The organism is Streptococcus sp. AS14, from assembly GCF_000286495.1.
GTDB classification, from domain to species: Bacteria; Bacillota; Bacilli; order Lactobacillales; family Streptococcaceae; genus Streptococcus; species Streptococcus sanguinis_P.
Genome location: NZ_ALKI01000009.1, coordinates 57,672 through 112,658, shown reverse-complemented (window position 1 = coordinate 112,658; position 54,987 = coordinate 57,672). Strand labels below are relative to the sequence as shown.

The window sequence follows — 54,987 nt, the reverse complement described above, 5'->3', positions numbered from 1 at the left end:
CTTCAACCAAGACATCGAAAGTCCTGCTCCAGCTGCTGTCGCTAAGGTTCGTGAAGAAATTTTGGCCGCTGATGCTATCTGGATTTTCTCACCTGTCTACAACTGGGCTATTCCAGGAGTAGTGAAAAACCTCTTGGACTGGGCTTCACGCGCTTTGGATCTGTCAGATCCAACTGGCCCATCTGCTCTAAATGCTAAGGTTGTTACTGTTTCATCTGTAGCTAACGGCACATCACCAGACGAAGTATTCAAGCACTACCGCAGCCTGCTGCCATTCATTCGTATGAATGTGGTAGAACCATTCACAGGTGTTGGTATCAACCCAGAAGCATGGGGAACTGGTCAACTGACTGTCGCAGAAGATAAATTTGCTGAACTCTCAGCACAGGCTGATGCTCTTTTAGCAGCCCTTAACTAAAAAGAGAAGATTATAAAAAGAAAAGAAAACTTATAAGACACTAACCCCTCGCAAAAATTGCGAGGGGTTTTAGAATACTTTACTGACAGGAACAGGTATTATAAATCAGCTAAAGAATATTTAGGATAAGGAATTTGAGATAATTTATCTTCTATTTTTGCTAGCATTTTCTCTTCTGATTCATCTATATACCCCTCAAACCAAATTTTTTCAATATCTTCTTGGTTAAAAAAGCAAGCTTGATTATCCGTCATACCAAAAGGATATACACAGCCGGAATAGTCTAAATAACCAATTTCACCCTTATTATCATAAAGAGGATAACGGTTAATAATCATAATTTTTACTTGTCCATTTTTAAGTTGGACAACACTCCCTATCGGTAGTAGCTCAGTCATTAGAAACCTCCTTTAAAAATCTTCTCGAATTCTAAGTATTTTTCTTTTTTAATCTTTTTAGAACTTTTATCTGTTTGAATAAATGGGACCTTATGAGACAAAAATAAACAATCAAGAAGCCAATATCACTTAACAAATAAGAGACATAGACACCTCTGCTTAGATACTCAGTTGCATGATAAATTGCAAAAAAGGTAAAAAACAAACCGAATACAAGCTTCGCATATACATTTCGACTAAAAATATATAAAAATTCATCCTTAATGGGGAGCGTTTCAAAGCGAAACTCTTTAAATGACAGGTCCTTCTTTGTTCTCACAAGTAATTCTACTAAATACCCAAGAATAATATAACCCAATACTAGAGAAATCAACTTCCACAGGAAGGAAAACTGGCTATTCGAAATAGAAGTAAATCCATGTAGCAGCAGAATGCTAGCTGCAGGAACATAATTCGTGAGATCCAGATGGAATGTTGGTTTATCTACATTGACATAGATTTTATTAGTTTTTGGGTCAAAATAATAGTTTCTACCCTGAAAAGCTAAGAGTTCGGTTAAATATTCTTTTTTCTTCATTTCAATTGCTTTTCCAACCTTTTAAGGATAATCAATTTTTCTAATGGCCTATTTCCAAATAATAAGAGCCCAGATACTGGGAGAAAACCAATGATAGCTATAAAAGAAATAAAGCTTCCTGAAAAATAATAATCAATTATAAATTTAATTGACGTAAAAAATAGTATAGTCCCAAAAAACAATATTCCTTTACATTGTGTTTGTTGGTTATAAAGAAAATTAGGCCAGTCAAAATATAGTTTCTGATTAAAACTTTTTATAGTTCCTTTTCTAATATTTCTTAGAACAAATATTATCAAAACTAAAACGCAGAGAACAGTCGAACACAAAATAAATATTCTGATAGGCACACTGGCAACCTGAGGTGCTGTTGCTTCTGAATAAATGTTTCGTAAAAGAAAGGAAGCAGGCAGAATAGCCCAAGTGAGATTAGGAGCTTGCTCTTCTTTCTTATCTATAGAGTATAGTTCTCCAGTTTTTCTATCATAAAAAATATTTTTATCTCTGAAATTACCTAACCAAAATACATTCTTATTCATTGATTTCTTCCAAGTAACAACGGTTCATAATCATAGCACTTCCATTCAGTAAGTAATTGGTCATACATTACCTTGATCCATAGATTATAAGCTAAAGCTCTTTATTTATTTTTTATCAATTGCTTTATTGCCGTCATTCTTTTCATAAAATTACTTTTGGCTATTGCCATATAAAATATAAAATAAAAGATAATAACTTCTATTAAATTTGTCATGGTAGGAGCGTTCAAATATTCTCTCATTTGAAAAACAGTCAAGAAAGAACTCACTGCAAATGTAATAAGCAGAATATATAATCTGTTTCTCTCTTCTTCTAAAAAATTCTTCCAACCTACATGTTCATATAATTTGGGATTAAATGCTTCAACGTTTTGCCCTAAATACTCATCTTTAAATCCAAAGTGACAGACCAAAGATATAAGAATAAGAGTCGCGCACAAAACAATTACTTTGAAAATAGGGGATTCAAATTTTATATTGTTTACTTGAACGAGAAAGGCATTCCCTAGAATTCCAAAGGATATTACTAACCACCTGAGATTAGGAAAAACTCTCTCATTGACTTTATTAGAATATACTTTTTTTCTTTTCACATCATAAAAGATGTTTCGACCTTGAAAGCCGCCTATGATAATCATAGATTTCGTTTTCTTCATTTTTCAATACCATCATATTAATAAAAAAATTAGGGCTGAGAGGACTCAAATCCTTCCTAAACTTTACCTATCCACCACTTGAGCTTCAAATATAGCCGGTTTATTGTCTACATTGGTGATGGTGATGGAGTAAGATTTGTTGTTAGTTACATCAAAAACTTTTTCTCCTTTATAACTAACAACAATCCCATCTTCTACTAAATGTATATCTTTTTGATTATTAGGAAGCTCATTCTTGTCTCCCTCGGTACTGCCTATCTTAATAATTTTCTTTTCACTTACCCCAAATAATACATCCCCAAATTTTTCAGACCAAACATTTGTACCTGATAATTTTATTTTAGCATCATTTAATTTTTTAACATTAATTCTGAACTATACTATAACTGATCCGTATTTGGAGACACTCTTAATTCAACGCTTTGACCTGATTGCAGAGTATATTTGCCGTAATTTAAAATTGCCTGAACGTACCAGACAACAAACAGACTATACAGCAGGCCAATAATAATCCTTGAACGCCTACTTTTAAAACAGCGCAAAAGGAATAATAGAGAAGTAATAAAAATTACTGAAGTTATCATTCTTTATTTCCTTTATAGACCCCATATCATATTAGGACTCTATCCATTCTGCAATATTTCATCTTCTTTCCTTTTTCTCTGCTGACCCGACAACCTGATACATAGCAACAGTACTATCATACGAAGAATCAAATAGACCAAACGAAGGATTTTCATCTTACCAAGAGCAGACAAGAAGTCCTCCCTTGCATACCCTATCTCATGGGTTAATTCCTCAATAGTCTTACCTGTCTTTTGCTCCACAATAGCTGCATTCTTTGATATTAGATAGTATCTAGTGTCTAATGTCGAAAAATTTGATTTGGACAACGATCCGTCTAAAGGAAATGAAATCGCGTAATTTTCCTTATTTGGAGTCTGATTGTATTCAGCAAAGACTTGATCATCATATTTACTAGGGTAACAAGTCATTTTTATATTTTCATAGTCCAGATGCATAATGCCATCCAAGACGTCACTAGTCCATTCTTCCGCAAAGTGATATAGTTTTGTCTTTTTATCTACCATTGGCCAAACCATAACATACCGACTATGCATGAATTCCTTGGTCAGAGCCGAGTTGCTAGCTAGACTGGTCGCACCAATCTCATACACTGACCAAACAAGCACAATGAGCATTAAGAAAGATTGAACGGGTTTTGTTTTGAAATAATTCTGAAGTAAGCTAATCTTAGCAACAGTTTCCCTATTCTGTTTTCCAAACATCTCTAAATTTTACTTCTCCCCAATTATGTAAATTAAACGAAACGAATAATCGGTTCTTCTTCATTCAATCACTTCAAGAGATCTAGTTGTTCATAAAATGTTTTTTGTTCATAAGCATGCTTAAAAGTGTCATATTGATAACGCTCATAAGCAAAATAAGAAGGAATGAGAATTAGAAGTAAGGACAAAACAATAGTCAGGTATTTATAGCGTTTGAATTTAATGAACATTTGTATCAGCCACTCTTTCTAAATAGTCGAAAAAGTATTCCTGATTTTTCCTCTTCAACAGTTTTACCATGATCTACAAGAAAGACTTCACTATTCCCTGTTCGCAATATCTCACATTTTATTTAGAAGCTAGTTGCTGTTTCATTTTTTCAAAGAACTGATTCAATTCTGTTTGAACCTGATGTAGTAGCTCTTTTTCTTGAGTCTCATCTATTTCAATTTTTTCCCCAGTACCATCTTTCTCTATAGAATCATAACTCGAATCAATTAAATTCAATTTTTTATCTAAGAAAAACGCTACATCTGTTTCTTTACCATTAATTGTAACGGAAAAAAGAACTAGAAGCTCACTGTCTTCCAAACTAGTTGGCGGGCGCACATCCAAGTTTAATTTCCCAGGTATTTTAAGTTTATTTATCCCCCATCGGCGAATCACCGGGTCATCCGGAATTCCATAGCCTGCATCTCGGATAATGTCCTCGTTGTTACCTGCGAGAATACTTCCCAGTAATTCAATTTTATTGGCAGAAGAAAAATCTGGTTCAGGTTTATCATCAGGCCAAAAGAGTAGCCAAATGACAAAAGCAGTTATTATTAAAAGTAGGATGCTTATTATTTTTTTACGTACCGACATTTTTATCTTCTCCTCGATTTAAATAATCATAAAAATCTTCTTTTGATTTTTTATGCTCGTCCGTATCTGGTTTCCATAAGAAATCCCATTTTTTCCCGTGCTTAATAAATTGTCCACCTGCTGTATTATTTTCAATAAGGTAATTAAGAAAGTTCCTACCATTTTCTTTATCGCCATTTCCCAAGGTCTGATAAAACTCGGTAACTCGATTTGTTTCATTTCTAGCAATTTCATTGTTATAATTTGCTTGAATTTTAAAAACATCGTCATACTGACCATTTTTGGATATTCTATCATAAACATTTATAGCATCTAGATCTGAAGTGAAGTCATTATCATCATATCTCGTTGAATCCACATCTCCTTTGAAGGAACTTTCATAATGTTCTGTACTAATAGGAATGTTGTCTATTCTCATAGTATTTCCGATGGTACTTAGTACATGAGCCAACAGTTCTCTCCTACCATCATTCGTAGATAAGTCTCTATCAGTCCAGGCTTGTTCTGTAAATGTCGATAATTGAATGGCTTCATGAGCAAGATCTTTCTTACTGGGAGAAGAGCCTTGTTGTTTTTCAATTTTTCTAATAAATAAGTTTACTTCTGCATCTGAGAAACCATATTCTTCTTTTAATACTTTTCGTAACTTATCGTTTTTTAATACACCTCCTAAACCAGACCAAGCTGCACGTCCTGTATCCCCAGCATAGACTGGCGAGGCAACCAATCTGTTAAATTCATAAACCACTCTCTCTTTAGACCATCCTTTTGTTTCAGCTTTTTCAAGAATTGATTGCTGCAACTGGTATAAGAGATTTGCTGTTTCAATATCAAATCCATATATGTTTACAAAATCATCCACAATCACTTTCTTTTCCTTCTCAGCTTTAGTCACTGGGATATTCTTATCCAACTTATGTGTCTCAATCTTCTGCTCTTTCATCTTCTTGGCCCAGCTCATATCTACACCATCAACTGAGTAATTTCCATCACTATCTACTAGGACTTGGCTTAGCTGGCTGGCTCCTTGGATAGCTAGACGGAGGACTTCTAGACTATCGCTGAAATATTGAGAAACCTGAGCGACAAAGAACTCCAGCTTTTCAATCTTCTCTTCCAATTCTTTGATTTGTGATTCAATTTGCGATTCTGCACTAGAAAGAATCACCAGAGACTGCATGTGAGAAACGATATTAAATGTAGCAATAGACTTCATACGCTCTAAGAAAGATTCTTTGGCTTCAATAGCCTTTTTGACAGAGGCTAGCTGCTGCTCTCTCAATTCTTTTGTCTTCTTCAGCTGATCCAGATCGAGGTTTCCGTACTCAGCTACCTGAGCATCTGCAGCTCTGTATGAATTTAACTCCGTTTGAATGTCGTCCACTGCAGCCTGTAGCTTCTTAATGGCAGGAATGATAATCTCTGAAAAGAGGCCTTTCCCTGCTGTATAGGCAGCTCCCATGAGTTCTCCTGAGTCTAGGGTGGCTATCAGGTGGTCACATCCCTGAGACAATCGGTCTGTCACCTCATTGGCCACCTGAATATTATTAGCCATGGCCTCCATCAGCTGTGAAGACTCTGACGCACTGTACTTTACTCCCATGGTAAAGAGTTCCTTTCTTTCGTCAATTTTTCTCGATTTTCATCTAATTTTTGCTGAACTTTCCTTGTCTGTTTGGAAACATTGTCCAACTCTTGTTCTACGTAGCTGTCAATTGTTTGCTGCAAGGCTTGGTTTTCTTCCCATATTTTACGATGGGTAGAACTAGTATCTGATACGGGGTCTATCAAATTTTCTATTTGGGCATTCATCGTCCAAATATCTGTACGAAAATCCATTACCTTCTCTTCATAACGCCTTTTGAGAACTAAAAGATCTTCTTCTTGATTCTCAAGCTGAATGATTTGCTTATGTAATTGCTCACGTTTTTCTTGATTTTTATCTTTTATCATCAGTTGCTCCAACGTTGCGCCTGCTCTACATCACGCTTTTCAATTTTATAAGCTATATCAGGAAATTTATTAGCCTGAATCAGGACAGCTGCGCTAAAGTCACTGACAGCCTGCAGCATTTGATTGCATGCTTGGCGGCCTGCTTCCATCCCAGCAATCTCTGTAGTATAGCTGAACTCTACCTGTTGATTTTGCTTGTCACTTGTATCTACCCCAACCAACTCACTGATAGCATTCTGAGCGGAAATAGTATCCGACTTGATTTTTCCCATAGTTCTGAAACTCCTTAGAAACTTCATTTGTTTTATAACAATTTTATCACGAAAATTTTACAAAAATATTACAAGAACCAATTTTTCCTTTTCACACTTCCTTAACATAAACCAATTTTTGTTCACTGGACAGATCAGGTCGGTAGGTGAAGTAAGCAAAGCTTAATTTCTTCATCTGTTCGATTTCTGTCACTTGGTTAGTTATTAGAGCTGTTAAAAACTCACCGCGCGCTTTTTTAGAAATGGTCGAGTGGACTTTTAGCTTGCCGCCTCGGTTTTCTAGAAACTTGAAGCCTATCATGCGCTGGCGAATTTCCTTGGAAAAGACTGTTTCAAACTCGCTGGACAGGAGGGAGAAAATCACCTCATCTTCTTCCAGAGCCTGGTCATAAGCTTCTTTCCAAAATGCCTTGAGACTCTTCCCATCTAGCTTGAGTGGCATCATAAAGTCCAAGCGATGGGGCGCTATGGGCTCCAGGGCTGGGATGACTCCGTAAAGCGCTGATGTGATGGCAAGATGCTTCTCGATATACTGACTTTCTTCCTTGGTATAGTCCTGCCTCTTGATATGGCGGTACATAAGGCCATCAAATAGATAGAGGGCTGGAGCATGCTGCGCAGTTCCTTCTCGCAGAGCCTGAATAGCTTGCCACTCTACCTCTGCTCTTTCTGGGGAAATTTTATAAAAAGATGCCAAGTCAGCTACTGACATGGTTGCCAACTCATCCAACACAACCTGAGTTTGTGCTGAAGGTGGATTCGGGATTGCAGATGGAGCAGTTAGATTCAACTCTTTCGCAGTTGGGATAAGAATTTTCATAGTTTCCTTCTTTCATTTAGTGAATATGGCGGACAACCCATTTGCCCAAGGCTGTCTCTAGTAGATAGCTGCCGATGATGAAGCCTAGCAGATTGGTCAAGATATCACCCAAGTCAAAAATGCCAAGGTGAAAGAGATACTGGCTTCCCTCAACCAGACTGATGGCCAAGGTAAAATAAGCCACATGTTTCCATGACAACTTGCAGAGAAAGCCCAGCGGAATGAACATAATGATATTCATGGTTGGTACCAGCTTATCTCCATAAATCCAATTATAGGTAAAAGACTGCAGATCTAGACTGAAGCCCTGCCAGCCGATATTTTTCAAAAAGAGGGCATAGAATAGAATGAGAAAATAGAGGACATAACTGGCTAGCACCAGCCAACGGGGAATACGCCGACTGTAGAGGCCACGAATAAAAAGTGAGCTGATAGCTGTCAAAGTCAGGATGATAGAAGCTGGTATCAGCAGGTTCCACTCTGGCTGATTCTTGTAAAAGACGACGGCTACGTAGGCATAAAAAAAGCGCATATAGAGCCAAGACCAAAAAATCAGACTGCCTAGGAAGGCTGCCATATCAAAGATTGTTTGTTTTTTCATCTAAAACCTCCCTTTCTTCTTTTTAAAATTATATCAAATTTCAAAGGGACATTCTATTTTTTGCTTGACTTTGATTTACAGAGATGTTATCATCTAGTTATAAAGACTAGATAAGAAAGTGATAAAGATTTGAACGCTCAACAAGTTTTTCCCAAGTGGGACGAATTACCAGAACTGGAGCTATATTTGGACCAGGTTCTGCTCTATGTAAACAATGTCTGTGGCTCTTCCTTTTCAGCTGCTGACAAGGGATTGACCGCTTCTATGATTAACAACTATGTCAAGCATGGCTATATTGCTAAGCCGGTCAAGAAAAAATACCAACGCCGCCAAGTAGCTCGCTTGATTGCCATTACGACCTTAAAAACGGTCTTTTCTATCCAGGAAATCTCTGCTACTTTAAATATGCTACATAAATCAGCAGATTCGCGAGAGCTCTATGATGACTTCGTTGACTACATGAATGACAATAAACTAGAGGTGGCACCCATCATTTCCACTGCCTGCCAGACGGTCAAACTCTATCAAAAGACCTTATCCCTAATCCAAGTACCAAATGAGGAGGAAGAAAACCTTGAACTACGCGCTTAAACTCAGTAAAAAACTATCCTTTGGAGAGGAAATTGCCAACGCTGTTACACATGCGGTAGGGGCTGTTCTGATGCTGATTCTGCTGCCTATTTCGGCCATTTATAGCTATGAAGGGCACGGATTGGTGGCTGCTGTCGGAACTTCTATCTTTGTCATCAGCCTCTTTCTCATGTTCCTCTCCTCAACTGTCTACCATTCTATGTCCTATGGCTCGACCCACAAATATATCTTGCGCATTATTGACCACTCTATGATTTACATCGCCATCGCTGGCAGCTACACGCCTGTCGTGCTGTCGCTGATGAATAACTGGTTTGGCTATCTCATCATTGCTATCCAGTGGGGCACGACCATCTTTGGCATTCTTTATAAGATTTTCGCTAAGAAGGTCAATGAAAAATTCAGCTTGGCTCTCTATCTGATTATGGGCTGGCTGGTCGTCTTTATCATTCCGCAGATTATCGGTCAAACCGGACCTGTCTTCTGGGGACTCATGCTGGCTGGTGGCCTCTGCTATACTGTAGGAGCTGGCTTCTATGCTCAAAAGAAGCCCTACTTCCATATGATTTGGCACCTTTTCATCCTAGCGGCCTCTGCCCTTCAATACCTTGCTATCGTTTACTTTATGTAAGAGAGAAACACAAAAACCGTCTGAGAATTCTCAGACGGTTTCTTTGTTTATGCTGATTATTGATTCATCCTTACTTTTCAGTGGTCTTCTTTGCTTATGCGCTTTTCTGACTTGCTTAAAGATTGGATATAAGATTGGAACAGCGATGACTGTGGCTAGACTGGAGCCAAATGTACCAGTAATCTCAGCTACTGCCAGTAAAAAGGCTGCTGGTAAACTACTCCCGCCAAACAGTGTTCCTGTCAGAGTGTACTTGAAGATATTGAGTACAATCTTCACCAAAGCTGCTGCTACTGCTGTCACAAGAATATTTCTTAGTTTATCCTTTCTCTGAAAAAGTTCTTCATACAGAAAATGAATCACCGCGGCCACCGCAAGTGCTTCTAACAAGATAACTGGGATTTCCGCTGCATAACCATTTAGCAAGTCAAATATTCCCAATCCGATAGCAGCCGCTAAAAAACCAAGTTTACTGCCAAAAATCAGACAGCCCACTACCACCAGTGCATTTCCAAAGTGAATAAACTGAGCTCCGACAGGAATTTTAAAAAACTGAATGCTCAAAAATATCAAAGCAGCAAATAAACTAATCATGGTTAAGGTTTGCAAATCAAGTGTTTGTTTCTTCATATTTTTCCTCCATTAAGGCTTGAAAATCAGCGAAAAGCTCTCCTAGATAGGGCTGGTAAAAAACGCCCTTCTTTGGATCTATTTGCTCTTTAAAGCTAAGTGCCAAACTCTTTTCAATAAATTTCAAAATCACAGGCAGGGCTTGCTTGATGTCAATCTCCTGAACAAAAGCCGCAGCTACAAGAGTCGTCAATATATCACCCGTTCCAAAAAATTGCTGGGGCAGAGCTGGACTGGAAAAGAGGTTAAACTCCTCTGTTGCCGCATCAAAATAGGCCACACCAATCTGATTCTCTTTCATCGGCAAGCCAGTCAACAAGACCTTGCTCGGTCCTAACTCAGCCAAACGCTTGCAGTAGTCCTCCCATCTATCTTCTGATAAACTCTCTTCGTAGGATTCTTCTAACAACAAACAGGCTTCCGTCAAATTGGGCAGAACCAAATCAGCATGTTGGCAGAGGCGACGCATATGGTCTAGATGGGCATCTGAAAATCCCTGATAAAAAGTCCCCTTGTCCCCCATGATAGGATCCACAATAAGGGGCAAACCTTTTTCCTCTTTAAAGCGCAGCAAATTTTCCACCTGTATGTCAGACTTCAAATACCCTGTTACAAGAGCTGAAAAGTCGAACTCTAGTCTCTGCCATTGTTTCAAAAATGCAAGCATCCCGTGCGTGTAATCATCTATATAGACGTCTTGAAAACCGCCTGTATGGGACGACAAAATCATGGTTGGCAAGAGGGCAACCTCTAGCTGGCAAATTGCAAAGAGTGGCAGGGCAGTTGTTGCGGCAACCTTCCCTAAGCCAGAAATATCTGTAGCCAGAATGACTGTTTTTGTTTTCATGACTCCTCCTACTTGCTCTCTATTGTAAAATATCTGAAAATGAGTTACAATATGAAAAAATCAAATCTGTATGGGGACAGTTTTATGACAAAGGCAAAATACCAACGCATCGTTGATAAGATTACTAAGGATATTAAAGAGGGAAAACTGGCAACTGGTCAGAAAATTCCTTCTGTCCGCCAGCTGGCAGAGCGTTATCACTGTAGCAAGGATACCGCGCAAAAGGCTCTGATAGAGCTCAAGTATCAGAAGTATATCTATGCCGTTCCCAAAAGCGGCTACTATGTGCTGGAGAATGCTCAGGAAGAAAAGCAGGATTTGGAGCTACCTGTGAGAGATGACCGCCACCAAGCCTACGAGGATTTCCGCCTCTGTGTAAATGAAACTCTGATCGGACGGGAAAATTATCTCTTCAACTATTACCCTCAGCAGGAAGGACTGGAGGATTTGCGGCAATCCGTGCAAAAGCTAATGCTTGACTCTGCTGTTTATGCTTCTAGGGATCAGCTGGTACTGACTTCCGGCACCCAGCAGGCTCTCTATATCCTTTCACAGATTGAATTTCCCAATCAAAAAGAGCGTATCTTGGTGGAGCAGCCGACCTACCATCGGATTAATGATCTTCTGCTAGCACAAAAACTTCCTTATGAAACCATTGAAAGGACACCGCAGGGGATTAATCTGCAAGAACTTGAGAGGATTTTTCAAAGCGGAAAAATTAAGTTTTTCTACACTATCCCGCGTTTTCACTATCCCTTGGGCCACTCTTACAGTCGGCAGGAAAAGGAAGAAATTCTTCGGCTAGCCCAGCTCTATGATGTCTATATTGTAGAGGATGACTATCTATCAGACTTTGATGGCAGGCGAGAACTGACCTTTCATTATCTAGATAATAGCCAACGAGTCATCTACATCAAGTCCTTTTCTACCAGCCTTTTCCCGGCCCTAAGGATTACTGCCCTGCTCCTTCCACCCCAGATTCAAAAAACCTTCATCGCTTACAAAAGCGCCGTGGACTACGACAGCAACCTCATCATGCAGAAGGCCCTATCGCTCTACATCGACAGTCTCATGTTTGAAAAAAATAGGCTGGCGCTGCTGCAGCTTCAAGAAGAGGAAGCAAGAAAAGCCCAGATACTACTGGAGCAAGCTCAGCTGCCGCTAGCCAGCTTTTTGACCAAGGACGGCATTCTGTTAGACTTGAGGTCACTTTTTTCAGTCAGTGCTCTCAAACACAGCAGTCTGCCGCTTGACTTCTTTGAACAGAGCTACCTTGCTAGCTGCCCTTACCAGTATGCCAAGCTGCCTTATGATAACTTAGAAGAAAATGTAGAGAAACTAAAAGACTATTTAAAATAGGTGTAGAATTCATTCGGAATTCTACACCTTTCATTTATAATCAGGTTTTTCAAGACTCCATCATCCCAGCCTGCAGTTGGTACATTTTCTTATACGTGCCATCTTGAGCTAGCAATTCTTCGTGGCTGCCGGATTCGATAATGCGGCCCTTGTCTAAGACATAAATGCAGTCGGCATCCTGAATGGTAGACAGACGGTGGGCAATGGCAATGGTTGTCCGCCCCTGCCGCATTTTTCTCAGTGAGCCTTGAATAAGTTCCTCTGTCTCTGAATCAATATTAGCTGTCGCCTCATCCAAAATCAAGATTTTAGGCTTGGTGGCGATGGTTCTGGCAAAGGCTAGAAGCTGCCGTTGACCGCTGGAAAAAGTCGCTCCCCGCTCAGTCACAGGGGAATCATAGCCTTGAGGCAGCTGACTGATAAAGCCATGAGCGTCTACAAACTTAGCCGCTTCTATGATTTCTTCTCGAGTCAGCTGCTCTTGGTATAGCTGGATATTGGAAGCAATGATACCGTGATAAAGGAAGGGATCCTGCAAAACAAGGCCAATCTTTCGCCTCAGCTCCGCCTGACTATAGTCTTTAATATCACGGTCATCAATCAAAATCTGCCCCCGCTCAAACTCATAAAAACGCAGGAAAAGATTAATAATAGAGGACTTGCCAGAGCCAGTCGAGCCCACAAAGGCAATCGTCTGGCCTTTTTTGACAGAAAAGGAGATATCCCGCAAAACATCTCGCTTTCCATCATAAGAAAAGGAAACGTGCTTGAATTCAATGCTGCCATCCTGAATTTGCAAGTTATGGTTAGCCTGCTCAGGCTCGTAATCAGTGCGATCAATGATTTCAAAAACCCGCTCCGCAGCAACCATAGATGTCTGTAAAACAGAGTAATTCTGCATAACATCAATCAAAGGATTAAAAAGCTGATTGACATACTGGATAAAGGCATACATAATACCAGCCGTAATTCCCGCCACTTGCCAAGTCAAGCCAAAGTAAGTCAGAATCACTCCATAAGCCAAGATTTTCAGCAGGGACATGGCCGGTCTCAGAAAGAGACTGTTGATATTGAGATAGCGATTGGTGAAGCCTAAATGCTGACCGTTGATTTCTTCAAATTCCCTCAGCAAGCGCTTCTCTTGCCCAAACGCCTGAATAATCCGCATCCCCTCAATACTCTCAGATAGCTTGACATTCAAATCGCTGAGTTTATTCCGGACCTGCTTCAGCTGACGATTGGATAAATGCTGATAGAGCAAGATAGAGGCTGCCATCAGAGGCAAAAAGAGAGCAATCATCAGGGTCAATTGCCAGTTGAGGGCAAACATGGCGCTCAAAGTAACAACTAAAATCAGCAAGGAGCTCAAAAAATTAGAAAAAATCTCACTGAACATATCTGCGACTGCCTGAGTATCATTGGTCAGGCGGGAAACGATAGCACCAGCTGGCGTCCTATCAAAATAAGCCATTTGCAGACGCTGGATATTGGCAAAGCTTTCCTGTCGCAAGTCCCGAACCACGCTTTGAGCCACACGCGCAAAGAAATACTTTCCCAAGAAGGTAAAAAGTACCCGCAAGAGGAAAAGGCCATAGTAAAGAGCCAGCAAAGGCAGGCCAGCCCAGGCTTGGTTACGGCCGATAAATTGATCAATAAAATAGCGGGCCAAGAGCGGCAATGCTGTTGTTACCAGAGTCGTCAGCAGGATAAATGTCAAAGCCATGCTGCTCACTATCCTGTAGCGCCACATATAGCCAAGGAGGCGATGAAAAGTTGCTTTCTTTTTCATATTAATCTTCCTCCTTCAAGCCTTCTGCCAGCTGCTGATTGTGATAAGTCTGGGCATACCAGCCCTCTTGCTCCAACAGCTCTTGATGAGTGCCCCGCTCCTTGATTCGTCCCTCTTCCATGACCAAAATCAGGTCTGCATGTACTAAGGCCGACAGCCGATGAGCTGTGATGATGGTTGTCTTGCCAGCACGCTCTGACTTCAGATTTTCTAAAATCAGATGCTCTGTCTTAGCATCGACAGCCGACAAGGAATCATCTAAAATCAGAATTTCAGGATTGGTAATAATAGCCCGACTCATCGCTAAGCGCTGCTTCTGCCCGCCAGATAAGGACAAGCCCCGCTCACCGACAACCGTATCTAACCCCTCTGGCATAGCTTGAATATCCTCATAAACACCGCATAGTTGAGCAGCAGCTAGAACCTGGCTATCTGTCAGCTGGGGATTAGCAAAGCGGATATTGTCCCGAATGGACAGAGCAAAGAGCATCTGTTCCTGTGGTACATAGCCGATAAGACGGCGCAAGTCTTTGAGGCGGTACTCCCGGATATCATGTCCATTCAGATAGATAGCCCCCTCCTGAATATCCTGCTCCCGCAGCAGCAAGCGCAGAAGAGTGGTCTTCCCTGAGCCCGTCTGACCGACAATTCCCAGTGTCTGTCCCTGCTCAATGGAAAAATGAATATCCGATAGGCTAACCTCTTCTGAATAAGAAAACTTCTGAATGTCATAATCCAATCGACCATTTTCCGCATGAGAGAGGGGTTGTTCAACTTCCTTGACATCTGACTCCTGAGCCAGCAGTTTCTCAATCCGCTCATAAGAAACAGCCCCTCGCTGGCCGATGTTAAAAAGATAGCCAGTAGCCTGCAGCGGCCAAACCAGCATATCCAGATAGGTGATAAAGGTAACCAACTCTCCTATAGTGAATTGCCCTTGGGAGATGAAAATTCCACCGAAAATCAAGGTCAAAACATAAGAAAGACCGATAAAAAGCAAAACCAAGGGGTCAAAAAGAGAATCGTACTTGGCAGCCAAAACATTTTTTTCGTAGACTTCCTGATTGGTCTTGGCAAAAGACTGAGTCTCCGCCTCCTGATAGCCAAAGGACTTGGTCACTCGAATCCCTGAAACACTCTCCTGAACCTTATTGTTCAAATCCGAAAATGCCTCTTGAGCAGCCTTAAAACTTTCATGATTTTTTCGGCCAATCAAGCCCGTACCCCACGACAAGAAGGGCATGGGCACAATGGCAATCAAGGTCAGTCGCCAGTCCAAAATGAAAAACATAGTCAGCAGGGTCACTAAGGCTGTAATAGAAGCATCCACAGCTGACATGACTCCACCACCAGCCAGACTAACAACTGCATTGATATCGTTTGTTGCATGAGCCATCAAGTCCCCTGTACGGTATTTCTGATAAAAAGAGGGAGACATGTGAGTAAAGTGCTCGAACAATCGAGAGCGCAGAATCCGTCCCAGATTATTGGACGTCCCTAAGATATAAAGGCGCCAGACATAGCGCAGACCGTACATGATAAAAGCTGAAGCAATCAGCAACAGCAAATTAAAGAGCAGCTCTTGAGAAGTCAGATGCTTGCTAGCAATTCGGTCAATAACCTGACCGATGACTCTGGGTGGTATCAGATTGAAGACACTGACCAAGGACAAGGCCAAGATACCGATGATATAGCGCCGCTTTTCCAACTTAAAAAACCAGGCTAATTTTCTAATGAGGTTCATAATTTCTCCTATTCTTACTAGTCTTTTTATTATACTGTTTTTTAAGGAAAAATGAAACACAGCGGATTGGAGCGCTGTGCTTCGATTCTATTTTTTACTGGTCAGCTGGTAACTAACAGCCAGTAAATCAAAGATTTCCTGATCGCTCAGGGTATCATTCAAGGGCAGACTGAGCCAATATTTCTTATTCATGTGAAAGGCCGGATAAATCCCCTTTTTCTGAATCAGCTCTGCCACATGGTCATTCTTAACATTCAGCACTTCAATAGCGCCGCTTCGCTCTGCTTCAAACTTAGACCAGTCTGTGGTCAGAAAAGCCCCATACCATTTTTTACTGTCCTGGTGGCGGAAAACTCCAGCCTTGGTCGAGCTCTTTCTGGACGACTTCTCCCAGAGGTACTCTATTTGCCCCTGATAAACCTCAGCCGCATGATCCCGCAGTCGCTTACTCTGCTCATAGAGAAAGCCAACCTCGTCAAAACAGTGCTGACGAATGGCCAACAGAACTTGTTGACAAGCTTCGCGAACCTGACCGACAAACTCCCCCGTCACCTGCTCCATTTTGACCTGCAGATAAACATCATCAGTATCGCAGTCAAAGACCTGATAGTCCAGCTCTCCATCTCTGATAGTCACTTCCAAACGAAAGTCACCCTTCATAATCTTCTGCGAGAAATGGTAAGCTCCATCAGACTCTTTAAAGCCGTAAGTCTGAAGCTTGTCTGGATTAGCCTTGTATTTTTCAAATAGTTCCAACATCTCCTTAGCCGCTGACAGCGCAGCTTTCCCCTCCTTAAAATACAATTTTAGTTCCATGCAGCTGTTCTACTGCCAGACTGTCTATAATTTTCTGACGATTTCCCAGATGAATGCCACCACCCGGCATGATATCAATCCGATCAGCGGCATGCTCGATTAATTCGTCCAGCCAAGCAAAATGCTCCTCAATCGGCTCATTAGCAGGTCCTCCGTGGGTCAAAATTCGCTGGACACCGTTCTCAATCAGCCAGTCCATTTCGCTAAACTGGCATTCAGCTGGGATTGAGTCAAAAGCCATGTGGAAGACTACTTCCAGTCCCTTGCAAGCCTCTAGCAGGCGCTGCATCTTCGAAACATCTATTTCGTTCTTCTTCGTCAAGGCACCAAAAACGACTCCCTGACTGCCAGCTTCCTTGGCTTTTTGGATATCAGCCAGCATAATCTCAATTTCAAGTTCCGAGTAAACAAAATCTCCGCCCCGAGGCCGAATCATTGTCATCACAGTCGCACCGTAAGGCTTGGCTAAGTCAACTGCTGCTTGAATCACGCCGTAACTGGGTGTCGTGCCACCGACAGCCAAATTATCACAGAGCTCAATCCGTTGAGCTCCCGCCTTCATAGCCTTTTCTAACAAGGTTACATTTTCCGCACAAAATTCATAAAGCATCATCTCACCTCTAATTTAATATATTGATTCTCTCTATCTATTATAACACAAGAGCTTCGCGATATCAGCTCTTATCAAATTTTCCAGCTTCTCTCTTACACCAATCAAGCCAATGGATCTGATAGTCTTCCTTGGACAAAATGCGGTTCTGTAAATCAGCTACCGAGAAGATACCTCTTTCTTGACAAGCCTGGACACAGTATTGATAAAAATCCCAGTTAAGCTCATCCCTATCATAATAGATGGGGATATGAGAGAGGCCAGCCTGATATGCCTTAAAGGCTCTGCTATGTCCATCAGTAAAGAAAATTTTGCCATCCATGCGCTTGACAGGTAAAGCTTCAAGTTCTTGTTGGTCAAAATCAATGCTAATCCTGTCCAGCTTTTCCCGTGAAAGGTAGAACTGACTGGGCTGGATCTGCGCTATGGGCAAGGTCAAATCAAGTGTATAGGACCTACCTCTCTCCCTAGCATGAGTTGGATAGAAACCAAGCGACTCAAATAGACTGCGAGAGGGCTGATTGAAATCATAAATCTCTTGAACTGCTAGTTTCTGATAGCCTAGATTGCGTGCGCGCTGTATCAAAGCAGAAAGAACTTTCTTGCCAATACCTTTCCCACGGTAGTCCGCTTTTCCTATAACAATTGGCAAATCATCTTGCCAAATGGTCACATCCCCAATGGGTAGCCAACACTCCTGCTCCCAGACCTCAATAAAATACACTTCACCTCGCGAAGCCAAATACTCATACATCCTTTGAACTCGCTCTGGCGAATAGGGCTCTCTTCTGCCATCAATCATATAAATCGTATCTGGATCTTGGTACCAGTCTAAGGCCAACTCAAACTGACCATCATAGGCCCGCAAACGCAGCTTGTCATCAATAACAATCAGCTCCTCTTGCTGGATATTAGGAATAGGCATCTTCTCTCCCTCACAATGACATTATTCAAATAATAGTATAAAAACTCCATTTGATTCGGAAGGGCTCCTCCTCAAATGAAGTTTTCTTTTTTAGATTCCATAACCCATGCTGAACTGGATTTTAGCAGCACCGTTCTGGAAGCTGATTTTATTAATACTGAATTGACTCTGCGGCAGAGCTAGAAGGAAACTATCTCCCTCCGTTGTGATAGATGAATTAGAGGCCTGCATTTGTTGCTTCAGCATGCCTGTCACCCAAGATTTAGGGATAGGAAGAGAGCCTAGCTTGGCACTATCAATTATGATGTGCAAGACATTATCCCTCACCGTCACATCCACCTCTAGGTCCAGCTTACTGCCAATGAAGAGCAATTTGACTGGATACTGGATGCGCAGCTTATTGCCTTCAATACTGTAAACACTGTTCAGCAGCTCCTGATTCTCAGAGTCAGTCAGAGAAGACTTGAGCACCTGATTAAGCTGGACGCTATTGAGAGAAACTTCTGTGCTGACTCCCTGAGCCGTCACATTGGCATTGCTCAAAGCTGGCTCAATAATACTCATCCAGGAAGCACTGCCTTGAACATTCTTTAATTGTTCACTTTGATTAACAGATGCAGGAACCAGAAACAGCACTGCTGCAAGCAACAGCACCAAAGCAATTCCCACTACTCTTTTTACCATTTTCATGTTTGTATTCCTTTAATTTGAGAAAATCCCTTTAGCCAAAAACACAGCAAGGATTTATCTTATTTTACACTATTTTTGCATAATTTTCTGTAACAAACATATTAAAAAGCTAACAATCCTGTGAGAAAAGGCCGGGACAGATAATCCCAGTCTCTCAATCACATAGCGCTAGTTTTACAAGGCTCATCATAGATAGCCTATTCTTACTTAATTACTTCCTGAGTCTTAGCATAGTTGGCTTCGACTGCTTCTTTTTCTGATTTCCACCAGTCTTGGTTGTCCGTGTACCACTTGATCGTCTCTTTGAGACCCGCTTCAAAGTTGGTGAACTCTGGCTTCCATCCTAGCTCATCGCGGAGCTTGCTGGCATCAATGGCATAGCGGAGGTCGTGGCCGGCACGATCTGTCACATGGTCATAAGCATCTGTTGGCTGTCCCATTTCCTTGAGAATCAGCTCCAGCACTTCCTTGTTGTTCTTCTCACCATCAGCACCAATCAAGTAAGTTTCACCGATTTGACCCTTGGTCAAAATTGTCCAAACACCTGATGAATGGTCATTAGTATGAATCCAGTCACGAACGTTTTTACCTTCGCCATAAAGTTTTGGCTTGATACCGCTCAAGATATTGGTGATCTGGCGCGGAATGAACTTCTCAATGTGCTGGTAAGGACCATAGTTGTTTGAACAGTTAGAAATCGTCGCTTTCACGCCAAATGAACGCACCCAAGCTTTAACGATCAAGTCTGAAGCTGCCTTGGTTGATGAGTAAGGTGAGCTTGGATTGTACTTGGTTTCAGCAGTAAATTTCTCACCTGGTCCTTCGCCATGACCTGGCAAATCTTCACGCAGAGGCAGGTCCCCATAGACTTCGTCAGTCGATACATGGTGGAAACGAATGTCGTATTTACGAGCTGCTTCCAAGAGTGTGTAAGTTCCGATAAAGTTGGTGTGGATAAACGGACTCGGGTCATTGAGTGAGTTGTCATTGTGGCTTTCTGCCGCATAGTGAACGATAGCATCAGCTTCGGAAGCCAGCTTATCTACCAAAGCTGCATCAGCAATATCTCCAACAACCAACTCAACGCGGTCGCCTAAAATTTCTTCAATATTAGCCCGATTACCCGCGTAAGTCAGCTTGTCCAGCACAGTCACATGAACATCTGGAAAGTTATTGTAAACATAGTGAACAAAGTTGGAACCGATAAAACCAGCTCCACCTGTCACGATAATTTTTTTGTATTCAGTCATTTCTATTCCTTATTTTTTTATAATTGCCTTAGATGGTGGGGACGTAAGCAAACCTCCGGTTTCATTGCTTATTTTTGAGCCTTATATCTCAAAAATCCCCTGTCATGTAACAAACTAAATAATTTGTTACATGACTTACACCACAGCGGCAATCATTTCTTTAACTCGCTGAGCTCGGATAGGAGCTGAGCTAAATCATATATTTTAGTATCAATTAATGAATCAGAAAAAATTCTTTTACAAATCTTCTTTTCTTAGTGGTTTGACATCCTTAAGTAATGGATGGTTCTTGTCTGCTTCTGATACTTCTGCTGCTTCTAAGTTTTCCCACTGGATGCCTAGAGCTGGGTCTGCATAGTTGACAAAGGCATACTTAGGTTTGAGCTCCAAAGCCCAGTAGTCATTCACCAGATAGCTATAGGAAACCGTATCGGAAAGGACTTGGAAGCCGTTTGCTACGCCACGTGGCACAAAAATCCCCTTGCTGGCATCAATTACTGTCTGGTAGGTATTGCCAAAAGTCTCACCTTCACGCAGGTCTACCCAAGTTCCCAACACCTTACCATCATCTGCGACTGAGATGTACTTGTCCCATGGTTCAGCATGAAGACCACGCAGGACATTTTTACGAGAAAAGCTGACATTATTTTGCAGTTTTCCTTCTGCAAAGAAGCTTTCAGGGAAGCCTAGCGGCAGCATTTTTTCCTTTTGGAAATTCTCCTTGAACCAACCTCGGTTGTCTCCACGAACAGGGATATCAAACTCCAACATTCCAGGAATTCCAGGAACCTCACGCGCTGCTAATTCCTTATCAAAAAATTGTTCCGTCATCTTCTTATTCTTCTCCAATCAAGCGCAAGAGATAGTGGCCATACTCATTCTTTTTCAACGGCTGCGCCAATTGATGCACTTGCTCTTTAGTGATATAGCCCATACGATAGGCAATTTCTTCTAGATTTGCCACCTGAACGTTCTGCATACGCTGAACTGTTTCGATATATTGAGCGGCTTCTAAGAGACTTTCGTGAGTTCCTGTATCCAACCAGGCAAAACCACGTCCCATGAGCTCAACAGACAAATCACCACGATCCAAGTATGCCTTGTTGACATCTGTGATTTCCAGTTCTCCGCGAGGACTTGGTTTGATGTTCTTGGCAATTTCTACAACATCGTTATCATAGAAATACAGTCCTGTCACTGCATAGTTAGAGCGCGGCTGTTCCGGTTTTTCTTCGATGGAGATAGCATTCATATTCTCATCAAATTCTACTACACCAAAACGTTCTGGGTCCTTGACATGATAGCCAAAAACAGTTGCTCCTTTTTCCTTAGCTGCAGCATTTTGGAGCATTTTACTCAGACCTGGTCCATGGTAAATATTATCCCCAAGAATCAGCGCCACGCGGTCATCTCCAATGAAATCAGCCCCAATGATAAAGGCTTGTGCCAATCCGTCCGGACTTGGCTGCTCTGCATAAGAGAGCTTGATACCAAACTCAGAGCCATCACCCAGCAGATCCTCAAAACGAGGCAGATCCGTCGGAGTGGAGATAATCAAGATGTCCTTGATACCAGCCAGCATAAGAGTTGACAGTGGATAATAAATCATGGGTTTGTCATAAACCGGCATGAGCTGTTTTGACGCAGCGCGGGTCAATGGATACAAACGTGTACCAGAACCACCTGCAAGAATAATACCTTTCATATGAGTTTCCTCTCTTAATGTATTCTCCTTATTCTACCATTTTTGAAAGCGGATGTCATCCTTTTCACTACCCTTAAATAAAAGAAAAAGAGCGGAAATTCCGCTTTCTTCCGCTCTTTGATTCCAAGTTGGTATCACCCCAAAGCCACATCCAAGACCATCATGAGAACAAAGCCCACCATCAGACCTAAAGTCGCCACATCAGTATTGCCATTGGTCTGCGAATCCGGTATCAGCTCCTCTACCACCACGAAAATCATAGCACCCGCCGCAAAGGAAAGGGCATAAGGCAGAATAGCCGTCATAGCCATAACAGCAACTGCCCCCAGAACAGCCCCGATTGGCTCTACAATCGCGGACATAGAACCCCAGTAAAAGGCTTTAAGCCGAGACTTGCCGTCCGTCCGAATCGGAATGGATAGAGCCGCTCCTTCTGGGACGTTTTGCAGGCCAATTCCCAAAGCTAGACCAATCGCGCCGACAAAGGCTTCTGGACTAGGATTGGCGGCCAAAGCACCAAAGGCTACACCTACTGCCAAACCTTCTGGGAAATTGTGAATGGTAATGGCTAAAAAGAGTAGGGCTGTCTTGGACAGCTTCTTTCGGCTATGCTCAGGAACACTCTCTGCCTCCGAAATATCCTTGCTCAAGTGCAAGTGAGGCACTACTGCATCAATCAACCGCAGGAAAAAACCTCCTACTAAAAAGCCAATCGTTGCGGGCAGCCAGGACAGCTTGCCATAAGAACTTTGGGCATACTCAATCGACGGCGCCAGAAGCGACCAAAAAGAAGCCGCAATCATAACGCCTGCCGCAAATCCCATCATAATATCCAGCAGCTTGCGACTGACTTGTTTAAAGAAAAATACAACAGCCGAGCCTACAATGGTACATCCCCATGTAAAAAGCCCAGCCAAGAATGCCTGCATAACCACAGGCTGCGATCGTAACCAGTCCATAATTTCTCCTTATCCTCTGAAATCAATCATACAAAATCGTCTTGGTTTCCCCGATACAGTGCTTTTCCTCATTCCAGTAATGAATCCGCTCGAAAGAGCCTTTCCGCCAGTAGAGAGGCAGACGTTCACGTATGTCGTCCTGCATATCTATTTGGTCAAGTTCCGAAATCTTCCACCATTTGGGCTCCCCTTCATGATCGTTTCCCCTGACTTGCCCTTCAAATGCAGTACAAAGAAAATCGTAATACACATACCGTTCTTTTTTACTTGGATTGGTGAAGCCTGAAATCCCCTTCAATTCCAAGTTTAGAGCAGTCAGCCCCGTTTCTTCTTTTAACTCGCGCCTTGCAGCTTCGAAAAAAGATTCTGGAAACTCTTACGAAGGTAAAAAGCTAAGCTTTTTCCATCACCAACCTTCACCAGTCTATCCCCAGACTGGTGAAGCCGCCTGGTTGTATCCACCCTTTAAAGTTATCATGCTGGCGATTAAGCAGTAAAATTTAATCATCTTTTTTCACACAAACATTGACCCAATTCAAAATAGTTTCTGTCATTTCAAACCTTCTTCACATACTGCTCAATAGGATAGTCAGCTGGATTCAGCAGCCCCGCTTCTCCCAAAGCCATCTGGGCCAATTGGCGTCCGATAAGCGGGCCAGTTGTCAGACCAGAAGAGCCTAATCCGCTGGCAGCGTAGACATTTAGCAAATCTGGTACAGCTCCGAAGAAAGGCGCAAAGTCACTGGTATAAGCCCGTATTCCCACGCGCTCACCTAGAATCTCTGCATTAGACAACCTTGGCAAGTAAGTTTCCGCTTCTCGCTGCAACTGATCCAGCACTTTCTTATCTACCGTTAAATCAAAGCCCTGATCATTTTCATGACTGGCACCGACACTGACCTTGCCTGCTAGAAAAGGAATGATATCCAGCTCGCCCTCAGGCATAACAACTGGGTAGTCATCCGTCTTTTCAGCCAGCTTAAAATCACGAAGCTGTCCCTTTTGAGGCCGAACATCCGTCTCATAGCCCAGTGGCTGCAAGATTTCTCCTAGCCAAGCACCCACAGCTAAGATAATACAGTCAAAGCTCCGACCGTCCACAAGAAGTTGCTCTCCATCTACTGTCAAGCTTGCCTTTTTCTCAACCAACTCTGCCTTGCTTGCTTTCAGAAGCGTCTCCGTCAAGAGTGCTCCCTCCACACGGGCAGCGCCGGAAGCGTAGAGAAGTCGCTCGAAGCCTTGCAAGTCTGGAAAATTCTCCTGCGCTTCCTGACGACTGAGAAGACTCAATTCCCCTATTAAGGGCGACTCTTCCCGGCGATTAGAAGCTAAATCATAAAGCTCCTGCAGCTTGCTCTCATCCTTTTTCAGCAGATAAACACCTGTCTGTTGGTAAAAATCTGTCTGGATTCCAGCATCTTTCAGTTCCGCAATCAAGTCCTGATAAAAATCAGCGCCCAAACGCGCCATCCTGTACCAAGCCTTATTGCGCCGCTTGGAAAACCAAGGACTGATAATGCCAGCGGCTGCCTTGGTTGCCTGCCCCTTGCCCTCATCAAAGACAGTCACTTCCACATCTGGGGATTTGGACAGATAATAAGCCGCTGTTGAGCCGACAATCCCAGCTCCAATCACTGCTACTTTTTTCATGTCGCTCCCTCTCAAATATGTCGGAAAGGATTGGTAGAAGACTGACTAGCCAGAATCTCAATCTCCCATCCTTCTTCTTCCTTCCAAGTATCAAGCTTTTCTTTCAATTTTTCCGTAAAAAGAACCTCGATATGGTGTCCAGGATCCAGCGCCAAAAGCCCCTCTGTCAGCATTTCCTGAGCTGTATGATAGTAAATATCACCTGTAATGTAGACCTGCGCTCCCTTGGCAATAGCTTCCGGATAAAAGGACTGACCGCTGCCACCACAAATAGCCACATGCTCAATCACGCGTTCGAGATCTGTTTCATCATAAGTAACCAGACGCAAACTATCTAGTCCAAAAGTTTCCTTGACCTTAGCCGCAAAATCCCCAAAAGTCTGAGGAGCAATCTTCCCCACGCGGCCAATACCGTAATCTGGCCCCGTCTGACTAAGATAACTTGTCTCCTCAATCTCAAGAAGCTGGCAGAACCAGTCATTAAGACCGTCCTCCACAACATCGATATTGGTATGACTGACATAAACAGCAATATCATGCTTGATGAGGTCTAAAACGATTTGATTTTGTGCCTTATCCGCTACTAGGTCCTTTAGTGGGCGAAAAATAGGCGCATGCTTAACGATAATCAGTCCAGCACCTGCCTCAATAGCCTCCGCCACCGTTTGCTCACGAATATCCAATGCCACTAGAACCTTGTCCACTTCCTTATCCAAAGTCCCGATTTGCAGGCCTGAAATGTCGCCCTCAATGGACAGTTCTTGCGGGCAATAGGCTTCATAACGGGCGATGATTTTACTTGCTAGCATGGAGCACCTCCTTGATACTTTCGATTTTTTGGGACATAGCAGAGCGTTCTAGCCCATTTTTTTCTGGGATATGGGCCAGAGCTCCTTCAAGTTTCTTCAATTCTTTCTGCCATCTTAACTGAAAAGCAGGTGACTGTTGCTTCATCAGAAAAGGTCCGAAACGCTTTTCTTGCTCTGTCAAAGTTTGCTGGCCAGCTTCTGCCACTAAGATTTCGTAAAACTTACCAGCTTCTTCTAAGACTTCCTCAGCCAGCAAACGAAAGCCGTTAGATACCAGCCAGCTGCGGAGCTCATCCTCTCGGTTATTAGGCTGCAAAATCAAGCGGGAAATAGCTCCAAGCTTAGCTCTGCCATTTTCCAAAATCTCCGAAATCAAGCGACCGCCCATGCCAGCGATAACGATGGTGTCAATCTGATCTCCCGCTTCCAAAGCTGCCAGACCATTGGCCAAACGAACCTCAATCTGCTTTGTCAGCCCATGCTCTGCCACATTTTTCTGGGCAGACCGAAAAGGCCCCTCTACCACTTCTCCGGCCAGAGCCTTCTCAATCCGTCCCTCCTGAATCAGGTAAATAGGCAGATAGGCATGATCACTCCCAACATCCAGCAACTTTGCCCCATCCGGCACAAAAGCAGCTACTCGCTCCAAGCGTTGGGAAATAGTCTTTTTTTGCATGGCTTACTCTTTTCTAAACATTCTTCTATTCAGTATATCATTTTTAAGGGCATAAAAAAAGCAGCGGAGGAAAAATCAGCTTGTTGATAAACTGATTTTGTCTCGCCACTTGTCACTTTTTTATTTGATTTCTTGATACTCGACTGCCAAACCACGCTGGACTGCTGGACGAGCCGCAATCTTCTCCACCCAAGCAGATAGGTGCTTGTAGGAGGTGGCATCCAAGAACTCAGCTGCGCCTGGGTAAAGCTTATCCTGCACCAACTGACCATACCAAGACCAGATAGCAATATCAGCAATACTGTAGTCATCTCCAGCGATATAAGCTTTCTTGGCTAATTCTTTGTCCAACAAATCCAGCTGTCGCTTGGCTTCCATTGTAAAGCGGTTGATAGGGTATTCTAGTTTTTCTGGTGCATAGTGAAAGAAATGACCAAATCCGCCCCCCAAGAAAGGAGCCGCTCCTGTCTGCCAGAAGAGCCAGTTGAGCACCTCAGTCCGACCAGCCAAATCTGACGGAATAAGCTTTTCAAACTTCTCTGCCAGATAAAGCAGGATATTCGCCGACTCAAAGACAGGAATCGGCTTATCAGCTGACTGATCCAACAAGGCCGGAATCTTAGAGTTGGGATTGATTTTCACAAAATCTGAGCCAAATTGGTCGCCGTCCATGATGCTGATCTTATAGAGGTCATAGGCAGCCTCTGTCACACCTGCTGCAAGTAGTTCCTCTAGCATAATCGTCACCTTGACCCCATTAGGAGTCCCAAGTGAATAAAGCTGAAAAGGCTCTTTACCGACAGGAAGCTTCTGCTCAAAGCGCGCGCCAGCAGTAGGCTGATTGATACCTGAAAATTTCCCTTGGTCGCTGTCCGCAGCAGACCAGACTTTTGGCAATTGATACGTCATACTTTTCTCCTTTTTTATAAAACCAAGGGCCTGTCATATCTAACAGGCCACTATAAATCTAATAAAGTCAGTCCTTCCACAAATTCATGGCATTGAGGAAATCATCTGAAACTGTCACATTTTGAGGGTTAGCTGCTTCACGTTCTTCCCGTTTGGCTTCAACCTGAGCAAGCGTAGTGATGCCTTCCTTGCGCCAATTACGCAATATAGCCTGAATATACTTCCAGTTGGCCTTGCCATTAAACACAGCCTCACGAAGGGCAGCCTTGACCAAGTCAGGATTGGTTTTGTCGTCTTGAACAGTCTTGGTCAAGTCCTCAATTTCAAAGGGTGTCAGGAGACGGCCCAACTCCTGCTGAAAGGTCTCAACCAAGTCTTTCAAAACATTCTGAGGTGCCTTTGCCACAGTCTGCGGAACACTTTTGGCTGCCAGCAGTTCATCCAGCTTTTCCAAAGCCGGCGAAGCATCAAAGATAACCTCTGTCTCTCCATTCAGCTCAATGGTCTTATACTGCAAGAGACCTTTCTCCGTCAGATGGGACATAGAGCGATTGACTTCTGACAGAGTCTTGCCAATATGCTCCGCAATCTGACTAGGCGCCAACTCTTCCAGAGAAGTCGTATTTTGCAGATAGAAAAACTGCCAGACTAAAAAATCATCGCTGGAATCAAAGATGTCCTTAAAATGTAAAAGAAGAGCGCTCGGGATTACTAGATTGCCCGATTTAAAAGCTGATAAATAAGTCATGTCACCTCTTATAGATAAGCAAAAAACGATACATCATTTTCAGGACTTTCCCAGTCAAAAGGTGTCTCCTGATAGACAGCATAATTAACCCAATTGCTGAAAAAGAGTGCCGCGGCCGAACTCCAACACAAGGCCGGTGTCGCATGGACATCATCGTTTTTGAAATAATTCTCTGGAATGTGTGGATTCTTCCCTGCCTTCAAATCGCGGAAATACTCCTTGGATAAAGTATCACGGTCGTATTCCATGTGACCGAAGCTATACACCTCTCGTAAGTCCCGGCTAGCCAGCACAGAGAGGCCCGTATCCTCTCCATACGAAAGAATCTCCAGATTGGTCAGATTGACAATATCTTCCTTCAGAACTTCAGTATGACGGGAATGCGGCGCATAAAACTCATCGTCAAAGCCACGGAAAAGCAGATTGCTGCTGTCAGCTGACTGGCTATAAACACCCGATAATTTGCGCATCATCTGGTGCTTGTCCACGCCGTAGCGAGCGTAAAGTCCAGCCTGAGCTCCCCAACAGATATGCAGAGTCGAAAAGACATGGGTCTTGGACCATTCAATCACCTGCTGGAATTCTTCCCAGTAGTCCACTGCTTCAAAAGGCAGATGCTCTACCGGTGCACCAGTGATAATCAAGCCATCAAAATAGCGATTCTTAACCTCATCAAAAGTCTTATAGAAAGTCTCCATATGCTCTGCACGTGTCGTTTTAGACTGGTGAGAGCTCATGTAGAGGAAGTCAATAGTCAACTGCAGCGGAGTATTAGCTAAGTGGCGCAGTATCTGAGTCTCTGTCACCATTTTCTGGGGCATGAGATTGAGTACCAGAATATTCAGAGGGCGGATATCCTGATGATCAGCCCTATCATCATCCATGACAAAGATATTCTCAGAACTTAAAATATCAACAGCTGGCAGTTTCTTATCAATCTTAATTGGCATGAAAATATCTCCTTCAATCGTTAGAAAGGCTTGGAAATACTTTTCCAGCCTATTCTTTGTTTATCCAATGTACTTTCATTATACTGAAAGGAGATATAGTTTTCAATTATACTTTTTCTCTAACTAGATATAGCTAGAAACTATGTATTAATAGTGCATCAGAACCTTGTAGTCGTAATCGCCGATAACTTCGCGACCCTTGAGTTCATCAAGCTCAATAAGAAAGGCGCAGCCAGCCACTACACCGCCAAGACGCTCAATCATCTCAATCGTTGCCTTCACTGTTCCACCAGTCGCAAGAAGATCATCGACAATCAGAACGCGCTGACCTGGCTTGATAGCATCGGCATGCATGGTTAGGGTATCAACACCGTACTCTTTTTCATAGTCAGCTGAGATAACCTCACGAGGAAGCTTACCAGGCTTGCGGACTGGAGCAAAGCCGATTCCTAACTCAAAGGCAACTGGACAGCCCACAATAAAGCCACGAGCTTCCGGTCCAACGATCATGTCAATCTTCTTGTCTGTAGCATATTGCACAATCTCACGAACAGCGTAGCTATAAGCATTTCCATCTGCCATCAATGGGCTGATATCACGGAATGTCACGCCTTCCTTTGGATAATTTTCGATTGTTGCAATGTAGTCTTTTAAATTCATGATATACTTTCTTTCAAAAAAATTTTTTACTCTCTATTATATCACTTTTTCATCCAAATGGTAATAGAAAACTTACTTTTTTAGGGGATAGATTATTTAATTTGAAAGAGTATGCTTCATTTATTTATAGACCATCATATTGAGGACAGGATTGAGTTGGTTATTCTTTATAATTTCTTCTTCTGTCAACTCAAAGAGCGAAACTTCCTTTTCCCTAACATGCTGAGCCATAGATCCAAGACACTCACTTTTTAACGATATTACCTACACAATTTTCAGTCTGATGCCATCAAATAATCATAAATCTCCTGCACAGTGCCCAGTGCCATGAGTTCTTGTTCTTTGACTAGGCGCTTGAGGTCTTGGTAAATGTGACTGCTGTCAATTTCTTTCTTTTCAGCTTCCTTATTGACTGTCATGACACCTTCTGTGATGCTGACAAAGCCCAACTCTTCAAAAATCTGAATCATTTTGACCAAGAGAATCGGGTCAATCTTCAGGTAAGCTGCTAGATCCTTGAACTTATAACGAACGTCAAACTCGGGGAACTGATAGATTGTCTTGTAGAGTTTAGCAAACTGCTCACGGTTGCCATAACCTGTCAGATAGTATGGCTTGGCAATCTCATTTTTAAAGTAAATCGCTTCAAAATCCTGAGACTGAAGAATCTTCTTCAAAACCTGCAAATCATCAGGCAGGTCATAAACTACAACTGCTCTGCTATTTGTCAAATCCGGCAATTCCTCTGTGAAACGCAAGACAGGAACCTTGTCAGGCAGCGTCGCATTTTTGCTGCGGATATTAAAAAGCTGAACGCCGTCCACACGGGCATCTACCAGCATGAGCTGGAGACTGGTTTGTCCATTCCATTTATTGACAGAGAGGCTGACAGCCAGCTCCAGATTCTTGGTTTGGGCAAACTCTGTCGCCAGGCTTCCTTGCCCAAAAGCGACTACTTCAAAAGTAGCATCTTGCTGAGAAATTTTCAGCTTGAGGTGGCTATTGCCAGCCCCCATAGTCCGAGCATTGTCCACTTTAAAGTCCTTGATGTAAAAAAGCGGCTTCTTATTGTCCATACCAAAAGGCGCCAGTTTTTCGAAGCTTTTGAGCGTATCAAGGGTCAGTTCTGGCAGATACAGCTCCTCGTCTAAGTACAGGGCTGTTTTACCAGTCAAATCCAAATCATTGTCTAAGATATACTCTGTCAAGATATCAGCAAGCTCCACCAGTTTATCTGCTTCGAGAGTCATCCCAGCTGCTCCGGCATGGCCGCCAAAAGCTACAAAAAGGTCACGGTGGCTGTCCAAGGCCTCAAAGATATTGACTGCTTCAATACTACGGGCGCTGCCCTTAGCGATGCCATCCTCGATATTAAGCACTATGACTGGCTGGTGCAGCTCTTCCAGCAAGCGCCCAGCGACAATTCCTAGCACACCGGGATTCCAGCCTTCCTTAGCCAACACCTGCACTGGTCTCTTAGGGTCCAACATGGTTTGTGCTTCTTCATAAATCTGCTGAACGATTTCCTTGCGCTCGTCATTTTTCTGGTTGATCATGAGCGCAATGTCACGAACTTCTTCGTCGTCAAATCCTGTCAAAAGCTCAATCGCAGGATTGGGATCATCCAGCCGTCCCAGTGCATTGAGTCGAGGAGCAAGCTGGAAGCCAACCGTTTCTTCGTCTAGCTCATCTGGCTGAATGCCTGCGATTTTGAAGAGTTCCTGAAGACCCACCCGCTGGGTATTTTTGAGGACGGAAAGGCCGTATTTGACCAAAATCCGATTTTCTCCCGTCAGACTAACCATATCGGCAATGGTACCGATGGCTACTAAGTCTAAAAGTTCGACTTGGACTTCTTCCAGCAAGGCTGTTGCCAACTTAAAAGCCACTCCACAACCAGCCAGATGCTTGAAAGGGTAATCCGCTCCGCTATGTTCCGGATGGACAATCGCATAGGCTTCTGGAAGCTCCTCAGGCATGGAATGGTGATCCGTCACGATGACATCTACGCCCAGAGACTTGGCCAGTTCGATAGCTTCAAGGCCCGCCACTCCATTATCCACTGTAATAATGAGCGAGATGCCTTGATTTTCAATAAAATACTTATAAACACTGCTATTAGGACCATAGCCATCCGTAAAGCGATTGGGCAGATAGACCTGACACTCAGCCCCCAGCTGCTCCAAGGCTTCCTTGACAATCGATGCCGAGGTCATCCCATCAGCATCATAATCGCCATAGATCAAAATCTGCTCGTAATTCTCAATCGCTGCACGAATGCGCTCCACTGCCCGCTCCATATCATGCAGGTCATAAGGGTCATGAAGCTGGTCTAAACTAGGCTCCAAAAATTCCTGTAAAGCCTCTTCAGTCTGCACACCCCTTTGGTAAAGAAGACTGGCAGCGGCGGGGTCCAATCCAGCTTTTTTAGCCTTTTTTAAAAATTTTTCGTCTGTAAAATTTGTGGCAAACTGCCAGTCGTATTTTGAGCTAATCATGATAAGTGAAACACTTTCTCCGTTCAATCTTGTCTGAATATTATAACATGAAAAGACTGGTTCAACCAGTCTCAAACTTCTTATCTTCGAGCAAGGTTCTCAGCCTCACTCATCTAGGTAAAGCCCCTTAGCAACGCTTTTATCAATAACTTCCTGGGCTAATTCCCAAAGAGTTTCAGAGGTTTCTTGTATAAAGGATTTTTTCGCAACAACCTGCGACTTGGTCAGGCCATGAGGGTTATCATGAGGCTGAGCGACTTCCAAGTGATTGAGCAGAGGGACCAGAGCATCCAACACTCGGGCATATTTAGCCTCTATGCTAATGCCAGTCTCAAACTCCTGCCAAAGCTCTAAAAAGGAATCCTGCTGATCTAACGGCAACTTGCCCAAACTGATTTTCAAGGACTCAAGCTCTCTATCGTAAGAATCGCTCTTCCCTACATCGTCAAAGATAAAAGTATCGCCAGCATATATTTCGCCCAAATCATGAATCAGTAACATAGACATGACCTTTTCCAGATTAACTTCTTCGGGGATATATTCTCGAAAGACTAGCGCCATGAGCGCACCCTGCCAACTATGCTCAGCAGAATTCTCAAAACGATAGGCGTCCAAGGTTCGATTGTTGCGATGAGTGGCTTTCAGCTTTTCCAGCTCATTGGTAAAAGCCAGCTGCTGTTGTAGACGTTCAAGCATGTAGAACTCCTTTGAAATATTTTATAGTTAATTCTATTCAAAATTGATAGTTGCTCTTAACGCTCTATATGATCATCTTCAAAAAACTAAACTTTCACTTCTTTTCTGTTTTTTTTCCTTGCCATCGAATCACCAACTCTGATGTCAGGTGGGTCAGGATAATCGTCAGAAGGAAGGCCCAACGGCCATTTTCCCACTTGGTCAGCTGCTGGGATTTGAGCAGAAAGAAAGACAACTCAATAAAGATAGGATGGAGGAAGAAATAAAGGATACTTAGATCTTTTAAATGTCGCCAGTTTTTTCGCGCTTCCACCGTGTTTTTAACAGCCAATTGAATAAGAAAAGCGTAAAGGGAATGAGAGCAAAGAAAAAATTTTTATCCAGTCCCTGCCTCATGTAAACCAGAACTCCTTCACCTACTAGGAAAAGACTTGCCAACAGAAGAAACAGCCAGCGTTTCTTCTGAAATAAGGCTATCTGCCCGTAATCAGCTAGAAAGTAGCCTAAATAGATAAAAATAGGCGTATAGAAGAGGCCATTCCTGCTAGTGAAAAAGAGCTTGGCATAAGCATCATACCAGTCCGTCAGCAGACTAGGCGCCAGATAGGCGTGATATGTCTCAATAGCACCTAAGACGTAGAGAATTAACAAAAGGGAAAATGTTTTCTTGGGACCCAACTTCCTATACAAAAAATGGACCAGCAGCAAGCCTAAGATAAAGGCGGGGATATACCAGAGCTGGTAACTCATTCCGATGTAGAGGAGCGCTGCTAGAATAGCCAGAGGAGCTAGGTAGAGGGGCAAATGCAGTGATTGGAAATAAGTCAAGGCGTAGGGAAGGTAGACCAGACTCCAAAAACCATAAACCTTTAAAATGCCTTTAATATACAGAGTTAGTTTCACAGCTTGAGGCTCTTGCTTCCAGTGTACTCGGAAAAAATAGGCTGAAGAAATTAAAAAGAAAGGGACCGCCATGCGGCCAAACATACTCTTCTGAATAAAATGTAGAGCTTCATGTTCAAAAAGCCTCTGGCAATGGACCATAATCACCAAAACAGAAGCAATATATTGAAAAAGGCTGAGCAGGGCATAATTGACAGGTTGCTCTGGCTCTATGACTCCTCTCCTTTGCATCAAGCTTTCTCCTTACGAGGTTTGTTTAAGATGTAAATGAACACTTTTTTCCTTTGACCTAGGAATTGACTAGCCAAACATGCTGAAAGGCAGCAATGTCCCGATAAGGAGATTGGTTGCAGACTGCTAGCTCCATCTCAAGCATCTTTTCAGCCCAGTCAGGGGCAATTTTGTAGTCATTGGATTGCAGCCCGTAAAAAATCCGTATCCCTTGATAATCCTCAACTTCTAATGGGAGACCTGAAATCACATCTTTGGCCTGATAGACCTTTGCAGCTCCCATGCTGTGAGTTTGATATTCCTGACCCGCCAAAAGCTGCTGGGCCTTTTCTGGATCATTTTCAAAAACCACCGTATGCATAATTCGCCCAATCTCGTGATGCTTGACCAGAGAAATTTTGCCGTATTTTTTTAAGAGGCGGGAAAATTCTGTCAAATAGAGAGCAGGGTCAGATACATACTCTAAGACATTATGACAGATGATGACATCAAAAGACTGATCTGGCAATTCTTGCAGAAGGTCCAAGCTGCCTTGCAATTGCTCATAATAAAAGTTCTGCTTGCGCTCGGCAATCATTTCTGAACTCGGCTCGATGGCGGTCACTTGGTTCTTTTCCGCTAGAAAATCAGCCACAATTCCAAAACCACTGCCGAAATCAAGAATTTTCTGGCCCTTCAGCGACTCTAGAAAGGCAAAAACAATATCATACTGAAGCTTGCCCCAAGGCGCCTGCAGATGAGCCTTGTAGGCTTGTAGATTAGCTGTCATAAAACCTCACTTATAGTTAAACATATTGGCTGCCATCTTGTCGGCCATTCTTGGAAAAAGGGTATAAAGCTTGTGGGCTAGATTGAGAATCCCAGGTAGATTAATTTCCCGCTTCTTTTTGCCAAAGGATTTGACAATTTTGCCTGCTACAAAGTCAGGCTCCAAGATATACTTGTCCACTGCTTTTACATAGGAACCGTCAGGATCCGCTTGATCGAAAAAGGAAGTTTTGATAGGACCGGGATTAACTGTCGTGACATAAACCCCAAAAGGCAGGAGTTCCAAACGTAGGGCATTAGAAAAGCCAATAGCCGCAAACTTGGTCGCCGAATAAAGACTGGACTTGCTACTGGCAATGAGGCCGGCCATACTAACGATATTGACGATATGTCCTTGACCTGCCTGCTTCATGCGAGTCCCAAAGATACGGGATAGGTTCATCAGGGCAAAGGTATTGACTTCAAACATGGCCTCGATATCGCTTGAGCTGATTTTGTCAAATTCTTCAAAAATCCCATAGCCAGCGTTATTAACCAGAACATCGACATGGCCGTATTGACCATCAATTCGCTCAACAAATCTCTTCAGGGCAGAGCTGTCTGTAATATCCAGCTCTACCAAGTCAAGATTTTCTTTTTGTCCATATAATTTTTCCAGCTTGTCCTTGCTCCGTCCGACCAAAATCAGTCGGTCATGGGGCAAAAGCTTAACAATTTCCTGGGCCAGTCCACCGCTAGCCCCTGTGATGATGATGGTGCGCATCTCTATCCCTTTCAAAATGTTAATCGTTTTAATGAAATCTCTTTCCAGCTAAATAGTCAGCATAGGCTTGATCAATGACCGGAGCAAAAAGATGATAATCCTCCCAGTCACCTAAAAATTCCAAAGGTAGGTCGTACAAGTCATTGACTACAAATTCAGAATAATCCTTCATATACTGATATTCATAATAGTCGTTCACAAAATCCTGAAAGTCCTTTTTGACATCCATTGTTCCCAATTTACCTTCGCACCAGTCTAGGACATAATCGACACCTAAAGTTTGCTCGTCTTTGACACTTTGGAGTACATTTTCTTCATCAGGAGACATCATTTCTTTTGCATCATGCTGTATGAGCCAAGTCACGAAGAAACCAATATGATTCGAAGCCCATCGATAAATATCACGATAATCATTCTTCGTTAATTCTTGTTTTTTTAATTCATTACTAAAAAGGTAATTGGCTAAGGCATCATCAAAATACCAGTCAGCTTTATCTAATAAAACATTTTTAACACTCATCTTATTTTCCTTTTATTTTTAAGTATTATACCATATATAAGTGACGAACTATATCTCCACCTCTTCCAAGTCCTTAACCACATGGACCTTTTCAAAGACAGCACTGGCATCGCGACGCATTTGGCTGATGTCCTTAGCCAAAAAGCGAGCACTGATATGATTGAGGAGGAGGCGCTTAGCGCCAGCTTCCTTGGCTACTTCTGCGGCTTGCATATTGGTAGAATGACCGTGATTACGGGCCAGTTTTTCATCTCCCTTACCATAGGTCGCTTCATGGACCAGCACATCTGCTGCCACTGCCAGACGGACGCTGGCAGCAGTCTTACGGGTATCACCTAGAATAGTAATGGTCTTGCCTGGACGAGGGGCTGAGATATAGTCTGCTGCGATGATTTTCGTTCCATCTTCTAGAACGATGTCCTGACCGTTCTTGACTTTACCAAAAAGGGGACCAAAGGGAACGCCTGCCGCCCGCAACTTGTCCGCATCCAGCGTTCCTTCCAGATCTTTCTGCATCACCCGATAGCCCACACAAAAAATCGTATGATCTAGCTTATCCGCATAAACAGTAAATTTGTCCGTTTCCAAAATCTTGCCTAGACCGTTTTCATCAAACTCATGAAAAACAATCCGATAAGGCAATCGAGAGCCAGAAGCACGCAGACTTGATAGAACAAAGCTCTTAATGCCTATGGGACCATAGATGTCTAGGTCAGTCTGCTCTTCATTAGCCTGAAAAGAACGACTAGATAGAAAGCCTGGTAGACCAAAAATATGGTCGCCATGCAGATGTGTGATGAAAATCTTGCTAATTTTACGAGGTTTAATCGTTGTCTCCAAGATCTGGTGCTGGGTCCCTTCACCGCAATCAAACATCCAGACTTCATTGATTTCTTCCAAAAGCTTGAGGACGAGACTAGATACATTGCGAGCTTTGGAAGGCTGACCGGCTCCGGTTCCTAAAAATTGTAATTGCATGTTTTTCTTTCTAAATGATATAAATCATGGCAGAGCGATTCTGCGAGTGATAGTATTTTCTGCCAGCATAGGACTGGGCCAGCTGACTGACTTCGTCTTGATTGTAGCCCAGAACCCTCTGGCTGCCATCAGCCAGCTGCTGCCAATCGGTCAAGGCAGTCAGCGCCTGACTGTCCACGACTTGCGACTCAGATTTGAGAGGCACCATTTTTATTCTCCCAGCTTCTTCATAGACCAAGTATTGTGAAAAGACTTGAGCAATTTCAAAGAGCAAGTCGTCTGTTACCGGCTCTGGCTTTTCAGGAAAGACCAAGCCGACTTTCTCGCTCTCATAGCAAAATCCATAGGACTTGCCAGAAAGATTGAGTCGAACAAAAGGTTTAGTTTCTACAAAGCTAGGCTCCGGATTCCACAAGTCCAGCGCTTGAGTAATTTCTAGAAAATAGGCTGTTGCGGCTTCCGGACTTTTCTTTTGATAAAGCTCAGCAAAGTAAGCATTGATAACGCTGGGCGGCGGTGTGATGAAACTACGCTTCTGCTCCTCTGTCAGGCCAGCCAATACTTGCTCTAAGTAGACCCTGTCTAGACTAGTAAAACCGCCGTATTTGAGGGCCAAGTCAATATAATCAGTCATAAAATTCTTCCAGTTTCCATTTGTTTTTCTCGGCAATCCAACCTGAAATGGTTTCGACATCGTCTATGTATTCTCGGTTCCCCATAATTGCGACTTTCTCTAAATCATGAATTTTATAGGCTTTAGCCGGCGCTACCTTGATAGTAAAAGGCAAAAAGAGCTCTTTCATCCGCTCCAGCAGGACTTGCTGTAAAACAGCTCTGCTATTATCCGCCTTAGCCGAAATCAAAGAATAAGGAGTCAGGGTCGGAGTAAAATCCTCCGCCTTGTCTGCTTTGTTATAAAGAGTCAGCCGGGGAATATCCAGCATGTCCAGCTCCTTCATGATGTCGAGGACAGTCTTTTCGTGCTCCTCATGATGAGGGTCGCTGGCGTCAATAACATGGACCAGCAAATCGACATTTTTACTCTCTTCCAGTGTGGATTTAAAACTAGATACTAGCTCTGTCGGCAAATCCTGAATGAAGCCAACTGTGTCTGTCAGCGTGACATTGAGCTGACCACTGAGGTTGATGTTCTTAGTCGTGGCGTCTAGCGTCGCAAAGAGTTCGTCTGCCTCATACTGGCTCTTGCTGGTCAAGCAGTTCATGATAGTGGACTTTCCAGCATTGGTATAGCCGATGAGGCCGATTTTGAAAATACTGGATTCTAGCCGTTTTTCACGAACGGTAGCCCGATTTTTCTCCACTGCCTTGAGCTGGCGCTCAATATCATGAATCTGATTGCGGACACTGCGTCGATTGAGCTCCAGCTGGCTTTCACCAGGCCCGCGGGAGCCAATTCCACCTGCCTGACGGCTGAGCATAATACCCTGCCCAACCAAGCGAGGCAGGAGGTACTTGAGCTGGGCCAAATGAACTTGCAGCTTGCCCTCATGACTCCTAGCTCTCATGGCAAAAATATCCAAAATCAGCTGCATACGGTCAATGACCTTAACGCCCAAGTTTTCCTCCAGATTGACATTTTGCCGAGGTGTCAGGCGATTATTGACAATGACAGTCGAAATCTCTTCGGCATCAACCATCTGTCGGATTTCTTCTAACTTGCCAGATCCGACAAAGGTCTTGCTGTCATACTTTTCCCGTTTCTGGCTATAGGAGCCGACTACCTCAGCTCCGGCCGTCTTAGCTAGACTTTGCAGCTCCTCCATGGATAGGTCAAAATTTTCCGTGTCTGCCAGCTCTACGCCGATCAAAAAGACACGCTCTGTTTTTTTCTCTGTTTCTATCATCTCATATCCTTACTAAGACTTGGTCAGCCAGCTACCTGTCCAAAAACCTCCTGATGTCTTCCATGACCTGATTTTTATAGTCTGGATTTCCCACCTGATAGAAGGTCACGGACATCCGGTTGCGAAACCAAGTCAGCTGGCGCTTGGCAAAACGGCGAGTATTCTGCTTGAGCTTGTCCACGGCCTCTTCTAGGCTCATCTGACCTTCAAAGTAGGGGAAAAGTTCCTTGTAGCCGATACCCTTGCTGGCTTGACTGGTTGGAGCCTGTTCATAAAGCCAACGAGCTTCTTCTAAAAGTCCGACTTCTAGCATCAGATCTACTCGCTGATTGATTCGATCATATAGTTTTTCTCTCTCATCATCAAGACAAATCAGCAGGGCTTCATAGTCTGGCTGGCTGTTTTCTAGTTGCCCACCTAACTGAGCAATCTCCAGCGCTCTCATAGCCCTACGGCGATTTATCTGAGGAATCTCGATACCCAGCTCTGCTATTTTTTCAAACAAATCCTCATCCGACCAACTGTCCAGCTGCGCCCGATAGGCCAGAATCTCCTCGTGAGGAACGGAGCCGCCCAGATGGTAGCCCTCGAGCAAACTCTGGATATAGAGTCCTGTGCCACCGCAAATGATGGGAAGCTGATCTTGAGCCGCAATCTCACGAATAGCCTGAGCTGCCTCAGTCACAAAATCATAGGCAGAGTAGCTCTCGCCAACCTCCCTCACATCCAGCAGATGATGGGGAATGCCCTCCTGCTCTTCAGGATGAATCTTGGCCGTACCAATATCCAAGCCACGATAGACCTGCTGGCTGTCACCGCTGATGATTTGGCCATTGAAGCGCTTGGCTACTTCAATACTCAGAGCCGTTTTTCCGACCGCCGTAGGCCCCACTATCACAATTATCTTGGTTTTCATCTTTTTTCCTTGAAAAAATTTTGATTTTTCGTTACTATTAATTATAACATAAATAATAAAAGTTCAGAAAAGGAGAAATCACATGGCTAAAGGATTTGGAAAAGGCGTTCTTACAGGAGTTGCAGCTACTGTTGCTGCTGTGGCAGGCGCAGTATATGCAGTCAAGAAAAAAGTCATCGAACCTGAAGAACAAAAAGCGGCTTTCATCGAAGAAAACCGTAAAAAAGCAGCTCGCAAACGTGTAGCACACTAAGCCTGCACATTTCACTAAAAAGCCTGGATTTTTCCAGGCTTTTTCTTCTTTCAAAAAACAGCAATCAAATTGACTGCTGCAAACAAATCTATTAGACTTTAAAAGTTCTCTCTTTCTTGGGCGGTTGAATGCCATGAGAGCTAAAGATATAATTGCTTAAGAGCAAGAATATTAACAACTCAAGCACAAAAAACAAATCGAAAGCAGGCTTGGAAGACAAGAAAACGAAAGGAATCGCAAGACACACAATTGTGACATAAAAGATTTTCAAGCGTTTGATATAAAGCCAGAAGAGGTCAAGGCTTTGCCTGCCATTAATCTGCGACTTAGACTTACTTCCAGAGTACCAGATGATAAATACTTCCGCAAAAAAGAATAGACCTAGCAAAATGATCATTCTCCAAAAATGAACCTGCAGTAGAATTCCCGCTGCTAGCAATAACAAAACACCCAAGCTCAGCGATAGCACTGCTCGCCTAGTATTAGCCATAAAATCAACTCCTTTATCTGACTACGAAGAACAGTCAAATTAATTATTGCTAATCGATTAGATTGCTCTAGGAGAACATATTTTATTTCGGCTTTATTTTATCACTTGGCAAGAAAACTTACAAATAATACGATAAAGCATTTGTAGAAGTCATTGGTTACTGAAAAAAGCCACCATTCGGTGACTTTTCTACACGCTTATTTCCCTTGCATAAACTCTTGGAAACGATGAGTATCAAAGTAAATGTTGGATGCAATTAATTTGTCTGATTCGTCAAATTTTAAAAATTCTGCGACATCCAACTCTAGTTCTTTTCCGCTCGGCGACTGCAGGCGATAGCGATTTAAAGCAGCTATTTCTCGTCCCTCTATCAATAACTTCTTCACTTCAAGATGCTGGCTTAAAGCATAGAATTGACCTGCGCCTTGCAGATAAACATCACGCCCTTGCCTGATTTCCTGACTATCGCACATTCCATAATTAAAGTTTTCAGCTACGAAATCTTCCCAGCCACCTTTATTGACTGCGGTAAAATAGCTTTCTGCTAATCTTCTTGTATCCATTTGGAACCTCCAAAAATAATTTAGGCAAGCACTCAAACAATGAGATTTTCAAGCCATTTAAGATTATACAAAAAGCAATATGACTACAGTCTGTCATATTGCTGAAGATTTTTTTGAAGAGTATGAATTAATTTTCCCTGCAGTTTTTTTGGTGATATGACTTTTACTTGCTGAGCAAAACTTAAAATCAATTCGAAAAAGACCGGTGTCAATGCTCTGAAAGCATGTACCTTTATCCTGGTTTGCTCAACAGTGATTTCTTCTTCTGTGAAATGGTCATAAATCTTTGGAAGCGCAGATTCTTCAAAAATTAGCTCTATTTCTTCTTTATTGCCCTCAACTTTATCTTTGGATGGATTTAAAAGAAGCTCTAACTTTTCTTGAGATAAAAGAGGGTAATCTCCAGCTTCGATCCCCTCTTCTACTGGCTGCAAATCACGAATTCTGCTGAGTTTGAAAAAACGAAAATCTAACTTTTCTAAACAGTAGCCGATAACATACCAAGCATTTAGTTTAAAAATCAGACGATAAGGAAGAATCGTTCGCTGGCTTTGTTCTTGTTTTTTAGAAAAATAAGAAAAGGAAACTTTCTTCCCTGTTTGTATAGCCTGCTCAATTTCAAGTAAATAATTTGTATTGAGGGACCAGGAACTGAGATCGAAGTAAAAAGGATTAACCTTATCGGCCGCTTCTTGAGAAACAAGCTTATGCTCAATATTATCAAAACTAGGATGTCCAACAATTTTGCCAACATTTTGGCTCATATTGATGATAAACTGCTTTTCTTCTTCTGTGAAAAAACTGCTGTCCATCTTGTAGTCATCCGGTATATAAAAACCACCCTTATCTCCGCGTTCTGAGTAAATAGGGATTCCAGCTAAGCTGAGCGTATCCATATCTCGATATACGGTACGAGTAGATATTTCAAAACGTTCAGCAATTTCTTTAGCTGTTATCTGTCTTTTATTCAAAAGGGCTAGCAGAATATAAATTAATCGTTCTAGTTTCATGAGTTTTCTTTTCTTATTTCAATCGGCACAGCATCAAATAGTCATCTTTTCTCTCCTCAACCGTGACAAAGCCCAGTCTTTGATAAAAGCGAACGGCGGGATTGCCTTTTGAAACGGAGAGGGAAACACCTAGGTAGCCTTTGGCCTTGAGCAAGTCCAGCATGGCCGTCATCAACTGCTGGCCTAGTCCTTGCCCTCTGAAGTCAGGCAGGAATGAAATGGATAGAGAGGGTGTCTGGTCGTCAAAATAGCCGTAATCTTTCATGATCCGAACCCAGACTGCTCCGACCAGCAGGCCGTCCACTTCTGCTGCTAAAGCCCAATCATCTGGCTGCTGACCAAAGTCCTTGATATAAATCTCTAGTTCTGGCTCCTTCAAGATACTTCTGGGCAGCGGCGCTAGGCCTTGGGGTATGAAAATAGCTAGGTAAAGAAATTCCTCTAAGAGCGGGATTTCCTCTGGTTTTAAGGGCCTAACCTCGGTCATGATTTCTCCTTCTAGATCAACTGCTCTTCACCTATACCGGCCTCCTCTAAGATTTTGGCAACTCGGTCAAATTGCAATCTAAAATGCTCCAGCTTATGGCCGTCTGATCCCACTGAAAAGCGCTGACCGCCCAGCTCCTTGACTAGAGAGAGAGCGTAAATATAGAGTTCCTCGTGACCATATAGATACATGGACTTGCAGTTGAGCTCAAAGGCCAGACCATGGTTAATCATCTTTTGAAAAAGCTGTCGCAGCTCTGGTTCAAAAGTTCTTAACTCCTCTGCGGTAAGCTCGAATTTTCGGAAACCATAGTCAAAGTGAGCTAGGACATCTGCTGGCACAGCCTCGATGGCCTCCTCTAACTCTCTCAGGTAGGAGGGAATCAGCTCCATCTTGTCCAGCTGCAGGACAGGATCTTCCAGATAGTCAAAACTGCCATTGTGGTGGACAGACAATAGTTTCAAGTCGTAGCCCTTGTCCGCTAGGAAAGCTAGGATATCGTCTTTACGCGGAGCGTAATAGCCAATTTCAATGCCCTTTTTGATGCGGTTGCCATATTGCTGGTTCAGCTCTGCTATTTTTGCTGAATAGGCCGCATAGTCAGGTACATCATCATGGGGCGAGGCAGCTTCGTAGGGGTAGGGATTGGACAAATCATAGTGCTCAGTGGTGACAATCTCGCCTTCGTAATGGTCCAGATAGTCACAGAAATCCGCCTCAGAATCATAAGAAAAATAGGTATGAAGATGGTTGTCGCGCATGCTGGACCGCCTTTCTGCAAATCTTATATCCGTTTAGTATTGGTTAATTTCAGGTCGATCATGAATCCGGCTTTGCTTGCCCTGACGAGCTTGGAGAACGGCCTCTACCTTTTCCAGACTGACGCCAGTCTCGACGAGAGCGACCGCCAGATGGTAGAGCAGATCAGCTGTTTCATTGGCCATCTCGTCCTTGTCAGCATTTTTAGCCGCAATGACCACTTCTGTCGCTTCTTCACCGACTTTTTTGAGAATCTTGTCCAGCCCCTTGTCATAGAGATAGCTGGTATAGGAGCCTTCCTTAGGCTCTTTTTTGCGTTTGAGGGCTTCTTGATAGAGGGTTTCTAGCATAGTATCTCCTTGTTACTGTCCTTATTTTACTATAAAAAGCAATTCTTTCCAATGGCGGGCTGATGTCTTAGTTTTATTTTTGCATTAACCAAGTACTAAAGCAAGGGAGCATTTAGTCAGTTTTGCCGTCTTCTTCATCCCAGATTGTATGAAAAAAGCAGGATTTGGCTCCGGTGTGGCAGGCAGCTCCCAGCTGGTCTACTTCGATCAGCAGGGTATCTAGGTCGCAGTCAGCTGTTATTTTTTTGACAGTCTGGTAGTGGCCGCTAGTGGCCCCCTTATACCAAAGCTCCTGACGTGACCGGCTCCAGTACCACATCTGACCGCTAGTGCGGGTCAGATGGTAGGCTTCTTCATTGAGATAGGCCAGCATGAGGACTTCTTTGCTGGTGTGGTCTAGGATAATGGCAGGTATAAGACCGCCTTGCTTTTGAAAATCTAACTTCATTTCTGTCATCAGATGCGCACCTCCAATCCAGCTGCTTGCATGGCTTTTTTGGTCTCTGAGATGGAGACCTGCCCATAATGGAAAATCGAGGCTGCCAAAGCACCCGTCGCTGCAGTCTTTTCAAAAACTTCTAGGATATGCTGGCTACTGCCAGCACCACCAGAGGCGATGATAGGAACGGAAACCACTTGGGAGACGACTTCCAACATTGGCAAGTCAAAACCAGACTTGGTCCCGTCCTTGTCCATACTGGTCAAAAGAATTTCCCCCGCTCCAAGACTGACAGCTTCTTGAACCCAGTCTAACAGGTCGCGACCGCTGTCCTTTCGGCCGCCAGCCAGATAGACATGCCAGCTGCCATCCGCTTCTTTCTTAGCATCCACGGCCAGCACCACGCATTGCCTGCCGAATTTCTCAGCGCAGTCAGCTAAAAGCTGAGGATTTGCCAATGCTGAGGAATTAACCGCAACCTTATCCGCCCCAGCTTGGAGCATCCGCTTCATGTCCTCAACCGTACGAATGCCACCCCCGACGGTAAAGGGAATGAAAACCTGCTCCGCTACGCGCCGGACCATCTCGACCGTCGTGTCCCTCTCCTCATGGGTGGCGGTGATGTCCAGAAAGACCAACTCATCGCAGCCAGCTTCATAGTAAGCCTTGGCCGCATCAACTGGATCGCCCACATCAGTCAGATTGACAAAGTTGATGCCCTTGACCACCCGACCGTCCTTGACATCCAGACAGGGAATGATTCGTTTTTTCAGCATGTCTATCCCCTTTCTGCTTCCTTGATCTGCTCTAGGCTAATTCGTCCACTATAATAGGCCTTGCCCACAATGGCACCAGCCAAGCCTAGCTTTTTCAGCCTTTCTAAATCATCCGCTGACTGGATGCCGCCAGAAGCAATGACTTGAGCTTGCTTGAGAGCTGCCAGCAATTTTTGATAATGCTGGATATTGGGGCCAGTAAGAGTCCCGTCTCGGTCCACATCTGTATAGACAAAGAGACGGATGCCGATTTTTTCCATGGCCAGAGCTAAGCCGATATAGTCCTGATTGCTGGTTTCCAGCCAGCCCTCAGTCGCAACCAGCCCCTCTTTCGCATCAATGCCAATCACGATTTTGCTGCTTCCAAAGCGCTCCAGCGCAGCCTCGACAAATTCAGGATTCTTAACAGCCATGGAGCCAATAATGACACGGTCAATGCCAACCGCCAGGTAATCTTCAATCTGCTCCAGACTGCGAATGCCGCCCCCGACTTGGATGGCTAGACCAGTCTCCGCTTTAATCTGGGCAATCAAATCTCGATTGGCCGCCCGACCTTCTAAGGCTCCGTCCAAGTCAACCACATGAATCATGGTAACCCCGGCTTCTTTGAAAACTCGAGCTTGCTCCAAAACATCGGGATTGACTACCGTCTTCTGACTAAAATCCCCTTTAAAAAGGCGGACGGCCTGGCCGTCTTTGATATCAATAGCGGGCAGTATTTTCATAGACATACTCCTTAAACTTCTCTAGGATACCGAGGCCAACAGCACCAGACTTTTCTGGGTGAAACTGGCAGCCAAAGACCAAGCCTCGGTGAATCATGGCTGGGATAGGTCGCCCATAATCAGCCGTCACATCCAAGTACTCCTCCGGAACATCTGTATAATAGCTATGGACGAAATAGACTGACTGGCCATCGAGACCAGCTGTCAAAGCAGACGACTGCTGGATCTGTAAGTCATTCCAGCCCATGTGAGGCACAGGCAGACCAGCCTGATCCGGAATCCGGCGGCAAACACCGGGAATCAAACCCAGTCCAGAGCTTTGACCATTCTCCAATCCAGACTCCAGCAGGAGCTGCATGCCTAAGCAAATGCCCAAGAGAGGCTTGCCATCGGCCACAGCCTCCTGAATAACTGAAACCAACCCTCGCTTTTCCAACTCCTGCATGGCAGTAGGAAAAGCACCGACACCTGGTAAAATCAAGCCATCGGCAGCTAAAATTTCCTGCGGGTCAGCTGACAGACGCGCTTCTACTCCGACCTGAGCCAGAGCGCGGAGAACATTGGCAGTATTTCCCGCGTCATAATCAATAACAATCATCATCTCTACATCAACTCCTTTCACTCAGAAGGACAAGCTAGAGCAAGCCCTTGGTGGAGTTGACTCCATGAATCTCTGGATTTATCGTAATAGCCTCCCGTAGAGCTCGGCCAGTCGCTTTAAAGAGGCTTTCCGCCTTGTGGTGGCTGTTCTTGCCATGAAGGATTTTCAGGTGCAGATTCATCTGCAGATTAAAGGCTAGGGCTTGGAAAAATTCCTCTACCAGCTCGGTGTCAAAGGTCCCAAGTTTGGGATTGTCAAAATCCGCCTCAAAGACCAGATAGGAACGGCCAGATAAGTCCAGACTGGCCATACCTAGCGTTTCATCCATGGGCACAAAGCTAGTGCCGTAGCGGTTGATACCTGCCTTGTCTCCCAAAGCCTGACGCAGAGCCTGTCCTAATACGATGCCCACATCCTCAACCGTATGGTGGCTGTCCACCCAAAGGTCGCCTTCAGCCTTGACCGTCAGAGAAATCCTACTGTGGCGGGCAAAAAGGGTCAGCATGTGGTCAAAGAATCCGACACCAGTCTCAATAGCTACCGGCTCCTGTTGGTCAAGATTGACAGCCAGTTCAATATCGGTCTCCTGTGTTTTACGCTTGATTTCAGCTTGTCTCATGGCAACTCCTTTTATTTTTCCTGTCTGCGGGCTTCGATGGCCTTAGCATGTCCCTGCAGGCCTTCTGCATAGGCCAGACTGGTAATATCCTTGTCAGCCGCCCCTACAGCAGCACGGCTGTACTGGGTGTACTGGATGCGCTTGATGAAGTCATAGACACCCAGAGCTGATGAAAAACGGCTGGTGCTGGTTGTCGGTAAAACGTGGTTGGCTCCCGCATAGTAGTCACCAATCGGCTCACTGGTATAGTGTCCCAGAAAGACAGAGCCAGCATTTTCAACCTGATCCAGATAGCTGTAAGCATCATCCATGGCAATTTCCAAATGCTCAGGTGCCACCTGATTCATAAGCTCAAACATAGCTTCCTTGGAAGGGGCAAGGATGATGCGGCCATTGTTCTCAATTGAAGCACGCGCGATTTCCTCTCGTGGCAGCTCTTTCAGCTGTCTATCCAGCTCTGCTTCGACTTGGTCTGCCAGTTCCTCCGAGTCGGTCACCAGAATAGCCCGAGCCAGCTTGTCGTGCTCGGCTTGCGACAGGAGGTCAGCTGCCACATAGACAGGACTAGCTGAACGATCCGCAATGACTCCAATCTCCGAGGGTCCGGCAATCATGTCAATTCCCACGACACCATAAACCATCTTCTTTGCCGTAGCCACAAAGATATTGCCCGGTCCAGTTATCTTATCTACCTTGGGAATGGTCTCAGTACCATAAGCCAGAGCTGCTACACCTTGGGCTCCGCCAATTTGGAAAATCCGATCTACACCGGCCAGCTTGGCAGCGACCAAAATCGCTGGGGTAAAGTGCTCCTGGGGCGGTGTAATCATAATGATTTCTTTGACACCAGCAATCTTAGCTGGGATAACATTCATGAGGACGGAGGACGGATAGGCTGCGGTGCCACCAGGTACATAGGTGCCGACCCGCTCAATCGGCCGAATCAACTGACCACGGATAACACCCTCGCTGGGACTATCCTCAAAACCAGTCTCCAACTGCTGGCGGTGGTAGGATTCGATATTAGCTTGGGCATTTTTCAGGGCGGCCAAGACCTCTGGATCAATCTCCTCAAAGGCCTTATCAATTAGCTCCTGCCCAATCTCAAAGTCTGTCACCTCAACCTTGTCAAAGAGCATGGTATAGTCTCTTAAAGCTTGGTCACCGTCTTGTTTGACCGTTTCAATAATCTCAGACACCGCTTCTTCCACATCTAAGTTCTGCTGACTAAGCTGCAGCTGCTCTTCGTATAAAATCCGTGAAATTTCTTCGTTACGTCCGCTTAAACGCTTGATAATTGTCATTTAAAAGCCACCTCTCTTCTTCCTACTAGGGATTCAATCCTTGCCACAAAAGGCATGATATCCGGGTTGTTTTTCAGGGAAGCCTGATTGGCAATGAGCCGGGCTGACACCCGACAAATGTCCTCAAAAACCAGCAGGCCGTTAGCTGACAGGGTATGCCCTGTCTCCACAATATCGACAATGGCATCCGCCAAGCCCAGGACCGGTGAAATCTCCACACTGCCTTGGATGGAGATAATTTCCACATCTTCCCCTTTTTGATTAAAATAATCAGTCGCCACCGTTGGGTACTTGGTCGCAATTCGCTTGCGCTTGTGATCATGAGGATCATAGCTGGGCACTGAGGCTAGTGAAAATTTACAAAGGCCAAAGTTCAGATCCAGCAGCTCCAGATAGCCGGTCGGATGCTCAAAGAGAATATCCATGCCGACAATGCCCAAATCAGCGACTCCATGGCGCACATAGGTTGTCACGTCAGGCCCTTTGACCAAGAGAAAGCGAAAGCGACTGTCTGGACTTTCAAAAATCAAGCTGCGCCCCTTGTCTGCCATGAAGGACATATCAAAGCCAGCCTGGGTCAAGAGCTTGACCGTATCTTCCTCAATCCGCCCCTTGGTCAGGGCAATGGTAATCTGACTCATCTGCCATCACCTTCCTTTCCGCCCTCGTCAGGCAGGTCATCATGAATGGCCTGATAGACACTGTCAATGTCTAGGGACCAGCCGATAGCTGTCAGTTCTGCTGCCCCGAAGCGCTTAAAAAGCTGATCATAGCGACCACCAGATAGAAAAGCGTCTGGTACTCGGTCTCCAAAGACCTTGAAGGTCAATCCAGTATAGTAAGGCATGGTCGCTACCTGACCCAAGTCCATGATTGTCTGATCCAGCAAGCCTGATAGGCTCTGCAGAACCTGCTCCACATCATCTAGAGCCGTCAATATCCGCTCGTTGTCAACCAGCTCTCTGGCCCTAGCTAAAACCTGTTGGCTAGGGCCAAACAGATAAGGCAGCTCCTGTAAAAACTCATCAAATTCACTAGATCTGGTCTGGGTGAATTCAAAGATCCCCGTTCGATTTTTCTTGCGAATATAATCTAGCAGCTGGGCTTCCTCCTGAGAATCTAAGACCAGACTCTCTAGAATTGTCTGCAGGATTGCTGCATGGGAAAACTCGAACTGATAAGACTTAACCTGCGCTAAATCCAGCGACTGCTTGGCTGTCTTGATAGCCTCAAGCACCGCCTCGCGAGCTGGATAGCCAATAATCTCAATACCAGCTTGGCTGAGCTCGTTGGCAAGACCGCGCAGCTCTTCTTGATAGTGAAAGACCTTGCCTGAATAGGAAAACTTGGTCGGCGTATGAACCCTGGTCGAAGCAATAACCCGACCAATCTGGCTGGTCACATCTGGCCTCAGCACCAATAGCTCGCCTTTTTTATCGAAAAGATGATAATGATGGGGCTCCACATGGTCACTGAAGACCTCGAAGTGCTCCAAAGTCGGCGTGTCAATCCGATTGAAGCCCTGAGCCATCAGGAAATCACTGATGTCCCGCTCAATCTCGTAAGTCACACGCGCCCTCTTGAAAAGCTTGTCATGCATGCCAATCGGAAGGGTGATTTTATTCATAGGCTGCTTTCCTTTCTTGCTCTATTCTTACACTGGCTGGCTTTGAGTCAAACTCTCAGCAGCTGCAAATTTCTTTGATAGCTGCTAGAACTGTCTCCATCTCCTCTCGCCGTCCGATAGAGATACGCAGGAAGTCTTTGATTCGTTCTGCTTTTGGAAAATACCGCACATAAATCCGACTCTCTTCTAGCTGCTGGAAAAGCTCTGCTGCAGAGATTCTAGTAGGCTGCGCTAGGACAAAGTTGGTCTGACTGGGCAGGACTTGGAAATCCAGCGCAGCCAATTCCTCAACAAACCAATCTCGGGTCTCTTGGATGGCTCGACCGGTCTCGAGATAATAATCCCAATCTTCCACTGCCGCAAGGGCTAAGCGCTCTGCTAACATATCCACTGAGTAAGGATTGATGGAGTCCTTAACGGCTTTCATGACAGCTATTAAGTCTGGATGCCCGATGCCGTAGCCCACCCGCAGACCAGCCAAGGCTGCGTCCTTGGAAAAGGTCCGTGTGATAAAGAGGTTGGGATAGGTGTCTAGAAGAGGCAGAGCAGATTGACCGCCAAAGTGAATGTAGGCCTCATCCACCACCACTACCACATCCTGATTGGACGCTAGAATTTCTTCCAACTGATTCAGTGGCAGATAAATCCCCGTCGGGGCATTGGGATTAGCTAGGATAATGCCGCCGTTATCTCCAAAATAATCTGACGGATGGACCTCAAAATCAGCTGTCAGTGGGATTTCTCGAAAAGGAACATGGTAGAGGTCCGCCCAGACCTTGTAAAAACCATAGGTCAAGTCCGGAAATAAGACCGACTCGCCGCTGTTAAAGAAAGCCAGGAAAGCCATGGACAAGATGTCGTCACTCCCATTGCCGATAATGAGCTGGTCGGGTGATACACCCAAGTTTGTCGCCAAAGCCTGACAGAGCTCTGCCTGATCCAAACTGGAATACTTGCGCAAGTCCTGGGCATCAAAGTTCTGCAGGGCCTCTGCCACCTTAGGACTCGGTCCATAAGCATTTTCATTGGTATTGAGCTTAATCATGTCTGGCTCATTGGGCTGCTGCCCCGCTACATAGGGATTGATCTGCCTGAGACCTTTTAGCATAACCATCTTGCCACCTCTCTTTCACACACTAGCCATTATCTGACACTTATTTTTGGACTTCTAAAAAATTGAAGACGAAGTTTACCGCTTTGCCAAAGGAAAATAGGTTAATCTTCTAATTTAAATATAATAAAAAGCCCTCGCAAAAAAACTTTGCAAGGACGTTGACACGCGGTTCCACCTTTATTCGGACCTCAGTCGCCTGAGGACCCTCTGGGAGTACGAGACTCCAGATTGATAACGGCAATCAGCCGTCGGACACTAGTCTCAGACTGCTGACTGATTTCGCACCCGCACTCAAGAATGTGTCGTCTAAGGATTGCATGCCATCTCACCATTAGGCACTCTCTGTTTCTTGTCTTAGACTTTTTCTCTCATCGCTTTCAATTTATTGTTGAATATTCTACATGAATTTTTATTAAAAAGCAAGAGGAAAATTGAAAAAAATTAATTATTTTTTCCTTTCTAAATAAATTAACGTTCTTTCAGCATAGAGCTAGACAAATCCAACAGATTAATTGCAGTTTCAAAATGCTCCCCCATCAGGTCATAGACAGCATCTTCGCTTAAGACGCCGCAAGCTATATTTTCAGGGAATTCTGGACTATTTGAGTATTCTAAATCATCAAAAAAATTCTGACCAGTATAGTAGTCCCTCAGCTGGATATAATCTGACTGGCAGCGCTCCAGCTCAGCTAAAGCTTCCTGGGCTCTTGCCAATACCTGAGAATATTTATTCAGGTGCTTTTCCATTTTTTGAATCCGTTCTAATTGGCTCATATTCGCTCCTCCAAATATCATTCTGAACCAAAATATTCACTAATATGTTGATTTCCATAAAGGTACAATTTCAAAATATTTGCCATATCTTTAAGCTCCAACCTACCCTGTATTTTAAAAAGCTTATAACGTTCTACACCAGGTATGTGCTTGTCATAAATTTTACCACTTTCAATTTGCGCAAATATTTTTTGATATTCTTCGAATTCAAAAATTCTAACAGATGCATCAATATGTTCAAATATTTTTTCATTCCTATCATAAGTGAAATGAACAAATTTTTGAACGACATAATTTTCACTACAATAAGGAATTGGGTTGTCTAAAAAAGATTTTTTGTCAGATTTTGTTAACAATAATTCTTCTATATAGTATTGGATAATATTTTTATTCTTGTCAAGCCAAGATGGTCGAAAAATTGTATATATGACAGGATATCTTTTTACAGCACTATCATCTTTATTTGTGCAATGTAAGGTGACACTGAAATTATCATTTTTATCTAAAATGTCATTTGAAAACTTAGGTCCAAACCACGAATCATGTTCAAGAATAGCATTTATTTCGTCAAGTTTTTCAATTTGTCTCTTCTCAAAAGGATCTAATCTAATTTGGACAACATTTCCTCTTTTAATCTGATAATTTAGTTCTTGAATAATACCTAAAAAATTTCCCCTCCCATTTCTTCTTAAAAAAGCATGAGGGAAAAAAATTTCATTTTCAAAAACAATGCACTGATTATATAGCTGATATTTATTTTTATCTAATTCAAATAATCCATCTTTAAAATTAGAATCAGGTAAATTATTCGAATTTTGTCGCCCCACAATTTGATTTACATACTCATCAAAACCTTTTGTAAGTTCTATCATTACATTATCTCTTTCTATAAAGTTAATCAAGAATATTGTATTAAATTTTCAAAAATTTTAGTTTTCAAGTAAAACTCAATCCACCCTAACTACCTGTAGCTGTTCACCACCCAGCAGAATCAAATATTTTTCAATCTGCGAAATGCCGTAAGAACGGCTGAGAGCTTGAGCATATAAGTCTAGCTGGCTACGATAGCGAGCAATTAACTCAGATGGCTCTTTGTATTTATCCGTCTTGTAGTCAAAGAGAATGATTCGGTCCTCAAAAAACAGATAGCCATCCAAAATCCCCCGCAAAACAAAGTTCTGACCGCTAGCGTCATCCCTCTTGAGCATGGCAAATGGTGCTTCTCGACGAACTCTGTCACTGTTCTCAATCAAGAGTCGCCCCAAATCCGTCTCGAAAAACGATGCAATCTTAGGCAGCTGAATCTGCTTTTTGACCGCTTCATCGGCCTGAACCTGATCCAAGGCAGAACGAAGTACAGCCATGCTGGGACGACTATCCAAAGGAATCCGCTGCATGAGTTCATGAACGGCACTGCCGACTTGAGCCCCAGTCACTTTGGCTTTCTTGCCAAAATCAGGCAACTCAAAGCTGGGCTGCGGCCGAAAAGCTGCTCGCTCATCCATGATATCCAGACCATCCATATCCATGATTGGCTCATAAAACTTCTTAATCTGGCTTGGAGTTCGCACACTTGGCAGCTCAATGGCAGAGCGATACTGGCTATTCAGTCGATCCACGCTTTCTAAAATATCCAGAGCCCGACGAATATCATCCGACTGACGATTATCTGCCAAATCATCCGCTGGAAAGAGCACAGGCTCATTAATTCGCCCTATCTCTTCAGCAGTTAGCTCCTCATCAGTGACAAAACGGGTCTCGTAGGCAAGATTCTCATCAGAAAAAACAGCCTGAATGGCATAGAGCCAGTCTTGGAAATTGTTGAGCTGGCTGCGCAGACTGGCAGACAAACGCCCTTGTTGGCTCTTGCCCCACTGACGCTTCTCCAAGGCCTCTTGACTGCCCTTCCCGACCAGATAAAGCTTGGTTTCAGCCCGCGTCATGGCCACATAAAGCAAGCGCATTTGCTCAGACAGACTAGCCAACTGCAGCTCCGCTAGATTCTGCTGATAAGGCAGCGTATCTATGGAAATGCGCAGCTGATTTGGCGCATAGGGGTCTTCCACAGACACCGATACATCCGCCACATACTTGATGCCGACTCCCTTGGCTCGGCTAAGGATAATAGCAGAGCTGCTATCCTGACGGTTGAAGGCCTTGTCCATATTGAGCAGGAAGACATACTTAAACTCCAGTCCCTTACTCTTATGAATGGTCATGAGACGAACGGCGTCCTTGGGCGCCGCCACTGGCACACTGGCTAGATCATGCTGATTTTCCAAGATACGGTCAATCATCCCGATAAAGCGAGACAGGCCTTTAAAGCTAGACTTTTCATACTCATTGGCCCGCAAAGAGAGAGCATAGAGATTGGCCTGTCTCTGGGCACCATTGACTAGAGTCCCCACCATATCATAGTAGAAACGGTCCTGGTAAATCTTCCAAATCAAATCATACAGGGAGTGCGTCTTGGAATAAGTCCGCCAGCCTTGCAGGGTATCATGGAAATGCTGCAGCTTTTTCTGCAGTTCCTGGGTGACTAAAGCAGGGTGCAAACCTCTTCCTTCAAGGGCATTAACCAGCTTTTCATAAAGATTTTCCTGAGAATGCTCTTGACTGGCCTGCAGGGACAGCCGAGCCAGCTCGTCCTCGCCAAAGTCAAACATGGGAGACTTGAGAAGGGCGGTCAGGGCATAGTCATTCAGCGGATTATTGATGGTCCGCAGGGTATCTAGCATAACCAATACCTCTACTGACTGCAGATAGTTTGCGGCGCCATCATCTGGTACCAGCGGAATCTGGTGCTGCTCAAAGGTAGCTAAAATCAAATCATTGCGGGTTCTGGAAGCCGTCAGCAGCGTAATATCTTTAAAAGCCACTCCTTCTTCATTGTGCAGGCGGATGATTTCCTTGATGACTAGATCCACTTCCCCAGCTGATACTGCCTGTGGCAAGCCTTCATCAGCCTCATCTTCCGGACTCTCCTTGGAGCCTTCATAGATTAAGAAGGAAGCGCGGTTAGCCGGATTAGGCTCACGTTTGGCTGGATTGCCAGCCACCAGATAATGGGTTTCATTGTAGTCAATTTCTCCCACCTCTTCATCCATCAGGCGTTTAAAAACATCATTGGTCGCTTCCAACACCTCAAGATGACTGCGGAAATTTTCCTTAAGGACGATTAGCTTGCCCTGACTGCTATCCTCTTGATAGGCTTTAAACTTATCACTGAAAATCTGCGGGTCAGCTTGACGGAAACGGTAAATAGACTGCTTGATATCCCCCACCATAAAGCGATTTTGCCCTCTTGACAGCAAGTCCAGCATGCGCTCCTGCGTGTGGTTGGTATCCTGATACTCATCTACCATGACCTCGTGGTAGCGTTCCTGATAAAAGCGACGCACCTCTGGGAATGTCTCTAAAATCTCAATAGCAAAATGGCTGATGTCACCAAATTCAAAGGCATTTTCTGCTTTCTTACGCTCCAAGTAAGCCTGTGCAAAGTCCGCCACAAAGTCCCGCAGAAGCTCAACCAGAGGCAGACACTCATCCTGATGCTGCTCAATAAAGTCCAGTTGATAAAGCTGCTGGTCAAAGCTTCGCAGTCGCTCAATCATAGGCTTCCT

The 54,987-nt window shown here is 43.9% G+C and carries 64 protein-coding genes and 2 pseudogenes (2 of these 66 running past the window's edge); 5 read left to right on the top strand and 61 right to left on the bottom strand.

The window, feature by feature from the left end; genetic code table 11:
* Positions 1–418: the 3' portion of an NADPH-dependent FMN reductase gene (locus HMPREF1150_RS07845; RefSeq protein ID WP_009659471.1), read on the top strand. The gene continues 131 nt to the left of window position 1, outside the view; only the last 418 of its 549 coding nucleotides appear in the window; the start codon falls outside the window, past its left edge; it ends in the stop codon at positions 416–418.
* Positions 419–516: 98 nt separating this feature from the next.
* On the opposite strand, the gene HMPREF1150_RS07850 is transcribed toward HMPREF1150_RS07845, so the two are convergent.
* The 12 genes and pseudogenes from HMPREF1150_RS07850 to HMPREF1150_RS07895 form a co-directional block, all read right to left on the bottom strand.
* The gene (locus HMPREF1150_RS07850; RefSeq protein ID WP_002897369.1) at positions 517–816 is read right to left on the bottom strand and encodes a DUF4176 domain-containing protein; all 300 of its coding nucleotides are present in this window, start codon (positions 814–816) and stop codon (positions 517–519) included.
* A gap of 31 nt (positions 817–847) precedes the next feature.
* Complete coding sequence (locus tag HMPREF1150_RS0111145; RefSeq protein ID WP_032905396.1) at positions 848–1,393, bottom strand: hypothetical protein; 546 nt, start codon at positions 1,391–1,393, stop codon at positions 848–850.
* Positions 1,390–1,932, bottom strand: a complete 543-nt coding sequence (locus tag HMPREF1150_RS07855) for a hypothetical protein (protein WP_009659468.1) — start codon at positions 1,930–1,932, stop codon at positions 1,390–1,392. The genes HMPREF1150_RS0111145 and HMPREF1150_RS07855 overlap by 4 nt, the downstream gene beginning before the upstream one ends.
* 101 nt (positions 1,933–2,033) lie before the next feature.
* Positions 2,034–2,588: a hypothetical protein gene (locus tag HMPREF1150_RS07860; protein WP_009659420.1), complete on the bottom strand. Its 555-nt coding sequence runs from the start codon at positions 2,586–2,588 to the stop codon at positions 2,034–2,036.
* A gap of 63 nt (positions 2,589–2,651) precedes the next feature.
* A pseudogene (locus tag HMPREF1150_RS12220) lies at positions 2,652–3,172 on the bottom strand (hypothetical protein).
* Between the two features lie 39 nt (positions 3,173–3,211).
* Entirely contained in the window at positions 3,212–3,877 is a 666-nt protein-coding gene (locus HMPREF1150_RS07865; RefSeq protein WP_009659435.1) for a hypothetical protein, read from the bottom strand.
* 348 nt (positions 3,878–4,225) lie between these two features.
* Complete coding sequence (locus tag HMPREF1150_RS07870; RefSeq protein ID WP_002924311.1) at positions 4,226–4,741, bottom strand: hypothetical protein; 516 nt, start codon at positions 4,739–4,741, stop codon at positions 4,226–4,228.
* Positions 4,728–6,344 carry an ATP-binding protein gene (locus tag HMPREF1150_RS07875; protein WP_083842630.1) on the bottom strand — a complete coding sequence of 539 codons (1,617 nt, stop codon included), beginning with the start codon at positions 6,342–6,344 and terminating at the stop codon, positions 4,728–4,730. Before HMPREF1150_RS07875 ends, HMPREF1150_RS07870 begins: the two co-directional genes overlap by 14 nt.
* Complete coding sequence (locus HMPREF1150_RS07880; RefSeq protein ID WP_009659467.1) at positions 6,335–6,694, bottom strand: hypothetical protein; 360 nt, start codon at positions 6,692–6,694, stop codon at positions 6,335–6,337. The genes HMPREF1150_RS07875 and HMPREF1150_RS07880 overlap by 10 nt, the downstream gene beginning before the upstream one ends.
* A complete protein-coding gene (locus HMPREF1150_RS07885) occupies positions 6,694–6,993 on the bottom strand; it encodes a TIGR04197 family type VII secretion effector (RefSeq protein ID WP_198002696.1) in 300 nt (99 codons plus the stop codon). Before HMPREF1150_RS07885 ends, HMPREF1150_RS07880 begins: the two co-directional genes overlap by 1 nt.
* Before the next feature lie 64 nt (positions 6,994–7,057).
* Entirely contained in the window at positions 7,058–7,786 is a 729-nt protein-coding gene (yaaA, locus tag HMPREF1150_RS07890; protein WP_009659462.1) for a peroxide stress protein YaaA, read from the bottom strand.
* Positions 7,787–7,802: 16 nt separating this feature from the next.
* On the bottom strand, positions 7,803–8,387 hold the full coding sequence (locus HMPREF1150_RS07895) for a VanZ family protein (RefSeq protein ID WP_009659410.1): 585 nt from the start codon (positions 8,385–8,387) through the stop codon (positions 7,803–7,805).
* A 129-nt stretch (positions 8,388–8,516) separates the two neighbouring features.
* Here HMPREF1150_RS07895 and HMPREF1150_RS07900 point away from each other — a divergent pair, with 129 nt between their 5' ends.
* Together HMPREF1150_RS07900 and HMPREF1150_RS07905 are read left to right on the top strand one after the other, a co-directional pair.
* Positions 8,517–8,978, top strand: coding sequence for a DUF1836 domain-containing protein (locus HMPREF1150_RS07900; RefSeq protein WP_032905395.1), 462 nt, complete (start codon positions 8,517–8,519; stop codon positions 8,976–8,978).
* A complete protein-coding gene (locus HMPREF1150_RS07905; protein WP_002900134.1) occupies positions 8,962–9,609 on the top strand; it encodes a hemolysin III family protein in 648 nt (215 codons plus the stop codon). The genes HMPREF1150_RS07900 and HMPREF1150_RS07905 overlap by 17 nt, the downstream gene beginning before the upstream one ends.
* A 30-nt stretch (positions 9,610–9,639) precedes the next feature.
* Here the strand turns inward: HMPREF1150_RS07905 and HMPREF1150_RS07910 are convergent, their stop codons facing one another.
* Both HMPREF1150_RS07910 and HMPREF1150_RS07915 read right to left on the bottom strand, forming a co-directional pair.
* Positions 9,640–10,239, bottom strand: coding sequence for an ECF transporter S component (locus HMPREF1150_RS07910; protein WP_009659447.1), 600 nt, complete (start codon positions 10,237–10,239; stop codon positions 9,640–9,642).
* Positions 10,220–11,086 (bottom strand): pyridoxamine kinase, encoded by an 867-nt coding sequence (locus tag HMPREF1150_RS07915; protein WP_009659400.1) that lies wholly within the window; start codon positions 11,084–11,086, stop codon positions 10,220–10,222. The genes HMPREF1150_RS07910 and HMPREF1150_RS07915 overlap by 20 nt, the downstream gene beginning before the upstream one ends.
* 39 nt (positions 11,087–11,125) lie before the next feature.
* Here HMPREF1150_RS07915 and HMPREF1150_RS07920 point away from each other — a divergent pair, with 39 nt between their 5' ends.
* Complete coding sequence (locus tag HMPREF1150_RS07920; RefSeq protein ID WP_032905394.1) at positions 11,126–12,445, top strand: PLP-dependent aminotransferase family protein; 1,320 nt, start codon at positions 11,126–11,128, stop codon at positions 12,443–12,445.
* A gap of 49 nt (positions 12,446–12,494) precedes the next feature.
* Here the strand turns inward: HMPREF1150_RS07920 and HMPREF1150_RS07925 are convergent, their stop codons facing one another.
* The 29 genes and pseudogenes from HMPREF1150_RS07925 to miaA all read right to left on the bottom strand — a co-directional run bounded on the left by HMPREF1150_RS07925 (position 12,495) and on the right by miaA (position 39,473).
* A complete protein-coding gene (locus HMPREF1150_RS07925; protein WP_009659385.1) occupies positions 12,495–14,234 on the bottom strand; it encodes an ABC transporter ATP-binding protein in 1,740 nt (579 codons plus the stop codon).
* A 1-nt stretch (position 14,235) separates the two neighbouring features.
* Complete coding sequence (locus HMPREF1150_RS07930) at positions 14,236–15,978, bottom strand: ABC transporter ATP-binding protein (RefSeq protein ID WP_009659377.1); 1,743 nt, start codon at positions 15,976–15,978, stop codon at positions 14,236–14,238.
* 87 nt (positions 15,979–16,065) lie between these two features.
* Positions 16,066–16,737 (bottom strand): MmcQ/YjbR family DNA-binding protein, encoded by a 672-nt coding sequence (locus HMPREF1150_RS07935; RefSeq protein WP_032905401.1) that lies wholly within the window; start codon positions 16,735–16,737, stop codon positions 16,066–16,068.
* A gap of 34 nt (positions 16,738–16,771) precedes the next feature.
* Positions 16,772–17,404 carry a copper homeostasis protein CutC gene (locus tag HMPREF1150_RS07940; protein ID WP_009659404.1) on the bottom strand — a complete coding sequence of 211 codons (633 nt, stop codon included), beginning with the start codon at positions 17,402–17,404 and terminating at the stop codon, positions 16,772–16,774.
* 64 nt (positions 17,405–17,468) lie between these two features.
* Complete coding sequence (locus HMPREF1150_RS07945) at positions 17,469–18,329, bottom strand: GNAT family N-acetyltransferase (protein WP_009659450.1); 861 nt, start codon at positions 18,327–18,329, stop codon at positions 17,469–17,471.
* A 90-nt stretch (positions 18,330–18,419) separates the two neighbouring features.
* A complete protein-coding gene (locus HMPREF1150_RS07950; protein ID WP_009659392.1) occupies positions 18,420–19,019 on the bottom strand; it encodes a hypothetical protein in 600 nt (199 codons plus the stop codon).
* A 203-nt stretch (positions 19,020–19,222) separates the two neighbouring features.
* Complete coding sequence (gene rfbB / locus HMPREF1150_RS07955; protein ID WP_009659423.1) at positions 19,223–20,269, bottom strand: dTDP-glucose 4,6-dehydratase; 1,047 nt, start codon at positions 20,267–20,269, stop codon at positions 19,223–19,225.
* Positions 20,270–20,506: 237 nt separating this feature from the next.
* A complete protein-coding gene (locus HMPREF1150_RS07960; RefSeq protein WP_009443641.1) occupies positions 20,507–21,100 on the bottom strand; it encodes a dTDP-4-dehydrorhamnose 3,5-epimerase family protein in 594 nt (197 codons plus the stop codon).
* Between the two features lie 4 nt (positions 21,101–21,104).
* Entirely contained in the window at positions 21,105–21,974 is an 870-nt protein-coding gene (gene rfbA / locus HMPREF1150_RS07965; protein ID WP_009659475.1) for a glucose-1-phosphate thymidylyltransferase RfbA, read from the bottom strand.
* 134 nt (positions 21,975–22,108) lie between these two features.
* On the bottom strand, positions 22,109–22,933 hold the full coding sequence (gene tmpA, locus HMPREF1150_RS07970) for a ZIP family manganese transporter TmpA (protein WP_009659387.1): 825 nt from the start codon (positions 22,931–22,933) through the stop codon (positions 22,109–22,111).
* A 22-nt stretch (positions 22,934–22,955) separates the two neighbouring features.
* Positions 22,956–23,433, bottom strand: a pseudogene (locus HMPREF1150_RS0111140) (NUDIX domain-containing protein).
* 55 nt (positions 23,434–23,488) lie between these two features.
* Positions 23,489–24,583, bottom strand: a complete 1,095-nt coding sequence (locus HMPREF1150_RS07975) for an FAD-binding oxidoreductase (RefSeq protein WP_009659461.1) — start codon at positions 24,581–24,583, stop codon at positions 23,489–23,491.
* A gap of 11 nt (positions 24,584–24,594) precedes the next feature.
* Positions 24,595–25,392 carry a Nif3-like dinuclear metal center hexameric protein gene (locus tag HMPREF1150_RS07980; RefSeq protein ID WP_009659428.1) on the bottom strand — a complete coding sequence of 266 codons (798 nt, stop codon included), beginning with the start codon at positions 25,390–25,392 and terminating at the stop codon, positions 24,595–24,597.
* Entirely contained in the window at positions 25,379–26,068 is a 690-nt protein-coding gene (locus HMPREF1150_RS07985; RefSeq protein WP_009659369.1) for a tRNA (adenine(22)-N(1))-methyltransferase TrmK, read from the bottom strand. Before HMPREF1150_RS07985 ends, HMPREF1150_RS07980 begins: the two co-directional genes overlap by 14 nt.
* Before the next feature lie 120 nt (positions 26,069–26,188).
* Positions 26,189–26,977, bottom strand: coding sequence for a glutathione-dependent disulfide-bond oxidoreductase (gene yghU, locus HMPREF1150_RS07990; RefSeq protein ID WP_009659425.1), 789 nt, complete (start codon positions 26,975–26,977; stop codon positions 26,189–26,191).
* 67 nt (positions 26,978–27,044) lie between these two features.
* Positions 27,045–27,725, bottom strand: a complete 681-nt coding sequence (locus HMPREF1150_RS07995; protein ID WP_002918806.1) for a DnaD domain-containing protein — start codon at positions 27,723–27,725, stop codon at positions 27,045–27,047.
* Positions 27,726–27,733: 8 nt separating this feature from the next.
* The gene (gene metA / locus HMPREF1150_RS08000; protein ID WP_009659465.1) at positions 27,734–28,675 is read right to left on the bottom strand and encodes a homoserine O-succinyltransferase; all 942 of its coding nucleotides are present in this window, start codon (positions 28,673–28,675) and stop codon (positions 27,734–27,736) included.
* Between the two features lie 147 nt (positions 28,676–28,822).
* Positions 28,823–29,335 carry an adenine phosphoribosyltransferase gene (locus HMPREF1150_RS08005; RefSeq protein ID WP_002897341.1) on the bottom strand — a complete coding sequence of 171 codons (513 nt, stop codon included), beginning with the start codon at positions 29,333–29,335 and terminating at the stop codon, positions 28,823–28,825.
* Positions 29,336–29,610: 275 nt separating this feature from the next.
* Entirely contained in the window at positions 29,611–31,833 is a 2,223-nt protein-coding gene (gene recJ, locus HMPREF1150_RS08010) for a single-stranded-DNA-specific exonuclease RecJ (protein ID WP_009659371.1), read from the bottom strand.
* A 105-nt stretch (positions 31,834–31,938) separates the two neighbouring features.
* Positions 31,939–32,529 (bottom strand): HD domain-containing protein, encoded by a 591-nt coding sequence (locus HMPREF1150_RS08015; RefSeq protein ID WP_009659443.1) that lies wholly within the window; start codon positions 32,527–32,529, stop codon positions 31,939–31,941.
* Between the two features lie 94 nt (positions 32,530–32,623).
* A complete protein-coding gene (locus HMPREF1150_RS12135) occupies positions 32,624–32,842 on the bottom strand; it encodes a hypothetical protein (protein ID WP_050547164.1) in 219 nt (72 codons plus the stop codon).
* The gene (locus tag HMPREF1150_RS08020) at positions 32,812–33,663 is read right to left on the bottom strand and encodes an acyltransferase family protein (protein WP_009659460.1); all 852 of its coding nucleotides are present in this window, start codon (positions 33,661–33,663) and stop codon (positions 32,812–32,814) included. Before HMPREF1150_RS08020 ends, HMPREF1150_RS12135 begins: the two co-directional genes overlap by 31 nt.
* 58 nt (positions 33,664–33,721) lie before the next feature.
* A complete protein-coding gene (locus tag HMPREF1150_RS08025) occupies positions 33,722–34,432 on the bottom strand; it encodes a class I SAM-dependent methyltransferase (protein ID WP_009659439.1) in 711 nt (236 codons plus the stop codon).
* 6 nt (positions 34,433–34,438) lie between these two features.
* On the bottom strand, positions 34,439–35,194 hold the full coding sequence (locus HMPREF1150_RS08030) for an SDR family oxidoreductase (RefSeq protein ID WP_009659453.1): 756 nt from the start codon (positions 35,192–35,194) through the stop codon (positions 34,439–34,441).
* Between the two features lie 28 nt (positions 35,195–35,222).
* On the bottom strand, positions 35,223–35,714 hold the full coding sequence (locus HMPREF1150_RS08035) for a hypothetical protein (protein WP_009659389.1): 492 nt from the start codon (positions 35,712–35,714) through the stop codon (positions 35,223–35,225).
* A gap of 48 nt (positions 35,715–35,762) precedes the next feature.
* Entirely contained in the window at positions 35,763–36,692 is a 930-nt protein-coding gene (rnz, locus tag HMPREF1150_RS08040) for a ribonuclease Z (RefSeq protein WP_009659448.1), read from the bottom strand.
* A gap of 10 nt (positions 36,693–36,702) precedes the next feature.
* Positions 36,703–37,326, bottom strand: coding sequence for a cystathionine beta-lyase (locus tag HMPREF1150_RS08045; protein ID WP_009659407.1), 624 nt, complete (start codon positions 37,324–37,326; stop codon positions 36,703–36,705).
* Positions 37,319–38,557, bottom strand: coding sequence for a GTPase HflX (gene hflX, locus HMPREF1150_RS08050; RefSeq protein ID WP_009659459.1), 1,239 nt, complete (start codon positions 38,555–38,557; stop codon positions 37,319–37,321). The genes HMPREF1150_RS08045 and hflX overlap by 8 nt, the downstream gene beginning before the upstream one ends.
* A 31-nt stretch (positions 38,558–38,588) precedes the next feature.
* The gene (miaA, locus tag HMPREF1150_RS08055; protein WP_009659405.1) at positions 38,589–39,473 is read right to left on the bottom strand and encodes a tRNA (adenosine(37)-N6)-dimethylallyltransferase MiaA; all 885 of its coding nucleotides are present in this window, start codon (positions 39,471–39,473) and stop codon (positions 38,589–38,591) included.
* 82 nt (positions 39,474–39,555) lie between these two features.
* Between miaA and HMPREF1150_RS11565 the strand changes: the two genes are divergently transcribed.
* Positions 39,556–39,726, top strand: coding sequence for a DUF3042 family protein (locus HMPREF1150_RS11565; protein WP_002895160.1), 171 nt, complete (start codon positions 39,556–39,558; stop codon positions 39,724–39,726).
* A gap of 91 nt (positions 39,727–39,817) precedes the next feature.
* Here the strand turns inward: HMPREF1150_RS11565 and HMPREF1150_RS0111135 are convergent, their stop codons facing one another.
* From HMPREF1150_RS0111135 to addA, 18 genes are all read right to left on the bottom strand, one after another.
* The gene (locus HMPREF1150_RS0111135; RefSeq protein ID WP_032905393.1) at positions 39,818–40,216 is read right to left on the bottom strand and encodes a hypothetical protein; all 399 of its coding nucleotides are present in this window, start codon (positions 40,214–40,216) and stop codon (positions 39,818–39,820) included.
* A 197-nt stretch (positions 40,217–40,413) separates the two neighbouring features.
* Positions 40,414–40,779 carry a hypothetical protein gene (locus HMPREF1150_RS08060; RefSeq protein ID WP_009659445.1) on the bottom strand — a complete coding sequence of 122 codons (366 nt, stop codon included), beginning with the start codon at positions 40,777–40,779 and terminating at the stop codon, positions 40,414–40,416.
* Between the two features lie 83 nt (positions 40,780–40,862).
* A complete protein-coding gene (locus HMPREF1150_RS08065; protein ID WP_009659434.1) occupies positions 40,863–41,789 on the bottom strand; it encodes a YafY family protein in 927 nt (308 codons plus the stop codon).
* A gap of 13 nt (positions 41,790–41,802) precedes the next feature.
* Positions 41,803–42,276 carry a GNAT family N-acetyltransferase gene (locus tag HMPREF1150_RS08070; protein WP_009659383.1) on the bottom strand — a complete coding sequence of 158 codons (474 nt, stop codon included), beginning with the start codon at positions 42,274–42,276 and terminating at the stop codon, positions 41,803–41,805.
* 11 nt (positions 42,277–42,287) lie between these two features.
* Positions 42,288–43,037 carry a PHP domain-containing protein gene (locus tag HMPREF1150_RS08075; RefSeq protein WP_009659470.1) on the bottom strand — a complete coding sequence of 250 codons (750 nt, stop codon included), beginning with the start codon at positions 43,035–43,037 and terminating at the stop codon, positions 42,288–42,290.
* A 33-nt stretch (positions 43,038–43,070) separates the two neighbouring features.
* The gene (hisE, locus tag HMPREF1150_RS08080) at positions 43,071–43,385 is read right to left on the bottom strand and encodes a phosphoribosyl-ATP diphosphatase (protein WP_009659418.1); all 315 of its coding nucleotides are present in this window, start codon (positions 43,383–43,385) and stop codon (positions 43,071–43,073) included.
* A gap of 112 nt (positions 43,386–43,497) precedes the next feature.
* Positions 43,498–43,842, bottom strand: a complete 345-nt coding sequence (gene hisI / locus HMPREF1150_RS08085; RefSeq protein WP_009659375.1) for a phosphoribosyl-AMP cyclohydrolase — start codon at positions 43,840–43,842, stop codon at positions 43,498–43,500.
* Entirely contained in the window at positions 43,842–44,600 is a 759-nt protein-coding gene (gene hisF, locus HMPREF1150_RS08090; RefSeq protein ID WP_009659437.1) for an imidazole glycerol phosphate synthase subunit HisF, read from the bottom strand. The genes hisI and hisF overlap by 1 nt, the downstream gene beginning before the upstream one ends.
* Positions 44,601–44,602: 2 nt before the next feature.
* Positions 44,603–45,325: a 1-(5-phosphoribosyl)-5-[(5-phosphoribosylamino)methylideneamino]imidazole-4-carboxamide isomerase gene (hisA, locus tag HMPREF1150_RS08095; protein WP_009659421.1), complete on the bottom strand. Its 723-nt coding sequence runs from the start codon at positions 45,323–45,325 to the stop codon at positions 44,603–44,605.
* Positions 45,303–45,926, bottom strand: coding sequence for an imidazole glycerol phosphate synthase subunit HisH (hisH, locus tag HMPREF1150_RS08100; RefSeq protein WP_009659399.1), 624 nt, complete (start codon positions 45,924–45,926; stop codon positions 45,303–45,305). The genes hisA and hisH overlap by 23 nt, the downstream gene beginning before the upstream one ends.
* 34 nt (positions 45,927–45,960) lie before the next feature.
* Positions 45,961–46,545, bottom strand: a complete 585-nt coding sequence (hisB, locus tag HMPREF1150_RS08105; protein ID WP_009659476.1) for an imidazoleglycerol-phosphate dehydratase HisB — start codon at positions 46,543–46,545, stop codon at positions 45,961–45,963.
* A gap of 11 nt (positions 46,546–46,556) precedes the next feature.
* Positions 46,557–47,849: a histidinol dehydrogenase gene (hisD, locus tag HMPREF1150_RS08110; protein ID WP_009659393.1), complete on the bottom strand. Its 1,293-nt coding sequence runs from the start codon at positions 47,847–47,849 to the stop codon at positions 46,557–46,559.
* On the bottom strand, positions 47,846–48,490 hold the full coding sequence (hisG, locus tag HMPREF1150_RS08115) for an ATP phosphoribosyltransferase (protein WP_009659395.1): 645 nt from the start codon (positions 48,488–48,490) through the stop codon (positions 47,846–47,848). Before hisG ends, hisD begins: the two co-directional genes overlap by 4 nt.
* Positions 48,487–49,476, bottom strand: a complete 990-nt coding sequence (locus HMPREF1150_RS08120) for an ATP phosphoribosyltransferase regulatory subunit (RefSeq protein WP_009659381.1) — start codon at positions 49,474–49,476, stop codon at positions 48,487–48,489. Before HMPREF1150_RS08120 ends, hisG begins: the two co-directional genes overlap by 4 nt.
* A 55-nt stretch (positions 49,477–49,531) precedes the next feature.
* On the bottom strand, positions 49,532–50,590 hold the full coding sequence (hisC, locus tag HMPREF1150_RS08125; RefSeq protein ID WP_032905392.1) for a histidinol-phosphate transaminase: 1,059 nt from the start codon (positions 50,588–50,590) through the stop codon (positions 49,532–49,534).
* A gap of 468 nt (positions 50,591–51,058) precedes the next feature.
* Positions 51,059–51,364 carry a DUF4298 domain-containing protein gene (locus HMPREF1150_RS08130; protein ID WP_009659391.1) on the bottom strand — a complete coding sequence of 102 codons (306 nt, stop codon included), beginning with the start codon at positions 51,362–51,364 and terminating at the stop codon, positions 51,059–51,061.
* Between the two features lie 17 nt (positions 51,365–51,381).
* Positions 51,382–52,236 carry a hypothetical protein gene (locus HMPREF1150_RS08135; protein ID WP_009659440.1) on the bottom strand — a complete coding sequence of 285 codons (855 nt, stop codon included), beginning with the start codon at positions 52,234–52,236 and terminating at the stop codon, positions 51,382–51,384.
* Between the two features lie 75 nt (positions 52,237–52,311).
* Positions 52,312–54,987, bottom strand: the 3' portion of a protein-coding gene (gene addA, locus HMPREF1150_RS08140) for a helicase-exonuclease AddAB subunit AddA (protein ID WP_009659401.1). It continues 999 nt past the right edge of the window; only the last 2,676 of its 3,675 coding nucleotides appear in the window; the start codon falls outside the window, past its right edge; its stop codon occupies positions 52,312–52,314.

Excerpts from the sequence above, each read along its gene's own strand:
- HMPREF1150_RS07850 (WP_002897369.1), bottom strand. The coding sequence starts at position 816 with ATGACTGAGCTACTACCGATAGGGAGTGTTGTCCAACTTAAAAATGGA.
- HMPREF1150_RS0111145 (WP_032905396.1), bottom strand. The coding sequence starts at position 1,393 with ATGAAGAAAAAAGAATATTTAACCGAACTCTTAGCTTTTCAGGGTAGA.
- HMPREF1150_RS07855 (WP_009659468.1), bottom strand. The coding sequence starts at position 1,932 with ATGAATAAGAATGTATTTTGGTTAGGTAATTTCAGAGATAAAAATATT.
- HMPREF1150_RS07860 (WP_009659420.1), bottom strand. The coding sequence starts at position 2,588 with ATGAAGAAAACGAAATCTATGATTATCATAGGCGGCTTTCAAGGTCGA.
- HMPREF1150_RS07865 (WP_009659435.1), bottom strand. The coding sequence starts at position 3,877 with ATGTTTGGAAAACAGAATAGGGAAACTGTTGCTAAGATTAGCTTACTT.
- HMPREF1150_RS07870 (WP_002924311.1), bottom strand. The coding sequence starts at position 4,741 with ATGTCGGTACGTAAAAAAATAATAAGCATCCTACTTTTAATAATAACT.
- HMPREF1150_RS07875 (WP_083842630.1), bottom strand. The coding sequence starts at position 6,344 with ATGGGAGTAAAGTACAGTGCGTCAGAGTCTTCACAGCTGATGGAGGCC.
- HMPREF1150_RS07880 (WP_009659467.1), bottom strand. The coding sequence starts at position 6,694 with ATGATAAAAGATAAAAATCAAGAAAAACGTGAGCAATTACATAAGCAA.
- HMPREF1150_RS07885 (WP_198002696.1), bottom strand. The coding sequence starts at position 6,993 with ATGAAGTTTCTAAGGAGTTTCAGAACTATGGGAAAAATCAAGTCGGAT.
- yaaA (WP_009659462.1), bottom strand. The coding sequence starts at position 7,786 with ATGAAAATTCTTATCCCAACTGCGAAAGAGTTGAATCTAACTGCTCCA.
- HMPREF1150_RS07895 (WP_009659410.1), bottom strand. The coding sequence starts at position 8,387 with ATGAAAAAACAAACAATCTTTGATATGGCAGCCTTCCTAGGCAGTCTG.
- HMPREF1150_RS07910 (WP_009659447.1), bottom strand. The coding sequence starts at position 10,239 with ATGAAGAAACAAACACTTGATTTGCAAACCTTAACCATGATTAGTTTA.
- HMPREF1150_RS07915 (WP_009659400.1), bottom strand. The coding sequence starts at position 11,086 with ATGAAAACAAAAACAGTCATTCTGGCTACAGATATTTCTGGCTTAGGG.
- HMPREF1150_RS07920 (WP_032905394.1), top strand. The coding sequence starts at position 11,126 with ATGAGTTACAATATGAAAAAATCAAATCTGTATGGGGACAGTTTTATG.
- HMPREF1150_RS07925 (WP_009659385.1), bottom strand. The coding sequence starts at position 14,234 with ATGAAAAAGAAAGCAACTTTTCATCGCCTCCTTGGCTATATGTGGCGC.
- HMPREF1150_RS07930 (WP_009659377.1), bottom strand. The coding sequence starts at position 15,978 with ATGAACCTCATTAGAAAATTAGCCTGGTTTTTTAAGTTGGAAAAGCGG.
- HMPREF1150_RS07935 (WP_032905401.1), bottom strand. The coding sequence starts at position 16,737 with ATGTTGGAACTATTTGAAAAATACAAGGCTAATCCAGACAAGCTTCAG.
- HMPREF1150_RS07940 (WP_009659404.1), bottom strand. The coding sequence starts at position 17,404 with ATGCTTTATGAATTTTGTGCGGAAAATGTAACCTTGTTAGAAAAGGCT.
- HMPREF1150_RS07945 (WP_009659450.1), bottom strand. The coding sequence starts at position 18,329 with ATGCCTATTCCTAATATCCAGCAAGAGGAGCTGATTGTTATTGATGAC.
- HMPREF1150_RS07950 (WP_009659392.1), bottom strand. The coding sequence starts at position 19,019 with ATGAAAATGGTAAAAAGAGTAGTGGGAATTGCTTTGGTGCTGTTGCTT.
- rfbB (WP_009659423.1), bottom strand. The coding sequence starts at position 20,269 with ATGACTGAATACAAAAAAATTATCGTGACAGGTGGAGCTGGTTTTATC.
- HMPREF1150_RS07960 (WP_009443641.1), bottom strand. The coding sequence starts at position 21,100 with ATGACGGAACAATTTTTTGATAAGGAATTAGCAGCGCGTGAGGTTCCT.
- rfbA (WP_009659475.1), bottom strand. The coding sequence starts at position 21,974 with ATGAAAGGTATTATTCTTGCAGGTGGTTCTGGTACACGTTTGTATCCA.
- tmpA (WP_009659387.1), bottom strand. The coding sequence starts at position 22,933 with ATGGACTGGTTACGATCGCAGCCTGTGGTTATGCAGGCATTCTTGGCT.
- HMPREF1150_RS07975 (WP_009659461.1), bottom strand. The coding sequence starts at position 24,583 with ATGAAAAAAGTAGCAGTGATTGGAGCTGGGATTGTCGGCTCAACAGCG.
- HMPREF1150_RS07980 (WP_009659428.1), bottom strand. The coding sequence starts at position 25,392 with ATGCTAGCAAGTAAAATCATCGCCCGTTATGAAGCCTATTGCCCGCAA.
- HMPREF1150_RS07985 (WP_009659369.1), bottom strand. The coding sequence starts at position 26,068 with ATGCAAAAAAAGACTATTTCCCAACGCTTGGAGCGAGTAGCTGCTTTT.
- yghU (WP_009659425.1), bottom strand. The coding sequence starts at position 26,977 with ATGACGTATCAATTGCCAAAAGTCTGGTCTGCTGCGGACAGCGACCAA.
- HMPREF1150_RS07995 (WP_002918806.1), bottom strand. The coding sequence starts at position 27,725 with ATGACTTATTTATCAGCTTTTAAATCGGGCAATCTAGTAATCCCGAGC.
- metA (WP_009659465.1), bottom strand. The coding sequence starts at position 28,675 with ATGCCAATTAAGATTGATAAGAAACTGCCAGCTGTTGATATTTTAAGT.
- HMPREF1150_RS08005 (WP_002897341.1), bottom strand. The coding sequence starts at position 29,335 with ATGAATTTAAAAGACTACATTGCAACAATCGAAAATTATCCAAAGGAA.
- recJ (WP_009659371.1), bottom strand. The coding sequence starts at position 31,833 with ATGATTAGCTCAAAATACGACTGGCAGTTTGCCACAAATTTTACAGAC.
- HMPREF1150_RS08015 (WP_009659443.1), bottom strand. The coding sequence starts at position 32,529 with ATGCTTGAACGTCTACAACAGCAGCTGGCTTTTACCAATGAGCTGGAA.
- HMPREF1150_RS08020 (WP_009659460.1), bottom strand. The coding sequence starts at position 33,663 with ATGCAAAGGAGAGGAGTCATAGAGCCAGAGCAACCTGTCAATTATGCC.
- HMPREF1150_RS08025 (WP_009659439.1), bottom strand. The coding sequence starts at position 34,432 with ATGACAGCTAATCTACAAGCCTACAAGGCTCATCTGCAGGCGCCTTGG.
- HMPREF1150_RS08030 (WP_009659453.1), bottom strand. The coding sequence starts at position 35,194 with ATGCGCACCATCATCATCACAGGGGCTAGCGGTGGACTGGCCCAGGAA.
- HMPREF1150_RS08035 (WP_009659389.1), bottom strand. The coding sequence starts at position 35,714 with ATGAGTGTTAAAAATGTTTTATTAGATAAAGCTGACTGGTATTTTGAT.
- rnz (WP_009659448.1), bottom strand. The coding sequence starts at position 36,692 with ATGCAATTACAATTTTTAGGAACCGGAGCCGGTCAGCCTTCCAAAGCT.
- HMPREF1150_RS08045 (WP_009659407.1), bottom strand. The coding sequence starts at position 37,326 with ATGACTGATTATATTGACTTGGCCCTCAAATACGGCGGTTTTACTAGT.
- hflX (WP_009659459.1), bottom strand. The coding sequence starts at position 38,557 with ATGATAGAAACAGAGAAAAAAACAGAGCGTGTCTTTTTGATCGGCGTA.
- miaA (WP_009659405.1), bottom strand. The coding sequence starts at position 39,473 with ATGAAAACCAAGATAATTGTGATAGTGGGGCCTACGGCGGTCGGAAAA.
- HMPREF1150_RS11565 (WP_002895160.1), top strand. The coding sequence starts at position 39,556 with ATGGCTAAAGGATTTGGAAAAGGCGTTCTTACAGGAGTTGCAGCTACT.
- HMPREF1150_RS0111135 (WP_032905393.1), bottom strand. The coding sequence starts at position 40,216 with ATGGCTAATACTAGGCGAGCAGTGCTATCGCTGAGCTTGGGTGTTTTG.
- HMPREF1150_RS08060 (WP_009659445.1), bottom strand. The coding sequence starts at position 40,779 with ATGGATACAAGAAGATTAGCAGAAAGCTATTTTACCGCAGTCAATAAA.
- HMPREF1150_RS08065 (WP_009659434.1), bottom strand. The coding sequence starts at position 41,789 with ATGAAACTAGAACGATTAATTTATATTCTGCTAGCCCTTTTGAATAAA.
- HMPREF1150_RS08070 (WP_009659383.1), bottom strand. The coding sequence starts at position 42,276 with ATGACCGAGGTTAGGCCCTTAAAACCAGAGGAAATCCCGCTCTTAGAG.
- HMPREF1150_RS08075 (WP_009659470.1), bottom strand. The coding sequence starts at position 43,037 with ATGCGCGACAACCATCTTCATACCTATTTTTCTTATGATTCTGAGGCG.
- hisE (WP_009659418.1), bottom strand. The coding sequence starts at position 43,385 with ATGCTAGAAACCCTCTATCAAGAAGCCCTCAAACGCAAAAAAGAGCCT.
- hisI (WP_009659375.1), bottom strand. The coding sequence starts at position 43,842 with ATGACAGAAATGAAGTTAGATTTTCAAAAGCAAGGCGGTCTTATACCT.
- hisF (WP_009659437.1), bottom strand. The coding sequence starts at position 44,600 with ATGCTGAAAAAACGAATCATTCCCTGTCTGGATGTCAAGGACGGTCGG.
- hisA (WP_009659421.1), bottom strand. The coding sequence starts at position 45,325 with ATGAAAATACTGCCCGCTATTGATATCAAAGACGGCCAGGCCGTCCGC.
- hisH (WP_009659399.1), bottom strand. The coding sequence starts at position 45,926 with ATGATGATTGTTATTGATTATGACGCGGGAAATACTGCCAATGTTCTC.
- hisB (WP_009659476.1), bottom strand. The coding sequence starts at position 46,545 with ATGAGACAAGCTGAAATCAAGCGTAAAACACAGGAGACCGATATTGAA.
- hisD (WP_009659393.1), bottom strand. The coding sequence starts at position 47,849 with ATGACAATTATCAAGCGTTTAAGCGGACGTAACGAAGAAATTTCACGG.
- hisG (WP_009659395.1), bottom strand. The coding sequence starts at position 48,490 with ATGAGTCAGATTACCATTGCCCTGACCAAGGGGCGGATTGAGGAAGAT.
- HMPREF1150_RS08120 (WP_009659381.1), bottom strand. The coding sequence starts at position 49,476 with ATGAATAAAATCACCCTTCCGATTGGCATGCATGACAAGCTTTTCAAG.
- hisC (WP_032905392.1), bottom strand. The coding sequence starts at position 50,590 with ATGGTTATGCTAAAAGGTCTCAGGCAGATCAATCCCTATGTAGCGGGG.
- HMPREF1150_RS08130 (WP_009659391.1), bottom strand. The coding sequence starts at position 51,364 with ATGAGCCAATTAGAACGGATTCAAAAAATGGAAAAGCACCTGAATAAA.
- HMPREF1150_RS08135 (WP_009659440.1), bottom strand. The coding sequence starts at position 52,236 with ATGATAGAACTTACAAAAGGTTTTGATGAGTATGTAAATCAAATTGTG.